This window comes from Colwellia sp. MB02u-14 (assembly GCF_014076915.1).
In the GTDB taxonomy this organism is placed as follows: Bacteria; Pseudomonadota; Gammaproteobacteria; order Enterobacterales; family Alteromonadaceae; genus Colwellia_A.
Window position 1 is genome coordinate 57,672 of the sequence record NZ_JACGUX010000072.1, and the last position, 57,671, is coordinate 115,342.

50 protein-coding genes, 1 tRNA gene and 1 pseudogene (2 of these 52 cut by a window edge) are annotated in these 57,671 nt (G+C 37.6%); 20 read left to right on the top strand and 32 right to left on the bottom strand.

Annotation, left to right across the window (positions count from 1 at the left end; translation table 11 throughout):
- Positions 1-34, bottom strand: the start of a protein-coding gene (locus H4J52_RS09840) for a sodium:alanine symporter family protein (RefSeq protein ID WP_220460119.1). It extends 1,457 nt beyond the left edge of the window; only the first 34 of its 1,491 coding nucleotides appear in the window; the start codon lies at positions 32-34; its stop codon lies beyond the left edge, outside the window.
- 118 nt (positions 35-152) lie between these two features.
- Here H4J52_RS09840 and H4J52_RS09845 point away from each other — a divergent pair, with 118 nt between their 5' ends.
- The 4 genes from H4J52_RS09845 to H4J52_RS09860 all read left to right on the top strand — a co-directional run bounded on the left by H4J52_RS09845 (position 153) and on the right by H4J52_RS09860 (position 2,954).
- Complete coding sequence (locus H4J52_RS09845) at positions 153-596, top strand: Lrp/AsnC family transcriptional regulator (RefSeq protein WP_182181727.1); 444 nt, start codon at positions 153-155, stop codon at positions 594-596.
- A 218-nt stretch (positions 597-814) separates the two neighbouring features.
- On the top strand, positions 815-1,036 hold the full coding sequence (locus H4J52_RS09850) for a hypothetical protein (RefSeq protein ID WP_310649600.1): 222 nt from the start codon (positions 815-817) through the stop codon (positions 1,034-1,036).
- Positions 1,037-1,073: 37 nt separating this feature from the next.
- The gene (gene ctlX / locus H4J52_RS09855) at positions 1,074-1,997 is read left to right on the top strand and encodes a citrulline utilization hydrolase CtlX (protein ID WP_182181726.1); all 924 of its coding nucleotides are present in this window, start codon (positions 1,074-1,076) and stop codon (positions 1,995-1,997) included.
- Positions 1,998-2,066: 69 nt separating this feature from the next.
- Positions 2,067-2,954, top strand: a complete 888-nt coding sequence (locus H4J52_RS09860) for a DMT family transporter (RefSeq protein WP_182181725.1) — start codon at positions 2,067-2,069, stop codon at positions 2,952-2,954.
- 100 nt (positions 2,955-3,054) lie between these two features.
- Here H4J52_RS09860 and H4J52_RS09865 read toward each other — a convergent pair whose 3' ends face one another.
- From H4J52_RS09865 to H4J52_RS09875, 3 genes are all read right to left on the bottom strand, one after another.
- Positions 3,055-5,391: a hybrid sensor histidine kinase/response regulator gene (locus H4J52_RS09865; protein WP_182224581.1), complete on the bottom strand. Its 2,337-nt coding sequence runs from the start codon at positions 5,389-5,391 to the stop codon at positions 3,055-3,057.
- 436 nt (positions 5,392-5,827) lie between these two features.
- A complete protein-coding gene (locus tag H4J52_RS09870) occupies positions 5,828-6,106 on the bottom strand; it encodes a peptidylprolyl isomerase (protein WP_182224582.1) in 279 nt (92 codons plus the stop codon).
- 125 nt (positions 6,107-6,231) lie between these two features.
- Positions 6,232-6,316: transfer RNA gene (locus tag H4J52_RS09875), tRNA-Leu, on the bottom strand.
- Between the two features lie 323 nt (positions 6,317-6,639).
- On the opposite strand from H4J52_RS09875, the gene H4J52_RS09880 reads away from it, so the two are divergent.
- Positions 6,640-7,149, top strand: coding sequence for an RDD family protein (locus H4J52_RS09880; protein WP_182224583.1), 510 nt, complete (start codon positions 6,640-6,642; stop codon positions 7,147-7,149).
- 96 nt (positions 7,150-7,245) lie between these two features.
- Here the strand turns inward: H4J52_RS09880 and lptG are convergent, their stop codons facing one another.
- On the bottom strand, positions 7,246-8,319 hold the full coding sequence (lptG, locus tag H4J52_RS09885; protein ID WP_182224584.1) for an LPS export ABC transporter permease LptG: 1,074 nt from the start codon (positions 8,317-8,319) through the stop codon (positions 7,246-7,248).
- On the bottom strand, positions 8,319-9,464 hold the full coding sequence (gene lptF, locus H4J52_RS09890; RefSeq protein ID WP_182181720.1) for an LPS export ABC transporter permease LptF: 1,146 nt from the start codon (positions 9,462-9,464) through the stop codon (positions 8,319-8,321). Before lptF ends, lptG begins: the two co-directional genes overlap by 1 nt.
- 241 nt (positions 9,465-9,705) lie before the next feature.
- Here lptF and pepA point away from each other — a divergent pair, with 241 nt between their 5' ends.
- The 4 genes from pepA (at position 9,706) to H4J52_RS09910 (ending at position 15,209) form a co-directional block, all read left to right on the top strand.
- Positions 9,706-11,211: a leucyl aminopeptidase gene (pepA, locus tag H4J52_RS09895; protein ID WP_182181719.1), complete on the top strand. Its 1,506-nt coding sequence runs from the start codon at positions 9,706-9,708 to the stop codon at positions 11,209-11,211.
- 40 nt (positions 11,212-11,251) lie between these two features.
- On the top strand, positions 11,252-11,731 hold the full coding sequence (locus H4J52_RS09900) for a DNA polymerase III subunit chi (RefSeq protein WP_182181718.1): 480 nt from the start codon (positions 11,252-11,254) through the stop codon (positions 11,729-11,731).
- Positions 11,732-11,743: 12 nt separating this feature from the next.
- Complete coding sequence (locus H4J52_RS09905) at positions 11,744-14,626, top strand: valine--tRNA ligase (protein ID WP_182181717.1); 2,883 nt, start codon at positions 11,744-11,746, stop codon at positions 14,624-14,626.
- A 373-nt stretch (positions 14,627-14,999) separates the two neighbouring features.
- Positions 15,000-15,209, top strand: coding sequence for a cold-shock protein (locus H4J52_RS09910; RefSeq protein ID WP_070375833.1), 210 nt, complete (start codon positions 15,000-15,002; stop codon positions 15,207-15,209).
- Positions 15,210-15,632: 423 nt separating this feature from the next.
- Here the strand turns inward: H4J52_RS09910 and hemH are convergent, their stop codons facing one another.
- The 5 genes from hemH to H4J52_RS09935 form a co-directional block, all read right to left on the bottom strand.
- Complete coding sequence (hemH, locus tag H4J52_RS09915) at positions 15,633-16,661, bottom strand: ferrochelatase (RefSeq protein WP_182181716.1); 1,029 nt, start codon at positions 16,659-16,661, stop codon at positions 15,633-15,635.
- A 127-nt stretch (positions 16,662-16,788) separates the two neighbouring features.
- On the bottom strand, positions 16,789-18,054 hold the full coding sequence (gene ccmI, locus H4J52_RS09920) for a c-type cytochrome biogenesis protein CcmI (protein ID WP_182181715.1): 1,266 nt from the start codon (positions 18,052-18,054) through the stop codon (positions 16,789-16,791).
- A 9-nt stretch (positions 18,055-18,063) separates the two neighbouring features.
- Positions 18,064-18,534 carry a cytochrome c-type biogenesis protein gene (locus H4J52_RS09925; protein WP_182223302.1) on the bottom strand — a complete coding sequence of 157 codons (471 nt, stop codon included), beginning with the start codon at positions 18,532-18,534 and terminating at the stop codon, positions 18,064-18,066.
- 2 nt (positions 18,535-18,536) lie between these two features.
- Positions 18,537-19,103 carry a DsbE family thiol:disulfide interchange protein gene (locus tag H4J52_RS09930; RefSeq protein WP_182224585.1) on the bottom strand — a complete coding sequence of 189 codons (567 nt, stop codon included), beginning with the start codon at positions 19,101-19,103 and terminating at the stop codon, positions 18,537-18,539.
- Positions 19,103-21,118: a heme lyase CcmF/NrfE family subunit gene (locus H4J52_RS09935; RefSeq protein ID WP_182182103.1), complete on the bottom strand. Its 2,016-nt coding sequence runs from the start codon at positions 21,116-21,118 to the stop codon at positions 19,103-19,105. The genes H4J52_RS09930 and H4J52_RS09935 overlap by 1 nt, the downstream gene beginning before the upstream one ends.
- Before the next feature lie 379 nt (positions 21,119-21,497).
- Here H4J52_RS09935 and ccmA point away from each other — a divergent pair, with 379 nt between their 5' ends.
- The 5 genes and pseudogenes from ccmA (at position 21,498) to ccmE (ending at position 24,398) form a co-directional block, all read left to right on the top strand.
- Positions 21,498-22,160, top strand: coding sequence for a cytochrome c biogenesis heme-transporting ATPase CcmA (gene ccmA, locus H4J52_RS09940; RefSeq protein ID WP_220460685.1), 663 nt, complete (start codon positions 21,498-21,500; stop codon positions 22,158-22,160).
- Between the two features lie 12 nt (positions 22,161-22,172).
- On the top strand, positions 22,173-22,865 hold the full coding sequence (gene ccmB / locus H4J52_RS09945; RefSeq protein WP_182181712.1) for a heme exporter protein CcmB: 693 nt from the start codon (positions 22,173-22,175) through the stop codon (positions 22,863-22,865).
- Entirely contained in the window at positions 22,865-23,611 is a 747-nt protein-coding gene (locus H4J52_RS09950; protein ID WP_182181711.1) for a heme ABC transporter permease, read from the top strand. The genes ccmB and H4J52_RS09950 overlap by 1 nt, the downstream gene beginning before the upstream one ends.
- Positions 23,611-23,722: pseudogene (gene ccmD / locus H4J52_RS20475) on the top strand (heme exporter protein CcmD); the annotation flags it as partial. The gene H4J52_RS09950 and the pseudogene ccmD, both read left to right, overlap by 1 nt.
- 160 nt (positions 23,723-23,882) lie before the next feature.
- On the top strand, positions 23,883-24,398 hold the full coding sequence (ccmE, locus tag H4J52_RS09960; RefSeq protein WP_182181709.1) for a cytochrome c maturation protein CcmE: 516 nt from the start codon (positions 23,883-23,885) through the stop codon (positions 24,396-24,398).
- Positions 24,399-24,475: 77 nt separating this feature from the next.
- On the opposite strand, the gene H4J52_RS09965 is transcribed toward ccmE, so the two are convergent.
- The 10 genes from H4J52_RS09965 to pgi form a co-directional block, all read right to left on the bottom strand.
- The gene (locus tag H4J52_RS09965; protein ID WP_182224586.1) at positions 24,476-24,697 is read right to left on the bottom strand and encodes a TIGR02922 family protein; all 222 of its coding nucleotides are present in this window, start codon (positions 24,695-24,697) and stop codon (positions 24,476-24,478) included.
- Positions 24,698-25,032: 335 nt separating this feature from the next.
- Positions 25,033-26,337: an N-acetylglucosamine MFS transporter NagP gene (nagP, locus tag H4J52_RS09970; protein WP_404851981.1), complete on the bottom strand. Its 1,305-nt coding sequence runs from the start codon at positions 26,335-26,337 to the stop codon at positions 25,033-25,035.
- A gap of 48 nt (positions 26,338-26,385) precedes the next feature.
- A complete protein-coding gene (nagA, locus tag H4J52_RS09975) occupies positions 26,386-27,525 on the bottom strand; it encodes an N-acetylglucosamine-6-phosphate deacetylase (RefSeq protein WP_182181706.1) in 1,140 nt (379 codons plus the stop codon).
- A 43-nt stretch (positions 27,526-27,568) separates the two neighbouring features.
- Positions 27,569-28,462 carry an N-acetylglucosamine kinase gene (gene nagK, locus H4J52_RS09980; protein WP_182224588.1) on the bottom strand — a complete coding sequence of 298 codons (894 nt, stop codon included), beginning with the start codon at positions 28,460-28,462 and terminating at the stop codon, positions 27,569-27,571.
- 219 nt (positions 28,463-28,681) lie between these two features.
- The gene (locus tag H4J52_RS09985) at positions 28,682-31,339 is read right to left on the bottom strand and encodes a family 20 glycosylhydrolase (protein ID WP_182224589.1); all 2,658 of its coding nucleotides are present in this window, start codon (positions 31,337-31,339) and stop codon (positions 28,682-28,684) included.
- 86 nt (positions 31,340-31,425) lie between these two features.
- Complete coding sequence (locus tag H4J52_RS09990) at positions 31,426-32,127, bottom strand: SapC family protein (protein WP_182224590.1); 702 nt, start codon at positions 32,125-32,127, stop codon at positions 31,426-31,428.
- A 32-nt stretch (positions 32,128-32,159) separates the two neighbouring features.
- A complete protein-coding gene (locus tag H4J52_RS09995; protein ID WP_182224591.1) occupies positions 32,160-33,713 on the bottom strand; it encodes a tryptophan halogenase family protein in 1,554 nt (517 codons plus the stop codon).
- Positions 33,714-33,725: 12 nt separating this feature from the next.
- Positions 33,726-35,297 (bottom strand): tryptophan halogenase family protein, encoded by a 1,572-nt coding sequence (locus H4J52_RS10000; RefSeq protein ID WP_182181701.1) that lies wholly within the window; start codon positions 35,295-35,297, stop codon positions 33,726-33,728.
- Positions 35,298-35,443: 146 nt separating this feature from the next.
- Complete coding sequence (locus H4J52_RS10005) at positions 35,444-37,993, bottom strand: TonB-dependent receptor (RefSeq protein WP_182224592.1); 2,550 nt, start codon at positions 37,991-37,993, stop codon at positions 35,444-35,446.
- Positions 37,994-38,439: 446 nt separating this feature from the next.
- The gene (gene pgi, locus H4J52_RS10010; protein WP_182181699.1) at positions 38,440-40,080 is read right to left on the bottom strand and encodes a glucose-6-phosphate isomerase; all 1,641 of its coding nucleotides are present in this window, start codon (positions 40,078-40,080) and stop codon (positions 38,440-38,442) included.
- 207 nt (positions 40,081-40,287) lie between these two features.
- Between pgi and H4J52_RS10015 the strand changes: the two genes are divergently transcribed.
- Positions 40,288-41,304, top strand: a complete 1,017-nt coding sequence (locus H4J52_RS10015; protein WP_182181698.1) for a LacI family DNA-binding transcriptional regulator — start codon at positions 40,288-40,290, stop codon at positions 41,302-41,304.
- Positions 41,305-41,378: 74 nt separating this feature from the next.
- Here H4J52_RS10015 and H4J52_RS10020 read toward each other — a convergent pair whose 3' ends face one another.
- The gene (locus H4J52_RS10020; protein ID WP_182224593.1) at positions 41,379-42,482 is read right to left on the bottom strand and encodes an oxidoreductase; all 1,104 of its coding nucleotides are present in this window, start codon (positions 42,480-42,482) and stop codon (positions 41,379-41,381) included.
- 203 nt (positions 42,483-42,685) lie between these two features.
- Here H4J52_RS10020 and H4J52_RS10025 point away from each other — a divergent pair, with 203 nt between their 5' ends.
- The 5 genes from H4J52_RS10025 (at position 42,686) to H4J52_RS10045 (ending at position 47,610) form a co-directional block, all read left to right on the top strand.
- Positions 42,686-43,537 (top strand): HDOD domain-containing protein, encoded by an 852-nt coding sequence (locus H4J52_RS10025; protein ID WP_182224594.1) that lies wholly within the window; start codon positions 42,686-42,688, stop codon positions 43,535-43,537.
- 291 nt (positions 43,538-43,828) lie between these two features.
- Positions 43,829-44,425, top strand: a complete 597-nt coding sequence (locus H4J52_RS10030) for a GIN domain-containing protein (protein ID WP_182181695.1) — start codon at positions 43,829-43,831, stop codon at positions 44,423-44,425.
- A 53-nt stretch (positions 44,426-44,478) separates the two neighbouring features.
- The gene (locus H4J52_RS10035; protein ID WP_182224595.1) at positions 44,479-45,744 is read left to right on the top strand and encodes an amidohydrolase family protein; all 1,266 of its coding nucleotides are present in this window, start codon (positions 44,479-44,481) and stop codon (positions 45,742-45,744) included.
- 109 nt (positions 45,745-45,853) lie between these two features.
- Positions 45,854-47,002, top strand: a complete 1,149-nt coding sequence (locus H4J52_RS10040; RefSeq protein WP_182179581.1) for a sensor histidine kinase — start codon at positions 45,854-45,856, stop codon at positions 47,000-47,002.
- A gap of 5 nt (positions 47,003-47,007) precedes the next feature.
- Positions 47,008-47,610 (top strand): response regulator transcription factor, encoded by a 603-nt coding sequence (locus H4J52_RS10045; RefSeq protein ID WP_182172649.1) that lies wholly within the window; start codon positions 47,008-47,010, stop codon positions 47,608-47,610.
- Between the two features lie 57 nt (positions 47,611-47,667).
- On the opposite strand, the gene H4J52_RS10050 is transcribed toward H4J52_RS10045, so the two are convergent.
- The 10 genes from H4J52_RS10050 to H4J52_RS10095 form a co-directional block, all read right to left on the bottom strand.
- Positions 47,668-48,291 (bottom strand): response regulator transcription factor, encoded by a 624-nt coding sequence (locus tag H4J52_RS10050; RefSeq protein ID WP_182224596.1) that lies wholly within the window; start codon positions 48,289-48,291, stop codon positions 47,668-47,670.
- Positions 48,284-49,414: a sensor histidine kinase gene (locus H4J52_RS10055; protein WP_182224597.1), complete on the bottom strand. Its 1,131-nt coding sequence runs from the start codon at positions 49,412-49,414 to the stop codon at positions 48,284-48,286. The genes H4J52_RS10050 and H4J52_RS10055 overlap by 8 nt, the downstream gene beginning before the upstream one ends.
- Before the next feature lie 80 nt (positions 49,415-49,494).
- A complete protein-coding gene (locus H4J52_RS10060; RefSeq protein WP_182179576.1) occupies positions 49,495-49,947 on the bottom strand; it encodes a DUF2141 domain-containing protein in 453 nt (150 codons plus the stop codon).
- A 147-nt stretch (positions 49,948-50,094) separates the two neighbouring features.
- On the bottom strand, positions 50,095-50,655 hold the full coding sequence (locus tag H4J52_RS10065) for a hypothetical protein (RefSeq protein ID WP_182179574.1): 561 nt from the start codon (positions 50,653-50,655) through the stop codon (positions 50,095-50,097).
- A 192-nt stretch (positions 50,656-50,847) separates the two neighbouring features.
- Positions 50,848-52,089, bottom strand: a complete 1,242-nt coding sequence (locus H4J52_RS10070; protein ID WP_182223297.1) for an ABC transporter permease — start codon at positions 52,087-52,089, stop codon at positions 50,848-50,850.
- Positions 52,086-53,246, bottom strand: a complete 1,161-nt coding sequence (locus tag H4J52_RS10075; RefSeq protein ID WP_182179570.1) for an ABC transporter permease — start codon at positions 53,244-53,246, stop codon at positions 52,086-52,088. The genes H4J52_RS10070 and H4J52_RS10075 overlap by 4 nt, the downstream gene beginning before the upstream one ends.
- Positions 53,243-53,953 carry an ABC transporter ATP-binding protein gene (locus H4J52_RS10080; RefSeq protein WP_259366709.1) on the bottom strand — a complete coding sequence of 237 codons (711 nt, stop codon included), beginning with the start codon at positions 53,951-53,953 and terminating at the stop codon, positions 53,243-53,245. Before H4J52_RS10080 ends, H4J52_RS10075 begins: the two co-directional genes overlap by 4 nt.
- A gap of 68 nt (positions 53,954-54,021) precedes the next feature.
- Positions 54,022-55,110 carry an efflux RND transporter periplasmic adaptor subunit gene (locus H4J52_RS10085; protein ID WP_182224598.1) on the bottom strand — a complete coding sequence of 363 codons (1,089 nt, stop codon included), beginning with the start codon at positions 55,108-55,110 and terminating at the stop codon, positions 54,022-54,024.
- Between the two features lie 165 nt (positions 55,111-55,275).
- Entirely contained in the window at positions 55,276-55,653 is a 378-nt protein-coding gene (locus H4J52_RS10090) for a YacL family protein (protein ID WP_182179566.1), read from the bottom strand.
- A 110-nt stretch (positions 55,654-55,763) separates the two neighbouring features.
- On the bottom strand, positions 55,764-57,671 hold the 3' portion of the coding sequence (locus H4J52_RS10095; protein WP_182179564.1) for an efflux RND transporter permease subunit. Its footprint extends 1,182 nt past the window's final position; the window shows 1,908 of its 3,090 coding nt (coding positions 1,183-3,090); its start codon lies beyond the right edge, outside the window; it ends in the stop codon at positions 55,764-55,766.

Below are 57,671 nucleotides of genomic sequence, written 5' to 3' on the forward strand. Positions count from 1 at the left end.
GTAATGCGATTATACCCATTAAGATTATTTTCATATTATTCTTTTTTGAATATTCATGAACTTATTGTGGCACAAACATGTGCTTTTAATTAGTTCGTTAATTAACTAGTATTACACAATATAATTACAATTTGCTAAGGTCTTCTTTCAGTATGAGCGAACTTGATAATATCGACAGACAATTAATTAGTATACTTCGAACTGATGCTCGTACCTCTGTATCAGACTTAGCTAAAAAAATTAATGTTTCTCGAGCAACAGTACAAAATAGATTAACCAAATTAGAGAAGCGCAATATCATCACAGGTTATACTATATTAGTCTCGACAGAAACTGATGATAAAATGTCTTTGGTTCGTGCTCATATGAATATTGAAATAAAGGGCAGTTCAACTAAAAATGTTAAGTTTGCCCTAATGTCAGAGCCTAGTGTCTGTACTATCCATACAACTAATGGTCGTTGGGATATGCTTGTTGAGTTGCAAACAAGTTCACTTAAAGAGTTTGATAGAATATTATGTAGAATAAGAGGAATACCTGAAATTTCTGCTTCTGAAACCAGTATTTTACTCTCCTCCCATCAAGTTAGATCATAGTTAATCATGACTCATTGAAAATTATATTTTAATGAGTCATACACAATTAACCTGCAAGCCACAAAGAAACCTATCAAAATAAAAAAAATACATAGCAAACTGCATAGTTAGTTATCAATTTAGTGAAAAGCTTAGACTAATAGTTGCCGCTTATAAGGTTCATAATTCCTATTAATTAACCAAGGAATTATTTTGACTATTTTTACTGACATTCAACAATTGCCAACGATCACCCTGTTACTGAATTTTGGCAAGTGATTGCTAACAAGCACCTTGGTAGAACTTCAGCTGATGATATTACCATCTTTGATTCGGTTGTTTTTGCATTGGAAGATTATTCAGCGCTGAGATTACTCAAGGATCTAATCGTGGGACATAACATCGGCGAAATTATCGAGTTAGTGCCTGAGCTTACCGATCAAAAAAATCTTTTTACATGACTTAACTAGTTATTTTTCTAGCTTAAAGGACACCTTAATGAAAAACGCTAATCAATCACCTTCAGCTGTTGTTATGATCCGTCCGCACCATTTCATGGCGAACCCTGAAACGGCTGCGGATAATGTATTTCAACAGACAAATCTGGCTATGTCAGCTGAATATATTGCAGCAGAAGCAGGAAAAGAGGTTCAAAAAACGATTGAAATATTGAGATCACATGGTGTTACCGTCCATGCTTTTGATGACTTTACAAAAGACACGCCGGACTCTGTTTTTCCGAACAATTGGTTTACAACACATGAAGATGGCACTATTGGCATTTTCCCCATGTATTGTGAGAATCGTCGCAAAGAAAAGAACCCTGAAATCATAAAATTATTATCAAAAAAATATCAAGTCAATAAAGTTGTCGATTATTCTATGCTCGAAAAACAGCATCTTTTTTTGGAAGGCACAGGCTCTATGGTATTAGACCATTCAAATAGATATGCTTATGCCGTTATTTCAAATCGCATGAGTGAATGCGTGCTAAATCAATTTTGTAAGGACTTCGATTATCAGCCAGTTCCATTTACCGCCACAGATGATAATAATGTGGCCGTATACCATACCAATGTATTAATGAGTATGGCGACTAACTTTGTGCTTATTGGACTAGATTGTGTTAAAAACTTAGTCGAACGCACAAGTTTAATCGATCGTTTTCAGCAAAGTGATAAAGAAATCATTGAACTAACCTATGAGCAAATATGTCAATTTGCCGGCAATGCATTAGAGCTTTCTACACCTAATGGTAATATTTTAACAATGTCTACAACAGCCTATAATTCGTTGACTGAAAGTCAGATATTGATGATTAAAAATTACGTTAAGATTGTCCCTATTAATGTATCTACAATAGAAATCGCTGGGGGCTCTATTCGCTGTATGTTAGCTGGTATTCATTTATCTACAAGATAAAAGTAATACGATCACTTTCACGCTGCAGCTATTTATTAAACAAGCATAAAATAATATTTAGGAATTTTTTTGGATATTTGGATTTACTTCACTTTATTAGCTGCGCTTATGCAAGCCATTCGCACCGCTGGACAAAAGCAGCTTTCAAACCACCTAAATGCCATGGCAACTACTGGCGTACGCTACTTATATGCGTTACCTTTTGCTTGGTTGTATCTATGGTGGATACTTGAATATCGCCAGCTAGCCATGCCAACAATTAATCCAAACTTCCTAAAATATGCAGTAATCGCTTGTTTTACCCAAATAATTGGTACAGTCTGCTTAGTTATTGCGTTTAAATATCGTAATTTTTCAGTCGCTTCTAGTTTAGCAAAAACAGAGGCTATTCTAGTTGCAGTTGTTGGCACCTTACTCTTTTCGACAAGTTTAACTTACCTGGGTTGGTTTTCTGTTGCTGTTGGTGTTGTCGGTGTTTTACTCGCGTCAAAAGTAAAATTTACTTTTGACGATATATTTCGTAACCCGGGTGCTGGATTTGGCCTTGCTGCTGGCTTAGGTTTGGCCATAACAACATTACTGATAAGACAATCAAGTTTAGCATTAGAAACCGATTTACTACTCAGTGCTGCGGTCACGTTAGTCTTTATGATCACCGTTCAATCAGTTATATCTTTTATTTATGTCTATTTTCAAGACAAAAATCAATTACTGCAAATGGTTAAGTATTGGCGTATTTGTTTGTTTGTTGGCGTAACCAGTGTCATAGGCTCTATCGGTTGGTTTACTGCAGCAAGTTTTCAAAATGCCGCTTACGTAAAAGCATTAGGGCAAGTTGAGTTTTTTATTACCTTGTTTATTACCTATAGAATATTTAAAGAAAAAATATCTTTACTAGAGTTCTTAGGGATGGCTTTAATTATTACTAGCGTATTAATTTTATTATTGTGGGCATAACATAAAGTTTATTGCTATTGAACGTTTAAGAAACGTATCCCTGTACTTCGGGTGATTTTGCTTCTAAAGACAAGATTTATTGGTGTGAGTTACTTACAGACTAAAAGATATATTTTGACATCATCAAAAACACTTTTTCTTGTTTAATAGGTTTAGTCATATAATCATTCATTCCTGATTTAATCGCTTTTTCAGTATCTTGGATACTAGCGTGCGCTGACATACCTATGATTATAGTATCATTATCAAATGTTCTAATTTGCTTTGTAGCTTGAAGTCCGTCTAACTCAGGCATTTGTATATCCATTAACACTAACGAATAAGTGTCTGTCCTCATTCTTTCTACTGCCTGTAAGCCATTCTCTGCAAGATCAATTGAAATATTTAATGGCGCTAGCATTTTTTTGGCTACAATTTGATTAATTCTATTGTCTTCAACTAGCAATATTTTTTTTCCATAAAAAGCCGCTTTTAACCTTACTAAATCAAAATAGGATGATTCTTTTTTTTCATTATCTAACTTTTCAGTAGAGTATGCTAACGGGATAGTGAGTTTGAATTCAGTACCTTTATCAGGTTCACTTTTTAGTGTTATTCCCCCACACATCAATTCAACTAATTGTTTACTTATTGCTAATCCTAATCCTGTGCCACCAAACTTTCTGGTGATTGAATTATCGGCTTGAGAGAAAACTATAAATAAGTTCTTTTGTTGTTCTGGCGTTATACCTATTCCTGTATCTTTAACACTTATTTCGATGATAACGCCCCTTGCGTTTTGTTTTTTTAAACGAGTGTTTATATCAATACTGCCATGTTCAGTAAATTTTATAGCATTGCTAACCAAATTAATGATGATTTTTTCTATTTTTAGAGGATCACCAATTAAATTCCTAGGTATAGAATCATCTAATAGGATATTGAACGATAGATTTTTTTTATCACTACTAGGCCTACAGATTTGTGTGACTTTTTCAAGAATAGCACTAAAGCTAAACCCAATATTTTCCAACTCCAATTGCTTTGATCCTATTTTAGAAAAGTCTAATACATCGTTAATTATTTGGAGCAAGTGCCCACCTGAAAGTTCTATTTGGTCAAGTGATTCATTTTTTTCAGATAAAGAGTGAGTCTTTCTTCCTATTTCAGCAAAACCTAACACTGCATTCATAGGGGTTCTAATTTCATGACTTATGTTAGAGAGAAAAATAGATTTTGCATTATTTGCTGCATTTGCTTTATCAATAGCATCATTTAGCGCATCATTCTGAGAGTTTATTTTTGATAAGTTTTTTGAAATTTCTTGGCTCATGGTGTTTATCCCTTGAGCTAAAGTACCTAATTCATCTGAGTTAGAATCTTTAATTAAGTATTTATAATTACCTGATGCAATATTATTAACTGATTTATTCATCACGATAAGTCGCTTAAAAATCAGCTTATTCAAAAAATAAAGTGTGAGTCCAATAACGCTAAACAGTAACAAAGCACCCACTAATAATAGAGGAATAATAACAATACTTCCTTCCATTGCTTTTTTTGAAAACAAACTCATTGCATACCACTCTATTTCCTCGATATACACAATAGCGGCAATATAGCTAACTTCATTAATTGTGATATCAATCGTTTTTATTAAATCACTGTTAGTATTATTTTTTAGCTGCGTTAAACTACTTTTATCTAAATCCCCTCCAATGACTTGATGCCATTCCTTATTATACAAAAACTTTGCAAGCGTTGGATGGTAACGACTGGTATTTTCATTCAAACTTGTACGAAATACACCATGATTATCAATAAGTACATCTAAAATATCTTGGTCAGAGGAACTGAGTATTTGATTAGCAATTGTTGAAACTTGTGCGTAGCTTCCAACTGTTCCAATCACTTGATCATTATCCCTTACTAAATAATCAAAAAAAACGTAGGTATTACCATCAATAGTATTAATGTCAGCATCGACGTAAAACTCATTATTTTCTTCTAGCTTCTTTGGTAACCAAGAATTTTCTTCTAATTTAAGCGGAACCGTTTTTATGGTATTGCTCCCTTGATTCCAATCAATACTCGTAAGAGGGTTAATTGAAAGGATAAACCAGCCATAACATTCTATAACTTGACAATCGGCTTCAATAGACTGAATCGCTTTTTCTTTAAATTTTTCATTATCGTTATTTTTCATCCAATCTTGATACGTGTTATTGAGTAAGGAACGTTTAATTAGATTTAAGTTTTGTGTAAAATGACTAATGACTTTTTCTTTGTTGATAATGGCATGTTGAAGCACCATTTTTTTACCTAAATCTTGCTCGACTCCAGTAATAAAATCTTTTAAAAAATATGAAAAAAACAATAATACAATCGTAAAAATCAAAATTATTAAAAAAATTATTCTCAGTCGAATAGAATTGATTTTTATCGTTTGTTTAATCATTAATTAGTATAATTTATTAACAGGATTAATTTAGTTATAAACCAAAGGACAATATTAAGCAAAGCAAAGTCGATACAGATAATGCAGTAAATTATAGTAAAATATTAACGGGTTATAATTTTATTAAAAATGATTACTTATAGGATTAAGCAATATAATGAGTGCTTGCATCTCCGCAACATAACTGACTTAAAATCATGAGATCCTCACTGTAAGTCCATTTAACAACATCATTTATGGCCAAACTTATCCAGTGATGGTTAACCTTTGTGATTTTATTTACAAAACTAACACTGACAATAACAGTAATTTAGTCATTTCAGCGGTTTGCCCCTACCGACAAACACTTTCCATTCAAAATTTGTTGAACTATTAATATTTATCTTAAATCTACGCGATGTTAAACCAATGATGTCTAAAGAAAAGTAGTTACAAGTTAAGTCCGGTAAAGCACTTTAATAACATGCCAACCAAATTTAGTCTTAACAAGATGAGGTTCTAATATTGCGCCATTAAACGCTATTTTATCAAACTGAGGTACCATTTGGCCTCGTTTAAACTCACCTAAATCACCGCCCTTTTTACCAGACGGGCATGACGAATATTTTTTAGCTAACGTTTGAAACTTAGCGCCTTTACCTAACTGCTTAAGAATATCTTCGGCAATTTCTTTGTGCTTAACCAATATATGAAGTGCGTGCGCTGTAGCTGCCATGTAAAAACCTTTTTAATACCATTTAATAAACACGCATATTATAGCGGTTCATGAATTAATTATTTTAATATTGTATTTCGGAAATAAAAAAGCCCCGACTCTTTAGAATCAGGGCTTTCATATAATGGTACCGCAAGACGGACTTGAACCGTCACTTCTTTCGAAACCGGATTTTGAATCCGGCGTGTCTACCAATTCCACCACTGCGGCAAAGGAATTCAAGCTGTTTAAGCTTTGCAAAGTTTTCTGAATTTACCAAATAACTTTGCAAAGCTTTGTAGGTAGATAACATACCACCATATCTACCAAAGACTTAAATTTTTATTCATCAAAATAACTGCATTAATGAATCTGTTCGGCATTATACGAACATCAGTTTATTTAGCAATATATTTTATTACTCAGCCGACTGTTTGCTGAATATTTATACGTTTGTGATGTTTACAGAATTATTTAAATTTTCATTGGTTAATTTTTATCAATAGCTTTGCTAGAATAGTTGAAATTTGTATATTCACTCTTTTAGGCTTTTAATGACATCTGTAACTTCTGATAGTGTAGAAACTTTCCCTCGAGCTGGTTTTCGTCGCCGCTTAGCTTCTTGGGTTTATGATCTGTTAATTGCCATTGCGGTTTACATGACCGCAGGTGCAATATCTTTTCTACTCATGTACTTAGGTTTTCACTTTGGTTTGTTTGGATTGCAAGGCTATGACCACTTTTCTGATACCATCGCCAATACGGCCTGGTTAAAATGGCCAAATGAGTTTTGGAAACTTGCTTGGGTATCATTTTTCTTTATTTGGTTTTGGTCCAAGACAGGTCAAACATTAGGAATGAAAGCGTGGCGTTTACGTGTTCAAAATCAAGATGGTTCTTTAATCAATAAAGTTACTGGCTTAAAAAGATTGCTACCTACGCTACTTGGTCTAGGAAACCTTAACGTAATTTTTGATCGTAAAAATAAGTTGAGTTTACAAGATAGGCTGACAAAGACAGAGGTTGTGCTTTTAACGTTAGAAGCTAATCGTGGTCGCTTGTAGCGATTATTATCTAAATCCAAAAATATAAAGGCATGATAAAAATTATCATGCCTTTATATCAAAGCCACTATCCAGTATAAGATCTTTTTATTGAAGCTAACTGGGCCGTATATTCATTAAATATAACGCTAACGACACAAAGATAAAGCTGGGCATTAGCGCCCCAAAAGCCGCAGGTAGTTGATATACTAAACTTAACGAGCCGAGTACTTCATTAGTAATAAAAAACAAAATCCCCGTCGCTACCCCCATCATAATTCTTGCACCCATAGAAACAGATCGTAAGGGTCCAAAGACAAAGGATAATGCAAGTAATAACATTACCGCTACCGTTAAAGGTTGAACTATTTTTCGCCAAAAAGCTAACACGTAGCGGCTAGGGTCTTGATTGTTTTCTTCCAAATAACTTAAATATTCTGACAAGCCACGTAGTGATAAAAGCTCAGGTTTTACCATAACGACACCCAGTTTTTCAGGGGTTAAACTCGATGTCCACATTTTAATAGATGATAACTCTTTAGTCATTTTATTTTCATTTAAATGGGTATCAACAACATCTCGTAACTGCCAGGCATCTTTTTGGTAAATGGCACTCTCTGCAGACAGCCAACTGGCTAGTTTTAATGATTTGTCAAAGCGGTATATTTGAACATCATTTAATTTACCTTTGTCTTCTACTTCGCCTATATGAACAAAATAATCGCCATCTTTTGCCCAAGTACCATCAGCAGAGGGAATCAAACTTCCTCCTGAAATGGCTTGTGCTTTGAGTTGTCTTGCCGCCAATTCACTTTCAGGTGCTAACCACTCACCTACAGCCATACTAATAAGCACAAGAATAGTCGCTGATTTCATCACTGACTTAATAATATCTACACGAGACAAACCTGCGGCTTGCATAACGACAAGTTCACTGTTTGATGCGAGCATGCCCATACCAATCAAACCACCAATCAATGCCGACATTGGAAAAAACATTTCAATATCAGGGGGGATTTTATAAAGCACAAATAAAGCGGCATGAGCAATATCATAATCGCCCTTTCCTTCTGTTACTGTTTTAATTTCTTCAACAAATTTAATTATGCCACTTAGGCTTACAAAAACGGATAATGTTATAAAGGTCGTCGATGCTATAATTCGGCCAATGTATATGTCTAATATACGCATTATGATGATATTCCTTTACGAGTAAAGTTTCGCATTAACTGAGGCAATTTAGCTTTCACTTTCAACCAGCTACTGCGATCTTTAACCAGTAAGCTTACGCCTAAAACAAATACAAAAAAGTGTACAGGCCATAACCCTACACTTTTAGGTATGGTTGAAGATTCAACGCCAGAACGTACCGCAGTAAGCATTAAAAAATACCCTAAAAACAACAATAATGCAGGTAACATTTTAGCAAACTTCCCCTGCCTTGGGTTCACAACACTTAATGGTACTGCGATTAAAGTCATGATCAAACACGCAATAGGAAAAGCAATACGCCAATGTATTTCAGCACTATATTGCGCGGTGTCATCTTTGAATAAATCAGGCGTTGGAATAGCCCTTAATTTTCGATTTTTGTGCGCCACTTTTTGATCTTGTATTTGAATATAGTATTTATCAAAAAAGACTGCTTTGAACTCCTTACTCTTCGTATCGTTTTGATAACGCGTACCATCACTCAGCACTAAACGCTGAGAGCCACTATCTTCTTCAATCACCTGACCCGATTGTGCATAAACCAAACTTGCATTGATAATGCTTTTATCGGTGGCTTTTTTATCTGGTAACTGTGCAACAAAAACCTTTTCAAAGGTATTATCATCACGATTTTTATCATGAATAAAAACAACGGCTTTTTCATTACCTGTTGTTTGAAAACGACCCGCGATAAGAGAACTTAAACCCGAATCTGTCGCTAGCTGTTCTTTAACTTGATACTCGTATTCCGAAGCCATTGGCGACAGATATAAGGTAAAAACACCGGTAAAAATGGCCGTAATTAAACTTAAAATAAGCGTAACACGCACCACATACCATTCACTGACTCCACAGGCATGCAATACTGTCATTTCGCTATCGGCATAAATACGCCCGTAAGCCAGTAAAACCCCCAAAAATAAACTCAGGGGCAAAATCATTCCCGCTAAATCAGGTATTTTCAAGCCAATAAAGACCATAACCAAATGTCCGGGAGTGCCACCTTCTGCCGCATCATCAAGAATACTGACAAACTTATTACTGATAAATATAGTCATCAACACTAAAAATACCGCTAATTGAGTTTTAGCGACTTCTTTGAGTAAATAACGAAAGATAATCATAAGAATTCCCTATAAAAACATCGTTTTTTTCTGACATTTGCTCTATTTTTAAGTAAACTTGTCGTTTTCATAAGTAATATTAATTTTTGCTCTGAAGGGAATTCGCTTGCATCAGGCTATAATTATAGCCTGTCGCTGAATACTTTTAAAAGTAAGCATATCGATTATTTATAGATTTAAACAAGTTTACTCGTAAATTTCATTTAAAAACAGCTTGTTTTTGTACGAATTAGGAGAGCTCATGGAGTTCAACGTAAAAAGTGGTAGTCCCGAAAAGCAACGTAGCGCCTGTATAGTCGTTGGCGTTTTTGAACCTCGCCGTCTTTCAGCGATTGCTGAACAACTTGACGAAATTAGTGAAGGTTACATCAGTAACTTATTACGTCGTGGCGATTTAGAAGGTAAATCAGGGCAAATGTTACTGCTTCATCACGTCCCTAATATCTTAAGCGAACGTGTTTTACTGGTTGGTTGTGGTAAAGAGCGTGAACTTGATGAACGCCAATACCGCCAAATTATCAGTAAAACCATTAGTACCTTAAATGAAACGGGTTCAATGGAAGCAGTATGCTTTTTATCAGAATTACACGTTAAAGGTCGAGATACTTATTGGAAAGTGCGCCAAGCCGTTGAAGCGACCCAAGATTGCTTATATAACTTCCACGGATTAAAAACTCGCAAAGTTGAAGCTCGCCGTCCGTTACGTAAAATGGTTTTCAATGTGCCAACACGTAGAGAGTTACCCTTGGGCGAACGTGCAATTTCTCATGCGCTTGCTGTTTCGGAAGGCATAACTACCTGTAAAAATGTGGCTAATATGCCGCCAAATATTTGTAACCCAGCTTATTTAGCTGAACAGGCTAAAATTTTAGAACACGATTACGACAATGTCAGTACCGAGATTGTTGGTGAGAAAGAAATGGAAGCATTGGGCATGAGTTCATATCTTGCCGTTGGTCGTGGCTCTCGCAATGAATCGATCATGAGTGTCATTAAATATAATGGCGCTGCTGCTGACGTTAACCCCATTGTTTTAGTCGGTAAAGGTGTTACTTTTGATTCAGGTGGCATTTCATTAAAGCCTGGCGAAGCTATGGATGAAATGAAATATGACATGGGTGGAGCAGCGGGTGTTTTAGGTGCTATGCATGCCTTAGCCGAATTACAACTACCGATTAACGTTATTGGTGTGTTAGCCGGTTGTGAAAATATGCCCGGTGGCGACGCTTATCGTCCTGGCGATATTTTAACGACGATGTCAGGTCAAACAGTTGAGGTATTAAATACTGATGCTGAAGGCCGTTTAGTGTTGTGTGATGCGCTTACTTACGTTGAACGTTTTGATCCAGAACTTGTTATTGATGTAGCAACACTTACCGGCGCGTGTGTTGTTGCTTTAGGTAAACATGCTTCTGGTTTATTAAGCACACACAATCCATTAGCACATGAGTTATTGAATGCTTCTGAACAAAGTGGCGACCGCGCATGGCGTTTACCGTTATGGGAAGAGTACCAAGAACAGCTAGAAAGTCCATTTGCCGACTTTACCAATTTAGGTGGTAAAGGTGCAGGTACTATAACTGCTGCCTGTTTCTTGGCGCGTTTTACTAAAAAGTATCATTGGGCACATCTTGATATTGCCGGTACAGCTTGGCGTGGTGGTAAAGAAAAAGGGTCGACTGGCCGCCCTGTAAGTTTGTTGACTCAATTTTTATTGAATCGTGCTGGCGCAGAGCAAAGCGAATAGCTTTAAACTAAAAGAAAGCAATAAAAGGAACAATGCGAACATGCAAACACAAGTAATGTTTTATTTGCTTGACGATAATGCAAAGTATGACCATGTGGCTGAACAGCCCCATGCCCATGCTTGTTTGCAGGCTGCTAATTTTTACCGTCAAAATCAACGTATATTTATTTACTGCGCTGATCAGCAAACGGCTCATCAATTAGATGAACTGCTTTGGGCATTTGAACCTGACAGTTTTGTTCCTCACAATTTACCGGGCGAAGGCCCTAAAAATGGCGCAGCCGTTGAAATTAGTTGGCAGCCGCCCACTAATCGTCGCGCTATTTTAATAAATTTAACCAGCACAGTGCCAAACTTTGCTAATCAGTTTTCACACATTGTTGATTTTGTACCCAGTGATGAAACCCTAAAACAGCAGGCTCGAGAGCGTTATAAGGGCTATCGTCAATGGGGGTTTCAAGTGGATAATCAAACCGCGCCACAACAGTCAAATTCAATTAATGCACATCAATCAAGTTAAGTAGTCATTCCCATGGAAAAAACATTCAATCCTTCAGAAATAGAACAGTCTCTTTATCAAAGTTGGGAAGAGCAAGGTTATTTTAGCCCAACTGGCGAAGGAGATGGCTATAGCATCGCTATACCACCACCTAACGTTACCGGTAGCTTGCATATGGGACACGCGTTCCAACAGACTATTATGGATACCTTAATTCGCTATCAACGTATGCAGGGTAAAAATACCTTATGGCAGACCGGAATGGATCATGCCGGCATAGCAACACAGATGGTCGTAGAACGAAAAATTGCCGCTGAAGAAGATAAAACACGTCATGATTACGGTCGTGATGCATTCATTGATAAAGTGTGGGAATGGAAGAACGAGTCAGGTGGCACTATCGGCAAACAAATGCGCCGTTTAGGGAACTCAATTGACTGGACTCGCGAGCGTTTCACGATGGACGACGGCATGTCTGAAGCCGTGCAAGAAGTTTTTGTGCGCTTATTTGAAGACGACTTAATCTATCGTGGTAAACGTTTAGTTAACTGGGATCCAAAATTCCATACCGCTATTTCTGATTTAGAAGTTGAAAACAAAGATAAAAAAGGCCACATGTGGTACTTGCGCTATCCTTTAGCTGACGGCGCAAAAACGGCTGAAGGTCATGACTACTTAGTCGTAGCAACAACTCGACCAGAAACCGTCTTAGGTGATACGGGTGTAGCAGTTAACCCTGAAGACCCTCGTTATAAAGACCTGATTGGTCAAAATGTTTTATTACCCTTAGTTAATCGTTTAATTCCAATTGTTGGCGACGACCATGCCGATATGGCCAAGGGTACTGGTTGTGTAAAAATCACACCAGCCCATGACTTTAATGATAACGAAGTGGGTAAACGTCATGATTTACCCTTAATCAATATCTTAGATAAAAACGCCGCTATTTTAGCCGTCGCCGAAGTTTATAAGAACAATGGCGAGCCTTCAGATGCATATAGCACTGAATTACCGGCTGAATTTGCTGGCTTAGACCGTTTTGTTGCCCGCAAAGCCATTGTTGCCGCGTTTGAAGACTTAGGCTTTTTAGTTGAAGTAAAAGAACATGATTTAGTTGCACCCTATGGTGATCGTTCTGGTGTGATCATTGAGCCATTATTGACTGATCAATGGTATGTTCGCACGGCACCTCTCGCTGGACCTGCCATTGACGCAGTAGCAAATGGCGAAATTGAAATTGTGCCTAAACAATATGAAAACATGTACAACGCTTGGATGCGTGATATTCAAGATTGGTGTATTTCTCGTCAGCTTTGGTGGGGTCATAGAATTCCAGCTTGGTACGACGACAATGGTGGTGTCTATGTGGGTAGAACCGAAGAAGAAGTTCGCACTAAGTATTCATTAAGTGCTGATGTTAACTTAAAACAAGACGATGACGTACTTGATACGTGGTTCTCATCAGCCTTGTGGACATTTTCAACCTTAGGTTGGCCAAGTAGTATGGAAGATCTTAAGAAATTCCATTCAACTGATGTGCTCGTTACTGGCTTTGATATTATTTTCTTCTGGGTTGCACGCATGATCATGATGACCATGCATTTCATTAAAGACGAAAATGGTAAGCCACAAGTTCCGTTCAAAAAAGTCTATGTGACAGGGCTTATTCGCGATGAAAATGGTGATAAAATGAGTAAGTCAAAAGGTAATGTTGTTGATCCGCTAGATATGATTGACGGCATTGCCCTTGAAGACTTGTTGGAAAAGCGAACGGGTAATATGATGCAGCCAAAGTTGGCCGCAAAAATAAACAAATTAACTAAAAAAGAATACCCAGAAGGTATTGAAGCGCATGGAACGGATGCCTTACGTTTCACCTTAACCTCTGTTGCTTCAACAGGTCGTGACATTACGTGGGATATGAAACGCTTAGACGGTTACCGCAACTTCTGTAATAAATTATGGAATGCAAGTCGTTACGTCTTAATGAATACCGAAGAGCAAGACTGTGGAAAACTGGTTAACGCTAAACAAGGTGAAATGGAATTTTCATTAGCTGACCGTTGGATACTAGGCCAGTTTCAGCAAACCGTTAAAACTGTTCATGAATCTTTTGATGCATTCCGCTTTGACCTAGCTTCACAAGCACTTTACGAATTCACTTGGAACCAGTTTTGTGATTGGTACTTAGAGTTAACCAAACCAGTGTTATTTAAAGGTAGTGAAGCACAACAACGTGGTACGCGTCATACTTTAGTAACTGTTCTAGAAAGTTTATTACGTTTAATGCATCCCATCATGCCATTCATTACTGAAACGATTTGGCAGCGTGTTGTGCCATTGAGTAATTTCGTTACTGATTTCAAAGGTAATGAAACTGCCAGTATTATGGTGCAAAGTTTCCCTCAATTTGATGAAAGCCAATGTGATCAAACAGCGATTGACGACTTAGAGTGGGTAAAACAATTTATTGTTGCTATTCGTAATATTCGCGGTGAAATGGATATCTCTCCAAGTAAAGAGTTACCGGTATTACTTAGAAATGTTAACGAAAATGATCAACGTCGTTTAGATGAAAATCAACAGTTTTTAAGTGCTTTAGCAAAACTTGAAAGCATAACGGTCTTAGCGGATGATGATAACGGTCCACTTTCAGCAACAGCCGTTGTTGGAGATTTATCAGTCTTAATACCAATGGCAGGCTTAATCGATAAAGAAGCGGAACTCGCTCGATTAGCTAAAGCCATTGATAAGTTAGAAAAAGACGCTGATAGAACACGTGGCAAGCTAAGTAATGAAAAGTTTGTTGGTAAAGCTCCAGAGGCGGTTATTAACAAAGAAAAAGCTAAGTTAGCCGATGCAGAATCTGCGTTAACAAAGCTTGCTGAACAAATGACACAAATTTCAGCGTTGTAGTCGTCATTTATGTGTCATTGATAAATAATAATGATTCTCAGTTATAAATATTCAATAAAGCCAGCACCTTAGCTGGCTTTTTTATGTCATAAAAAAGTCACTAAATCTTAAAGATTTTATAGGATCTCAATAAAATATTGTGCTAACATACTTTTGCGTTGAGTTTTTGCGTTTCGGGAGAAGGATATTTCAACTATTAACCTTTATTTATAAAGGTGATTATTGATTAACCTCAGACGCTACTAGTTTGTGTTATTGGAAACCTTTCTCTGTCTGTACTTTTATAGGTAGAGAGCATTTACTCCGTATATATCAAAGTGGATAATCCACTTATTACTATTTTTTAATTATTAAACCTACGGGAAATGTTCACATGTCTGATTCAGTAACTGGTAAAGTAAAATTTTTTAACGAATCTAAAGGATTCGGTTTCATCGAGCAAGATAACGGTCCTGACGTTTTTGTTCACTTCAGCGCTATCTCTGGTGACGGTTTCCGTACACTAACTGACGGCCAAGCTGTTACTTTTACTATCAAGCAAGGACAAAAAGGTCCTGAAGCTGAAAACGTAATTGCTTCTTAATAACGACTTATTGTAGTTATTAAAGGATCTTAGGATCCGAATAAAAAAAGCGGAACAATGAAAATTGTTGCGCTTTTTTTTATACTAAAATTCAACACACCACGTTTTTTAAAGAACGCACATACCTTCAAACACCCCGTTGCTATCGAACCCATTAACAAAGTCATCACTAAAGATCATCAAAAACGCATCAGTGATTGAACAAGAGTATGTGTTCTTATCGCTATGAGTTTATTTGTACGGCTGGGCCGATGAATCGCGTTTTAAAAGAACTTATTGGCGCAGCCATAGTATTTGTTAATTAATAAAAAGAAGTGAGCTAATGAAGGGAGGTTTACAATAGTGACACCGGTATTAAATAGCGCAGCGGAAACACCCGTAAAAGGTATCAGCAAGGCTATAAAATACGGTGCCTTATTTTAGTTAGTGGGTTATCTCTGTAGAAATGATATCTACAATCGCATCAATATGCATTTCATCGGTATTTAAAGCTGGAATATAATGATACGTTTCGCCACCAGCACCAATAAACATATCTCGGTTTTCGTGCACTAACTCTTCTAAAGTTTCTAAACAATCAGCACTAAATGCAGGGCTAATAATAGCGACATGCTTATTATCAGCGGCAAGATCAACAAGCGTTACATCGGTATAAGGTTGTAACCACTCTGCTTTACCAAAGCGTGACTGAAAGGTCATCACAAAATCATCCTCAGTAAAGGCTAACGCTTCCATTAATAAACGCGTTGTCTTTGCACAACAACAATAATAAGGGTCACCCTGCTCTAAGAAATACTTAGGCATACCATGAAAAGATAATACTAACTTATCCGGCTTACCATGTTCTGCAATATGCTTATTTACACTTTGCGCAAGTGCAGCTATATATTTAGGGTTATCATGATAACCGCTAATAAAACTTAAGCTAGGTATCCAGCGCCACGACTTAATTTTATTAACAACGGCGTCAAACGTTGAACCGACTGTAGGTCCAGCATATTGAGGGTAAAGCGGTAGGGTGATTATTTTACTAACACCGGCAAGTTGTAATCTATCTAAAGCATCATTGATTGTAGGCTTGCCATAGCGCATTGCTAATTCAACCTTTACATCTTCACCATATTTTTCGGCAAGTACTTTGGCGACTTCATCTTTTTGCTGTTTGCTGATCACCAATAATGGTGAGCCTGAAGGTGTCCAAATACTCTCATATAACTTAGCTGATTTTTTTGGTCTAACCCGTAAAATAATACCGTGCAATATCATTAACCAAATAAGTCGAGGTATTTCGACCACACGAGAGTCAGAGAGAAACTCGCCTAAATAGCGTCGTAAAGCTGAAGGAGTTGGCGCTTCAGGCGTGCCAAGATTAGTGAGTAATACACCAATTTTTGCTTTTTTGTTATGAATTTCTTTTGTGCGGCCGTGAAAACGTCCAGAAAATTTAGGCATGAATTAGATACTCTATTATTTAAATGTCGACAAAAATACGATTCATTAATATACCCTATTTATACATCATCATACTGAAAGAATTCAGTATGATGATGAAAGGTTTCAAAAAATAATATCGCTTATCTTATGGGACAATATTGCTAACCACTAAATTTAGTGGCTCTGTTGTACTTGTAGCTACATCATTAAGTTCTGCTTTAAAATCGCCTGATTTGATACCTGCGCCACCTAAAGCGGAAACTACTGCATAAATATGCACGGTATCAACATCACTCAACTTCGCTTGTGGTGTCATTGCACGAGAATCATTCAAAATAATGGTGATAGGTAAATCACTCGCTAATAACTTAATGGCAGCTAGTGGCATACGTCCGAGCGAAGTATCAGCAGGTATCGCATAAATGAAGACAGTTCTGTCGTCTTCCTGCGACAATGTAGCTAATATTTCATCACTTAACGAAACACTTACCGTTAACTGAGGTCCTGTGGTGCTTTCATCAGCTTCACTGAGATTACCCCCCTTACTATCACGATTGGCCATGCGAGTTTTCGCTTCTTCAATCACTTCTAATAACGCTTGCTTGTTAACATTTTTTTTATCTGAATCAACAACACGTTGCCAGTGAGAAATAGCGATTTGAAAGTTACCAGCAATAAAATTATGCATGCCCAATAATATATTAGTAGAGGGATCATTAGGATCAATCGTTAACGCTTGGTCGATAAACCCTTGAACTGTACTATCAATTTTTTGCTCATTCTTATAGTAGACTGTTTGCGCTTTAGCACCGAATATATCCGCTTGTGGGCCCTCAATACGTAGCACTTGATCATATGCTTTTAACGCGCCATCAAATTCACCAACGTTAACTAATGACTGCCCTAAACTATACCAAGCGTCTGAGTTTTCAGGTTCAGTTTTAGTGACTTCCATCAAACGTTTAAGTTCGTTAACCACTTGTTGTTCGGGATTCACCAATTGTTGCATTGGCGCTTGTGGCGTCATTGTAGTTAACTTTTCATAAGTACCTATTTCAGCATATAAATAAAAGCTAAAACCCAAAATAAAAAGCGATAAACCGACTGGCCAAACAAAACCTAATACCTTAACTTCTTGTGGAGTATTACTTTCAATATCTTGATTTTCCATATCTTGTAATAACGTATTATCAAGCTCTGTTAATAAATACTGATAGTTTTCATCATCAATATTATTTTGCTGAAAATCTTTTTCTATTTCAGCTTTATGCTCATGATATAAACGCACGTTTGTTTCATCGCGTTGCGTATCATCAATGGTAACGGTACTTTGTTGTTGTTTTATAAAAGGTGCCCACACTACTACTAATATCAGTAATAAAAAGGCGATAATGATAAAAATTAATTCCATGAGACAGCCTTATTTATTTTTTAGAATTTGATCAAGTTTGTCTTTCTGATCAGTACTTAATGGTTTTTGGGCATTTTTTACCGGCTTCCTTCGCAGAATAAGCACAACAACGATAGCACCAATGAAGAGCAGCCCTGCGGGACCGTACCACAAAATATAAGTTAAGCTATTAACTCGTGGACGATATAAAACAAACTCCCCATAACGAGAGACCATAAAGTCAACAATCTCCATATCTGCTTTACCAGCTTGAAGCATATCGTAAACTTCTCGACGTAAATCACCAGCAATGGGTGAGTTTGAATCAGCTAAATTTTGATTTTGACATTTAGGGCAACGTAATTCTTTGTTAAGTGAATTAAAACGATTCTCTGTGACTTTATCCTTAAAAACATAAGTATCAACCGGCGCTGCTAAAATAGATGAACTGAATATAGTAACCGTTGCTATAAGTGCTATAACTGCGTATTTACTGAACATTATTACTGATTCCCTTTATGGCGAGTTGAGGCTAAAAAATCAGCTTCAATTTGTGTAATCAGTGGTTCGAATTCACTTTGCCAAATTTCTGGTGTTAGTGGCCCGGCATAACGCTTACGAATAATATTACTGTGATCAACAACGAAGGTTTCAGGTGCTGCATAAACGCCTAAATTCACGCTGAGTTTCCCTTCTTCATCAAAAGCTGAAAATTGATAAGGATTACCGAGTTTAGTTAACCACTGAGCTGCATCTTCTCGCTCATCATCATAATTTAAACCATAAATAGTAAAACGATTTGTTTTTGACAGTTTGTTTAAATATTCATGTTCATAACGACATGAAGGACACCAAGTCCCCCAAACATTAACCAGTTTAATACCCGGTTTAAAGTCAGCTGTTGTCATAATCTGTGATTGACTTAACACTGACGTTAAAGCAAATTCAGGAAATTTTTTACCGATCAGCGCAGAAGGTAACTCAGTCGGGTTAAGTGATAACCCTCTGAATAATATAGCGCCTAGTGCAATAAATAAAATGAGAGGAATAATACGAATCAGTTTACCCATTAAGCATGTCCCTCTTTGCTTGTTGCTAGTTTGTCAGCAGCAGGTGTTACTAAAAAGGTTGTCTGTACGTTATTAATGATATTTTTACGACGGTAGCGTTTATCTAATATTGCTAAAAACCCACCAAATGACATAAATATTGCGCCCAACCATATCCAACGAACAAAAGGTTTATAATGGACACGAACTGCCCAAGCATTTCCTTCTAAGGGATCACCTAATGCCACATAAATATCACGGAATAGACCTGGATCAATACCCGCTTCAGTCATTCCCATGGTTTGTACTAGGTACGTGCGCCGTTCAGGTTTTAAAAGCGTAACAAACTCACCATTATTATAAACTTCAATCTGGCCTTGTTCAGCACTATAATTGGCGCCTTTTACCTGTTTAATACCTTTAAAAGCAATTTCGTAATCGGTATCGTCAATTTGAACTTTGTCATTAACGTACATTTTTACGTTCGTTTCACTTTCATATACTGAGACGATAGTTACCCCAACAATAGTGATCGCTATGCCCATATGAGCACAGGTCATGCCCCATTGGCTTAACGTTAGCTTAGAGAATTTCCATTTGTCATTACCCGAGTTTATTTGATTAATTAACTCTTTTAAAACAACAAGGAAAACCCAACAGGCTAAACCTACCCCCATAGTAACCAAGGGTACGAATTCACCACCGTATAAAAATGGAAATGAAATACCCACGGCAAGACTTATCACGAGTGGACTGAACATTTGTTTACGTAACTCACCTTGTTTGGCTTTTTTCCAGCGAATTAACGGACCAATACCCATGACGACAAAAAGTAAACTCATTATCGGCACAAATACCGCATTGAAATACGGAGGTCCTACCGATATTTTTCCTAAGCCCATTGAGTCAACTAACAATGGGTATAAAGTTCCTAACATAACAGTAACAGTTGCAACCACTAGAATAATATTACAAATAAGTAGCGCAGTTTCTCGAGAGTACAAAGCAAAACGGCTAAACGTTTGAACGGTACTGGCTCTAAAAGCGTAAAGTGTTAATGAACCGCCAACCGCTATTGCCAGCAATAATAAAATAAACATGCCACGACCGGGATCAGCTGCAAATGAATGCACCGACGTAATAACACCCGAACGTACTAAAAATGTGCCTAATAAACTTAAGCTAAAAGCAAATATTGCCAGTAACACGGTCCAGTTTCTGAATGTGCCACGTTTTTCAGTAACCGCTAATGAATGAATAAGTGCCGTTCCAACAAGCCATGGCATAAAGGAAGCGTTTTCTACAGGATCCCAGAACCACCATCCGCCCCAGCCAAGCTCGTAATAAGCCCACCAACTCCCTAAAGCGATACCTAATGTTAAGAATATCCATGCAGCGACGGTCCAAGGTCTTGCCCAGCGAGCCCAAGCAGCATCTAACTTGCCACACATTAACGCCGCAACAGCGAAAGCAAAAGCAACAGAAAAGCCGACATAACCTAAATAAAGCATCGGTGGGTGAATAATTAAGCCAATATCTTGTAGCAGTGGATTTAAATCGCGGCCTTCGGTTGGCACCATCGGCCATAGTCGCTCAAATGGATTAGACGTTAATAGCGTAAAGAGCATAAATCCGATGGCTATCATGCCGAGAACCGCTAAAACTCGAGCAACAAAAGCTTCATCAATACCTTTACTGAATTTAGCGACAGCGGCAGTCCAAGCAGTTAATGAGAAAACCCACAACAAAAGAGAACCTTCGTGTCCACCCCATACCGCGCTGATTTTAAAGTAGTAAGGTAAATAAGAATTAGAATGACCCGCAATATATTTAACGGAAAAATCGTCGATAACAAAACTCCAGCCGAGAATAATGAGACTGATGGTTGTAAAGGCAAACATGCCAAAGGTTAAAGGTTTAGCATAACCAACTAAACGTTGTTGATTAGTTGCCAAACCTACTAATGGGATAATGCTTAAACATATAGCAAAAGCCAAACCTATAATAAGGGCGAAATGTCCTAACTCAGGGAGCATTACTTCAGGGATCATTACTTTCTCCGATTCAGTGCACACACTAAATACAAAAATTTATCGATAAAAGACATCATTAAAATAATTTTATAGTCAGTTATTGTTTAAATTATTTGCCCATAAACAAATAAATAAAAAATTTCAAACTAAAAATTTCGGTAATTCTAGCACTATATGATGTTTAATATCATCAATGTAACACGAAAATAAATGATTAATTTTCTCACGTCTAATGCTAGCCTTTACTGTGCGATATAGTATGATATTACCCAATTAGATAATACGATTTAAATCGATTCGTTATGCCACAAATCACGATAACATTCAGCTTATAAACTTGATGTGAAACTAACGTATAATAATTATTCAAAAAGTGACTATATTGGCCAACTCTCTAAATATTCAATCATCAAATAATCAAGTACTGCTATCGGCAAACGGATTGACTTGTATTCGTGAAGACAGAGTATTATTTGAAGCACTTAATTTTTCAGTGTTTAGTGGTAATATTATACAGGTGGAAGGTCCAAATGGATCAGGTAAAACGAGTTTATTACGTATTTTAGCGGGATTATCGCAACCTTATGACGGCACGGTATTATTTAGAGAACAAAACATTACTGAACAGTCTGATGAATTTCACCAAAACCTCTTATATATAGGGCACTTACCTGGTGTAAAAGGTGAAATTACCGCTCAAGAAAATTTAGAGTTTACGCTCGCCTTACATGGCAACGATGTATCGACAGCGGAAGAAACGTTAGAAAAAGTGAATTTATTAGGGTTCGAAAATGCCCTCGCATCACATTTAAGTGCCGGACAGCATCGTCGAATTTCTCTTGCACGCTTATGGCAAAGTACAGCCCCTATTTGGATACTCGATGAACCTTTCACCGCTATAGATAAGCGCGGCGTCGAAAAATTAGAGCAATTATTTCTAGCACATGCTCAACGCGGTGGTTGTGTTATATTAACGACTCACCAAGACTTGTCATTTCCTGAAGATAAGGTGAAAAAAATCACTTTAGATTACCGCTTTTATTAGAGATAACTTAGCATGACACCCGAACATAATTTATCGTATAAAGCCGCATTCAATTTAATTATTAAACGAGATCTCACTATTGCCTTTCGTCATCGTGACGATATTATTAACCCATTATTATTTTTTATTATTGTTGTGACGTTATTTCCTCTTGGTATTGGCCCTGAATCCACGACTTTATCGCGTATCGCCCCAGGCATTATTTGGGTAGCCGCTTTACTTTCTACACTATTATCGCTCGACCGGTTATTTAAATCTGATCATGACGACGGTTCGTTAGAACAAATGATGCTGAGCCCTCATCCCATTTTTATATTAGTAATAGCAAAAATAACCGCTCATTGGTTGGTGACCGGCTTACCCCTTATTTTTATTGCCCCACTTCTTGCCGTACTGTTACATTTGAATGAAAATAGTTACAGTGCATTAATGCTAACGTTATTGTTAGGCACGCCCACATTAAGTTTACTTGGGGCTATAGGTGTCGCGCTAACGGTAGGTATAAAGAAAGGTGGCGTATTACTCAGCTTATTAGTATTGCCCCTTTATATTCCTGTATTGATATTTGCGACTAGCGCCATAGATACTGCGGCAATGAACTTACCCTACAGCGGACAACTTGCTATAATTGCCGCACTGTTTTTTGGCTCGTTAACCTTAGCCCCATTTGCTGTAAGTGCAGCATTAAAAGTGAGTACTAACTAATGTGGAAATGGCTACATCCTTATGCAAATCCTGAAGTGTCGTATCACTTTGTGGGTAAATTATTACCTTGGATTTCAAAAATCACTTTTGTCCTGCTTTTTATAGGCATTGTGTGGGCACTGGTTTTTGCTCCTGCAGATTACCAACAAGGTGACAGTTTTAGAATATTCTATATTCATGTCCCTACTGCTATTTTATCGATGAGCATTTATATGGCAATGGCAACAGCAGCTTTCTGTAGCTTGGTATGGCAGTTTAGACTTGCTGACGCATCCGCTGCAGCAATGGCTCCAGTGGGTGCAGTTATTACCGCAATCGCATTATTTACCGGTGCCGCTTGGGGTAAACCTATGTGGGGAACTTGGTGGATTTGGGATGCACGTTTAACCTCTGAACTCGTTCTACTTTTCCTCTATTTAGGGGTAATTGCTTTACACAATGCTTTTGAAGATAAAAATCTTGCCGGAAAAGCAGCCGGAATTTTATCGCTAGTAGGCGTCGTAAATATTCCTATTATTAAATATTCAGTTGAGTGGTGGAACACGCTTCACCAAGGTGCAACGGTTAGTAAAATGAGCGCTCCATCAATGAGTATGAATATGTTTTGGCCTTTCGTGATCTGCTTTTTAGGTATAGCAATGCTTGTTGCCTTTGTGATTTGTATCCGTTTTCGTACTGAAATATTATCGCGTAACGGTATGCGTCCTTGGGTACGAGCATTAATTACCGAAGAAGGAGTTAAATAATGCAATTTGATAGTATTTCTGCATTTTTTGATATGGGTGGCTACGCATTTTTCGTTTGGTTATCATACGGCGTAAGTGCTTTTCTCTTAGCAGCACTCGTATATAGCAGCCATAATAATCATAAGAATGTTAAAAATAAAATCGCTCAACGTTTACAGCGAGAAATAAAATTACGTAAAGCAGCTGAAAAGTCTTTAGCTGAAGCGAAGCAAACTGATGATAAGATGTCAGTTGTACAAGATCTATCAAAAAAATCTAATAAGGTTGTTCCATGAATCCTCGTCGTAAAAAACGTTTAACCATAGTTATTTCAATTTTAGTTGGCCTAAGTATTGTTGCAGGAATGGTGCTTTATGCCCTAAGCCAAAACATAGACTTATTCTTTAAACCTTCTGAAATATATCAGGGTAAAGACGATACGGGCATTAAACCGATTAACGGCCAGCGTTTACGTATTGGTGGTTTAGTTGTTCCTGGGAGTGTAAAACGTGATCCATCGAGCTTAGATGTTACTTTTGAACTCGTTGATATGAGAATGCCTATTGTCTTTAATGATACAGACCCTGTCATTAAAGTGCATTATGATGGCATATTGCCTGATTTATTTCGTGAAGGACAAGGTATTGTGGCTAACGGAATGTTGGTTAATGGTAATTTCATTGAAGCCTCTGAAGTATTAGCTAAACATGACGAAAACTACATACCTAAAGAATTAGCTGATGACATGGGTGAGAAACACGTAAAGCCAAGCTATACAAAAGAACAGATAGAAAACCAACAATACTAGTAAAAAAAACGCTACACAAAGGTAAATATTATATTTGCCTTTGTGTAGCGTTTTTTATTGTAAATTTACTCGTTTAACTAGGCAACATCATAAGCCAATATAATGCGGTCATCGATTTTATTGAGAATGTTAACCTTACTTTCAGAAACAGCAATTATCAACTTACCTTGTTTAAAACTTTTAGGAATAACCACTCGACCTTCCGGCGATTGTAAGAATAATTCAATTTTATGTAAAAGTTCAAGAGATGTATCGCTGAAATAAATCACTGTTACTCTCTTTCTTTGGAAACCTTCCATGGTTCACTCATAATTTTATTGTTATATATAAATTGAATCATTGCCTCCTATAATTATTATCTCCTTCTATAACCGCTAAAGATCAAAACTCAATAATACAAAACCACATCTTCTAAAACCAGCCCGTTAAACTGATATTCCGACTAAGCTATGGCTGTTTATATCTTTATACTGCCATAAACTTAAAGCAAAAAAAACCCTGAGTATAAACTCAGGGTCGATCAAATCAGATCGTTTAACGCACCCTCAACTAGTGAGATCGGATATCCATACGGATAAATTTATAAAATATGTCTATAAAACATTTACGTTTACACATTGTCCACAGATGTAAACTACTTCCAACTCTTCATTTTATGGCCTTTAAGCGCATAAAATAAAATAAAGGCATAACAAGGTAACATCACGATATATCCCCCTTGTTGACCAAATGATGAACCGCTTGCTAAGCCCCAAAATAGTGGACCAAAAGCGCCACCTGAAATTCCCATGACGAGTAATGCCGAACCTACGCTGGTTAATTTACCCATGCCTGAAAGTGCCAATGGGAAGACTGCTGGCCAAACAATCGCATTTGCTAAGCCAAGGAAAGCAATAAGCAGTAAAGTGTCGGGCAATTGCCCACCACCAAAAGGAACAAGTACCGCATTGGCAATTGCATATGAATTATTGTCACCAAAAACCACACCTAAACTAAGCAGTAAGCCTAAAATAGCCGAAACAGTTAACGCTTTTTGTTGCGAAATAAAACGAGGAATGAAGAAAATCCCTAAAATATAACCTACCACCATGCATATCATGGTGTATGAAGTCATAACACTGTAGTTTTCAACACCTAAAGACAAAGCAAACGTGCCTATGGTATCGCCAGCAATGACTTCGACGGCAACATAGAAAAATATGGTCAAGACACCCAACGCTAAACTAGGGTGGGATAATGCTTCTTTTATATGTCCTTTGCTATTCGCTTCTTCTGAATCATCTTCACTGGGTAACTCAGGTAGTGATGATTTTTTTACGGCAAAACCCAATAAACCAATAAAAATTGCCATACCTAGGTAAGGCATAACAAGTGAACTAGCCATTTCGTCAATACGGGTTTGTGCAAGTACTTCAGCTGAATGCTCTTGAAAGCCACTTAAAATTAATGCCGTAAAAACTACAGGCGCAATAACACCCGCACCTTTATTCAAAATGCCCATGATGCTGATACGCGCAGCCGCCGATTCTTCAGGCCCTAAACGCACAACATAAGGATTAACAGCAGTCTGTAACAAAGTAATACCTGATCCCATCACTAACTGAGCAAACAAAAACAAAGCAAATATTTGTGTTTGGGCAGCAGGAATAAACAGCAGTCCAGCAATCATCATCGTCGCCATACCTAAAGCCATACCATTTTTATAACCAATTTTACGAATAATGGTTGCTGACGGTAAGGCTGTAAAAGTAACAGCGATATAAAATGAGAATAGTATTAATGAAGCTTGGAACGGTGACAATTGTAAGATCTGTTTCAAGTACGGCATTAGTGACCCGTTAAGCCATGTGGCAAAACCGAGTATAAAAAAGAGTACCGCGACAATGGCCATCGGTAGTGCATTACTCTTTGGTTTATCGTTTGTTATTGTCATTTCCATATATTCCTCAATATTTATCTTATTATTATTGTTTTACGATAGTTATAACTAACATGCTTTTTTGTAAACTCTATTTCCTGCAATCCAGGTAGACTTCACTTTAAATTTATCGTCAAGCTCAACAAAATCAGCTTGGCTTCCTATGACTAACCCTCCTCGAATATCACGTTGGTTGATATAATTTGCCGGATAACTCGAGGCCATTCTCAACGCTTCATCTAGAGGTAATTTCAAACCTAAATGGGTATTTTCTACCGCTTGTGCCATGTCTAACACCGAACCTGCTAACTCGCCTGTTGTTGAGGTTAATTTCCCCTTGTTCAATAAGACTGTCTTACCGACTAAATCAAACTCAATACTATTGGTTCCTACTGGTGGCATTGCATCTGTGACTAAAAAAATGGTTCCTGCGGGCTTGGCTTTAAGGGCTAATTTACAGCTGTCGTAGTTAACATGATGACCATCAACAATTAAGCCACAACTGGCTTGATCGTTTAACAATGCGCATCCTGTAACACCCGGCTCTCTACCTTGTATGGGCGACATCGCATTATATAAATGCGTAAAACCATCAGCCCCGGCAACTAACGCTTTTTGCGCCGTATTAAAATCAGCATTGCTATGTCCTAAGCACACCTTAATACCTAAAGAAACCATACGCGTAATATCGTCAGTACTTACTGTTTCTGGTGCAAGTGTTACTAATATTCTCCCCATATCTTTGCGTTCAAGTACTTGCCACTCTTGCAATGAAATTGGGCGAATGTGCTCTTCAATATGAGCACCTTTTTTCGCCACAGATAAATGAGGACCTTCAAAATGAATACCAATAATACCAGGCACTTTTTCTGCGATAGCTTTAGCTATTGCGTCAGCAGCTTGCTCCATTACAGATATTTTATCGGTAATAAGAGTCGGTAGCATAGCGGTAGTGCCAAATTTGGCATGAGCCGCCATAATCGTTTTAATATTATTCAATGAAGGTGAGTCGTTAAATAATGCGCCTCCACCTCCGTTGACCTGTAGATCAATAAAGCCAGGAACAACCAAACCTTCTAGTACTTCATCTACGCTTGCTGTGTTGTTGTCGAATGCTATGATTTTTCCATCGGCGATCGTTAACACTTGATCGTCAATATAGTTTTGACCATCAAATAATTTTTTAACGTAGAGACGAAATATAGTCATAGCAATGGTTGTTCCTTAAGTTATTTCAATAAATGAGATAGGCTTACTGTAAAGCAAGCTGTTGCTTAGCAAAAATGATAGAACCCACCTCAGGAGGATATAACGGTTCAATAAGTTTCGCTTGAAGATCTATATCTAACCAAGGTTTTATTCTTGGTGTTAAACCACCAATTAATGATATTTCAGGAGGATGTTGCTTTAATAGCTGCTTAGCAACATGACTAATATACTCGGTGCCTTCATTAACAATTGCTAAGGCAAGTTTGTCACCTTCTTCAGCTGAGTCAAAAACCAAATTCGCCATACGAGCATAAAATGCGGCGGGTTTTCCAGCAATAACTTCAACGAGTTCAACATCATCTTTTACCTTTAATAACGCTAATATCTTGTCATTAATTGATGACGGGGGAATAAGTCCATCGAGTGACAATAAAGATTGTTTCGCTGCCTGCAAACCAAACCACGCGCCACTGCCTTTATCACCATGAGGAAAACCGTGCGCGCCAACAATATATGAATGTCCCTCTACATAAGAGAAACCACACGACCCCGTACCTGTGATAATAACCGCACCGTCTTTTCCGTTGTGGGCACCAAGACAGGCAACGAGGAGATCAGTGGTCAGGTACATTTTTTTAAACGGATGTTGCCAATTTGACATTTGTTTAAATAAAGCGGGTAAATTAACCCCAGCAAGGCCAACACCAGCAACGATATGACCCAATTCACTTTCATCAATTTCAGCATCTTTAAGTGCTAATTTAGCTGATTCAGCAATCGAGTTAATTGCTTGTTCATATCCATGTAATGGGTTAGCAGGACCTGCAATACCGGTTCCTAATATTTTGTTATCACCCGACATTACGATAGCTTTACACTTACTACCACCGCCATCAATGCCTAAAAACATTTCTTTATTGTCACTGCTGCTCAGCATGTTGACCTCATGTCTGTATATTTATTATTTTGTCACTCAAACTGATAAACAATCAGTGACTAAAATATATTCTGATTTTATCTTAACTACTAATGACAGCGTTGTCATTTACTTTTTAAGTAAAAATCAATTATTTTTATTTATATTCAACAAATAAAAACACAATAGGCTGATTAAACTAAAATTATTAGCTAAACAGCCCATAGGGTCAACTGTGAATTAGTTGCTTTTAACCGTAACAGAACGACCTTTACGCTGCCTGTCAAAACTAATACTCCTAACGCTCACGTCTCCTTTAATAGCAACGGGGGCTTCATAAAGCGTCCAGTTGCCCGCTTGTTCTTTATACTCAATAGCAATGCCCGGAAAGGCGATGTTGGTATAAAGCTTCCCCTCTTTCACAATCGCCCCCACAGTAGGTAATCGATAAAAAATGTTATCATTTTCTAATTTAACTAACGCTTTTTGACCAATAGTATTTGCAAATAATTGCCATTGTTGATTACGTTGTGCTTTTTTCTGTGCCGTAAAAACTTTGGTTGCTTGACTGTATTTAGCTCCTTGATAATTATACGGAACCGCCCAATCAGCTAAATGCCATGCACGCTCGGCTAAAGCAAAAAGTCGTGGAAATAATTTATATTGCGCCGTATGGTCAGTGCGAGTGTTTTCACTCCACAATTGCCCTTGGATACCCAAAAAACGATTACCTAACTTCATCGGTGTTTGGCTATCATCGGCTTGATAAGGGTTGTCTTGACGGTCTAACCAAAACTCAGCATGAATAGGTAGATTGTCGGGTATAAATTGGAAAACTTTTTCAGTATTCGTATGTCGAGAAGCCCAATAGTAACCATGTTCTTTAGGATCCGCTTCATAAGGAAAATCAAAATACAATACATCGGGTGATGACAACACAACTTGCCAATCTCTATTGACCAATTGATGGGTTTTATTATGACCTCCCCAAGCTAAAGTATCCCAGGCATTGGACTGAACAATAGCAGGCATATTTTCTTTGCGAGTATGCTCCATACCATCACTCCAACCTGCAGTTTCTATATCCAAATCAGATAATATATTCGCAACACGCTCAATAAAATAAGCACCAAGCTCACTCATTTCCTTCACGCCTTTATCATTATTGGTAACAAAATCTATACAAGCTTGCGACTCTATCCAAGCCCCAGCAGTTTCATCTGCACCAATATGGTAACGCGTTAGTGGTTGACCGCCATCAGCATGAATTTTTTTAACTTGAGTCATCACTTCAGTAACAAAGTCGTAGGAAGACTCTAAACAAACGTTAATGGTATTATCATTATAAAATTGCACCGAGGAGTAGACCGTTGGGTCATTAACCTCATGGAGAATAAACTGTTGCGCTTTGCCACCTTGTTCGGCTATAGCGTATTTTTTAGTACGCGCTGCCATCGCTTTAATCGCGGCACGCGAATGCCCTGGCATATCTAAAGAGGGGATCACTTGAATATGACGGGCCGTTGCCGCTTGCAATATTTCTTGATAGTCAGCCACAGAATAATAGCCATTTACTTCACTTTTAGCATCAACGCCAGCACCGAGTTGTGGTGACAAACAATTTTGGTCGTTTAAATCAAAACAACGTCTACTGCTAATTTCGGTTAATTCCGGTAATGAAGGGATCTCTAATCGCCAGCCTTCATCATCACCTAAGTGTAAATGTAGCTTATTAAGTTTATAAGCCGCCATTTGATCAAGCAGCGTTAAAATTAACGTCTTATCGTGAAAGTTACGCGCAACATCAATTAACAGACCGCGAAACTCATAATGAGGTTCATCATTAACCGTTAACACAGGTACTTGCGTTGAACCTAAGGTGATTAAGCTTGATAGTGATTGCAAGCCATTAAAAACACCAGCGCCGTCAACACCTGTTATCTTAATATCTGTTGTGGTGATGTCTAATTGGTAACTGCCAACCATTTTGCTGTTGTCTTCAACAAGTCTTAACGTGACAGGCTTGCCTTGAGTATTATTAGCAATACCTAAGGTGTCTAAGCGAGTAATTGCTACCATAACATCATCTTTTTCGACATCGCCATAATCAACATTAATACCAGAAGTAAGACTAAGCTGAGCATTATTCTTACTATAAATAACCGACTTCGGCGTAGGTATAATCACCTTGCTCACATCGAGCTTTTGCTCACCTAATTGAGTATTTCTTTGATATAAACTTGCCGCATTGAGCCACTGAGTAGAATCTTGGGCGGTGCGTTTAAACTGCTTTTCAACATCAGTGAACGGCACAACATAAGGCAGTACTTCTAATCCTGTTTCACTGTTTGTATATGACTTGGTACTGGCTATTACACGAGGTTGTAAATTGTTTACACTGACAATATAGTTAGGTAAAGCATCGGTTTCAGACAACGACCAAAACATAGCTCTAAATAATAAGGTTTTGGTTTCGCCCGCAGTAAAACCTTTAAATTTATCATTCAACGATATTTTATGTAAATCGCCATTAATATGAACAACGTTGAATTCTTCACTCTCAAAGGATTGAATAGGCGCAATTTGACTAAAGTGAATATGCCAATCATTACTTTTAATCGCTTGAGAGGCTGTAAAGCTTAGTTCAACTTCAAAGCAATTACCGTCAGCGATGTTTTTATCACACTTATCACTAGGTATATTTGTTATTACTTTATACTTAACATTGAGCGTAGCAGCAATATTATCAATATCAGTTTGAGAAGCTTTAACTAAGCGCTTAAGTAATACATCTTGCTGGGTCTTGTCATTGGTTGTAGCGGAATGAATTGTTGAATTTTCACAGCCGAATAAATTTATGCTCGTTACCAAAAATAAGACGAGGAGTTGTCTGTTCATGTTTTTCTTACTCACAAGTTTACGTTAATCAATAGAATGCCAAAACTGCTTCGGGGGTTGAGATTCCATTATAAATTAGTTGATGTTTAGTTTTCGCTAAGGCTAATCAACTTCGCTATACGCTGTGTAGAAAACAAACAACTATATATCGCAGCAAGAAACCCTTTGTCTTTTAATTCTTGGTAGTCTGCATCATTTAAATCTTTAAAGGCTTCTTCATCGATGGAATATAACCCCGTTACCGTAAACTCTTTACCGTTACTAGGTTTAATCGTTAATGATTGAGAAGAGAGTAAACTTTTATCTACCATTGTATTGATAAAAAGTTGAGTTGCATTCAGTTGTGAATTAGCTCGAGCAAGATTTTCTGTGACTTGCACTAAATACTTTGTTTGCTCACCTGTATCAGTAAACAATGCTTCACCATCGCTCTCTGATACCCTTTTACTGTCTAAATCAATACCCACAACAAAATTATTAGGTTGTTCAACAGACGACGATAATACGAAAGGAAAGTTAGTTAGGTGCTGAGGAACATATAAAGCATTCCAGCCCTCTTTTTTATGAAACAAATTTTCCTGCGGCCTTAAACCAAGTAACGCAACTAAATGGAAACGTCCTGTTTCTGCATCTTTTATAAAAACAATAGGATATTCCGCCTGGACTTGCGGTAATTCAAAAACGGAAATCGGTGTAACATGGCTATTAGCACTATGTGCATAACTAGGGTCTACTTTTACTTTCAGTGCTTGATGCTGACTTTTATTGAGTGGCGATAAGTTAGCCATGTATTTCTCCAGTAATATTTATTTTTATATTTTTATATTTTTTGAAAACCAAAAGCCCTTACCTTATTCAGTAAGTCTCTATTGGTTGGCAGATTATTTTGTAGGTGTTGTTTTAATTTAGCATTTTTCTTTAAAATGCTTTCAAGCATACGATGTTCATTAAACGTTGAAGCGTTATATTCTAATGTTTGTGCGTAGCCCATGCCGTGCAAAACATATTGGTAGCTGTCTTGAATAAAAGGTTCAAAGGTATTTTGAAAATCATATTTACTCACCGGACGATGTTTCCAATTATCGAGTTGCTCTAATAAACTCTCTGGTACAGAATTTAGAGACTTATTTTCTAACCAAAAACTTTCTTGTCGTTGAGATAAAAAATAATGTAACTTAATAAAGTCTATCGTCCTTTTCCAACGGTAGTGAAATGAGTCGTTGAATGTTTTTTCAACTGCGGGTAATTGTCGCTTATTACGAGGAAATAATTCACACAGCATATTGGCTGAAGCCTCTATGAGAAAAATAGCTGAAGCCTCTAAGGGCTCGACAAAAGCGGCAGACATACCTATTGCCACACAATTTTTTTCCCAAAATTTATTTCTATACCCTGATGAAATTTTTAACCTTCGCGCCGACAGTTGTTCTGCTTGTGGACCAATATAATCACGTAATGTTTGCTCTGCTTGATCATGACTAACAAAATCAGAACAATAAACATAGCCAGTGCCACGTCGATTTGACAACCCTATGTCCCATGTCCAACCCGCAGAATGTGCTGTTGAAATAGTTGAACTGCTTATAGCATCCTCTTCATTTTGATAAGGCACTTGTATCGCTAAAGCATTATCGGTAAACAAAACGTCGTTAATAGGCGTAAACCCGACCCCTAAAGCTTCACCTAACAACAAACAGCGACCACCCGTACAATCTACAAAAAAATCACCGTCAATACGGCCTAACTCTTTTGTGTCAATAGAGGAAATTTCACCTAAAGCATTCAAATTTGCTGATAATACGTTTGCTGCTAGATGCTTAACACCGAAACGTTCGCAGCTTATCTTTTTTAAAAAATCAGCAAATTTTCCTGCATCTAAATGATAAGCATAATTTAATAAGCCATCGTATCCTCTATTAGCTATTGTTTTTGGTGCTAAACCACCTTCACAAATAAGCGCCTGTGGGCTAACAAAATTAGCGTAATCTATTTGCTGATCTGACAAAGACCAATAAGGACTGAGATTAAATTCATCTGCATGAGCAACAGAACTAAACAAATGATAATAAACAGAGTCTTGACCATTTTTAGCAGGCGTTCGCCAATTAACAAATTTTGTTGCCTGCTTAAAAGAAGCATTACAATAATTAATAAAGTCATGTTCTTCGATATCTAAATCAGCCAATGTTTTTCGCATAGTTGGCCACGTACCTTCGCCGACGCCCACGGTTGGAATATCAGGTGATTCAATAAGAGTAACCTGCACTGAATCTGACTTATTCGAGCCAAGATGCTTCGCAAGTTTAGCTGCTGTTAGCCAGCCAGCAGTACCTCCACCAACAATAACAACTTGATTAATCATTCCATCATTCATTCAATAGCACCTTTATACTTTGTTAAATCCAAATTCTTTTACTTTCTCAATGAGATCGCGCTGTTTGGGTAATTGATTTTTTAATAATTCACTTTGTCGATCAACATTTGAAAATAATTTTTCAGCCTTTTTAACATCAGGATAAGCCGAAGTATTACCTGATAAATCTGTTTGATAATGCATGCCATACAATACATACAAATAACTGTCTAAGTTAAAGGGTTCCCAAGCATGGTCAAAATCGAACTTTGTCGGTGGTTGACTCTTCCAGAATTCGAGTCTTTGTTTTAACTTATTTGGTATTGTGGTCGGCTCACAATTATCAATCCAATATTGCGAATCTCTGCGCGCTGAAATGCAATAATGTAATTTAATAAATTCTACTGTTCGTTCCATGCGAATTTTAAAGTTTTGATTAAACTGTTGCTCTGCATAAAGCATTTGCTTTTTTTCACGAGGAAATTGCGCCGCAATCATGGTAGCAGCCGCATCAAACAAATAAATAGCGGAAGCTTCTAGTGGTTCAACAAAACCAGCAGACATGCCAATGGCAACACTATTTTTATGCCAAAATTTCTGGTGGTAACCGAGCTTTATTGGGATTTTTCGAATAACCAGATCATCCGTATAATCGTCGCCAATATAGTCGATGAGTTGTTGTTTAGCTTTTTCATCACTAATATATTTACTACTAAAAACATGACCTACGCCGCGCCTTTCTTGTAGGCCAATATCCCAAATCCATCCAGCCTCTTGTGCTGTCGATAAGGTGTGTGTTTTGATTGGTTGCTTTTTATCGGCATAGGGAACTTGAACAGCAAAAGCGGTATCATTAAAAAGAACATCGCTAATATCATGCCATTCAATATTATAAGTTTGCTTAATAATAAGCCCTTTAGACCCACTGCAATCTATAAAAAAATCTGCGGATATTTGCTTTTCTTCATGACGATCTGTTTCAACATGTGTGATGAAGTCATTTTCATCCAACACGATGTTCGTCACATTAGCACTGACAAATTTCACCCCTAAATTATCAATACAATGTTTTTTTAAGAAGTTAGAAAATTTATTAGCATTTAAATGATATGCGTACTCTTGAGCTGCACTGTATTCGGGCATAACGATTTGCTTAGGCGCTAAACCTTGGTCACAAATTCTTGCCTGAGAAGCTACGGCTTGGTCATAAGGTAATCTAGTTGTTTTATTTTTTAACAGCCAATAGGGAGCTAAATTAAAGTCATAAGAAGAGTGGCTTACCGTGCCAAGTGGATGGTAATAACTTGATTTTTCATTCTGTTTAGGCGTTTTAGCCCAATTTATAAATTCAGCTCCTTGCTTGAAGGTAGCATCACACTCACGAATAAAGTCAGTTTCACTCACGCCTATTTTATGTAACGTAGCTCTTAAATTAGGCCATGTCCCCTCTCCAACACCAATAATAGGAATATTTGGTGATTCAACGACAGTAACCTTTATGCCATTTTCTGCTTTGCAATTTAAGCTTTTAGCCAAAATAGCAGCACTTAACCAACCAGCGGTTCCGCCACCAATAATTAAAATATCATTATTAACTGTAGTCATTATGAAGGCTCATCATGTAATGAAGGGTTGAAAGGAGTTCATGTAAAAATTGAGGCTCAATAGATATTTAGGAAAAAATATATACTAAGCCTAGAATAACGATGAAAGGAAGTAAAACCTATCCTTTCATCGAAACAAATTACCCGTTATAAGCGGTAAGATACTTTTAAGAATACGTTGCGACCATTATCTGCCGCTAAACGCATAGCAGTGAAACCCTCACCAAATCGTTGCGTAGTCGTTTCTTCGAATAAGTTAGAACCTTCAACGCTTACATCTAAGTTTTCAGTGGCATGCCAAGTAACATTCGCGTCAACAAAACCATGAGCATCCCACGCAGTGTTACCACCGATACCAGTAGATGGAGCGATAAAATCATCACGGTAGGTGTAAGCAACTCGAGCTGAAATAAGGTCAGTTTCATAGTAAGCACTTAAGTTGTAACTAAGTTTAGACATACCCGGTAATGGTCTTTCAACAATGCCTCCGCCATCAGCGCCTAAATCTTGTAAGCCAAACCCTTCAGTATAAGTAATGTTAGCTGACCAGCCGAATTGACCCATTTGCTGTTGATATTGACCTTCTATACCTTGAAGTTCGCCCCCTAAACCCTGACCGGGTTCACGCAAAATATATTCATCACCATTCACATCGACTTTACTTTCGTTGGCACCATTAATAATAAAAGAACGAATATCTTTAGAGAACAATGTTGCTGATAATAAAGACTCTTCATTAAAGTACCACTCTAAACCAATGTCATATTGGTTTGCACGATATGGGTCAAGCGCAATACTACCGCGAGCAATGCTTCGAGTAGTCTCGTTAACGCTAGCCGCTGGATTTAAGAACGAATAATTAGGACGACTCATTACTTTAGCAGCAGACAAACGTAGTATTACATTTTCATGAAGATTTAATGCTAAGTTAAAGCTAGGTAACCAATCTGAGTAATCACTGTCTTCTGTAACTATTTTAGCGGTGTCTACATAACCGTAATAATCAGCAGAGGTATCAGTAGCAACATAGCGTAAACCGAAATTACCACGATAGTTATCGCCACTAAAATCAGCTTGTCCGTATAAAGCAAAAATATCTTCTTTAATAACACCGTAACTGTTTGTGTTTAATGATGAACCCGTTTTGTGAGCATCATAATGCGCTCTTAATTGTGCACCATCTGCACGCGCAATATTTGTTGGAGTACCCGAAAGTAACCCTGCACCAGAGTGATTAAAATGGCCATCAGCAAATGTTGCTTTAGTGATACCTGTAGTCAAGCTATCATCAAACGTCCATGCATCTGAGTAACTTGTAAATTCATGATCTCGTAACTTAACACCGGTTTTAAAGTTAGAAATTGGGCCCCACTCAACGTTAAAATCAACATCAAACTGTGCGAAAGTCTCTTCATCTTTACGATAGCCGGCAGTAACAGCACCACTACTTAAAATGTATTCAGCATGGTTACTTGGATCTGTACCATTAGGAGAAAGCAACATGGCATTATCGCCACTCATATCGAAATCAATAGAGGTATTACTGTTACTTGAAACCCAACCAGCGTTGTAGTTACCGCCGTCACCACCTGTCGCTTCAGTAGAACCAACTTTGGCATTGATTGAATAGGTATCAGCCGTATAATTAACTTCAAATGCGATGACTTCGGTATCCATTTCAGCATTACGGGTATTCTGATCATCAAGTGGAGCACCAGAATAGTTACCATTTAGCGCAAAACCATTAGTCGGAGAGAATTTAGTCGCTCCAGTAACTTGGTCATTAAAGGCAGTTGGATCTGTACCCGCAATAATTAAATAGTTTTGGTTACTGTTAGCAGAATCTAGATCAACTTGAAAGTAATGCACATTCATTGATAAATCGTCAGAGGGTGAATACTGAACAGTTAAATCAACCGCTTCACGTTCACGAGTTTGCGCGAATTCTGAAATACCTGCACCCGCCCAACCATCATCCATGTAGTTTTCTGCTTTGTGTGCACGCCCAACAGTTTCTAGTGTAGATAAACTCGCTAAAACACCGAAGTTTTCTTGATCATTTTTCCAGCTATACATGCCAGTTAGGCCTTGACCATTTTCGTCAGAAAGGCTGTTGTCTTGGTATTCAGCAGACAAAAACAGGGTGTTAGAGTCTAGTTCTAACGGCTTACGAGTGCGCACAACGACAGTACCACCAACACCACCTTCATCAAGGCTTGCTGTTGGCGATTTATAAACATCAACACCAGCGACAAGTTCTGGTGGTAATAAATCCATATCAAAAGAACGCTTTGCTGCTGCTTGTGAAAACCATCCGGTTGAAGCAACATAGTTACCATTCATACTAACTTGTGTTAATTCTGAGTTAGTACCGCGGATAGAAACATCCCCACCTTCACCAGCAAAACTTCTGCCAATCGTTACGCCAGGTATTCTTTGTAGTGACTCTGCAATGTTTCTATCGGGGAATTTACCAATATCTTCTGCAGAAATTGAATCAACAACCGCGTTAGAAAATCTTTTTTGATTTAATGCTTGCTTCAAAGAACCACGGATACCGCGAACTTCAATTACCTCTGTTTCTTGATCGGCCGCTTTAACTTCTTCAGCAGCCATTGCGAATGGTGTAGCACCGCCCGCTAGCACTAAAGCAATTGAACTTGCTAACATGCCTTTTTTAAATTTTTTAGATGACATTGACTTTCCCTTACACACGTTTTTTATAGATATAATTAGTTATGTTTTAATAACCTGATGAAGACAGCGCTGTCTTTTTAATTCATGACAGCGTTGTCATAGGCTGAACAAAACATTACACAAAAAATCACCATCTGGCTACACTTGATTAGCATTTAATACCACGACTTAATGCAACAAACTGTAAACAAAAGAGTTTTATTTTAATGTTTTTACAAAAAAGTCGTATTTATTTTGTACATTTAAATATTTTATATGCAAATAAATCGCTATTTCATTCATTTAAACAAGTGTTTGATGAATAAAAATTTACTTTATTGAATACTAGGGAGTTACGCTATTAATTATTGCTATGAAGGGAGTTATTATTGTTTGTTTTTGCAGTTCAGATAATAAAAAACGCTAACAATTTGTTAGCGTTTTAGCTATTAAATTAACATAAAAGACTATTTTGCCTTATTATAATAATTCATTAAATTGAGGGTTGAGCAATCATGGTTTTGTGAAACGATACCACTTTCAAGCTCTTTGTGAATACTTTCAGCTAACCCTTTTCCTAATTCTACGCCCCATTGGTCAAACGAACAGATTTGTAGCACGATCCCCTGAACAAATATTTTATGCTCGTAGAGAGCAATAAGATTGCCTAACGTCTTAGGATCTATGCGTTTTAAAAGAATCGTGTTGGTTGGACGATTCCCTTTGTGCACTTTATGAGGAGCCACCTTATCGATGTAATCAGGTATCCGCCCTTTTGCTTTCAAATCAGCACGTACTTGTTTTTCATTGACGCCGGTCATTAATGCTTGTGTCTGTGCAAAAAAATTCGACATTAACGTTTCGTGATGACCAGATACTGGCGTAACACTGGCAACCGAACCAATAAAATCAGCAGGTACCACATTATTACTTTGGTGTAAGTACTGATAAAAAGCATGCTGGCCATTAATACCGAGTTCGCCCCATATTGAGGGTACGGTGGCATAGTCAACTTCATCACCATTCCACGAAACTGATTTACCATTACTCTCCATTTCGGCTTGTTGTAAATAAGCAGAAAGCATATGTAAGGTTTGATCATATGGGAGGATCGCTTGAGATCTAGCCCCTAAAAAAGTAGTGTTCCAAACGCTGAGTAAGGCCATTATTGCTGGCATATTCTGCTCTATTGGCGCATTTTGAAAATGTTCATCCATTTCATTAGCGCCATCAAGCAATTCCATGAATTTATCAAAGCCCAAATCAAGCGCTATAGCTAAACCAATGGCTGACCATAATGAAAAGCGACCACCTACCCAGTCCCACATTCCAAAGATATTTTCTTCTTTAATACCAAAACCCATGGCATTTTCTTTGTTTGCCGTTACCGCGACAAAGTGCTTGCCGACAGCATTATCATCAAACGACGAGGCGGTAAGCCATCTAATTGCCGTTTTAGCATTGGTCATTGTTTCTGTCGTGGTAAAAGTTTTACTGGAAACAATAAATAAAACCCTTTCAGGGTCAAGCGGACGCAGTATTTGTACTATTTGTGCGCCATCTACATTGGAAACATAATGCACATTGATGCTGTTGTCGCTGTAGTGTTTTAAGGCCTCAGTGACCATTTGTGGGCCAAGGTTCGAGCCACCTACGCCAATGTTAACGACATCAGTAATACGTTTACCAGAATACCCTAACCATTTTCCTTCACGAACATGGTTAACAAAGCCTTCCATTTTTTCTAGTTGTACTTGTACGCTGGTAGTGACATTCTCACCATCAACAATTAAAGGTTCTTTACTCTTACGCCGTAAGGCCGTATGTAAAACAGCACGATCTTCTGTTTTATTGATTTTTGCACCAATAAACATTTTTTCACGCCATTCAAGTACTTTACATTCAGTTGCGAGCTCAAAAAGTGTCTTCATTGTTTCACTATCAATGAGGTTCTTTGAGTAATCTAACAATAGCTTAGGTAGCTCTATAGAAAACTTGTCGAAGCGTTCACTGTCTTGAGCAAACAGATCATTCATATGCTGAGACTTCTTCTCTTGAGCAAGCTGCGTAAGCTTTTTCCAACTATTTAGTGTTTGGCGACTTGACATAAGTATTCCTATAGTGCATTAATTTAACCCTTCGATGGTGTACCATATTTGATAATGACAACGCTGTCAATTTCATTTCATTATAATTTAACCTCTAGATTAAGTCATAGGTTCAGTTATTTTTCAATAAGTAGTTGCCGCAATGCGAAAGAAACAATACTCTGTTGCGCAGCAGAACAAGAATAATACACAAGGCTGTTTTAACAGATGAAAGCTACAATAAATGATGTCGCCAAACAAGCGGGTGTTTCAATAAAAACCGTTTCAAGAGTAATGAACAATGAGTCATCAGTCCGACAATTGACCCGTGAAAAAGTCATGGAAGCGGTAAATGCGTTACATTATCAACCCAACTTAGCCGCACGTAATTTAGCGGGCACTAAAGCGTACAGTATTGCTTTTATATACGATAACCCCAACGCATATTATGTAATAGACATGCAAAATGGTATTTTGGCTGCTTGTAAACAACAAGGTTTTGAGTTGCTTATTCATCCATGCCAAGCAAAATCTGAACATGTACTTGATGAAATTGCCGACATGGTCAGAAAGACACGTGTTGCTGGTTTAGTGCTTACCCCACCTTTCTCTGAAATGCCTGAATTTGTACAAAAAATTATTGATTTAGATGTTGATGTTGTGCGAATAATGTCAGGCGATGTTGCCCCCGACGAATTAGCCCCCTGCATAATGGTTAATGACCATGCTGCTTCGGTGAGTATTACCCAACATTTAATTGATTTAGGCCATAAGAATATTGCTTTTATTGGTGGTGAGGCTGCCCATATGTCAACGGTTGAGCGTTTGCGAGGTTATAAACAAGCTTTAACTGATAATGATATCGCTATTGATGAACGGTTAATTATTGATGGTGAGTATTCGTTTGAATCGGGTGTGCATGGCGCAAAACAAGTAATGTCTGAAGATGTTCGCCCAACGGCTATTTTTTCATGTAACGATGAAATTGCCGCAGGATCTTTATTTGCCGCACGTTTAATGGGGATTTCCATTCCTGATCAACTCTCTATTGCCGGTTTTGAAAACTCACCTTTTTCTCGACAAACATGGCCACGTTTAACGACAGCAAATCAACCAAACCAAAAAATAGCTGAAGATGCAGCCAACTTATTAATTGCAAAGTCGCGTAAACAAACCGCTCAAAACAGTGTTCGTCATTACACGCCACAACTGATTGTTCGTGACTCTACGGGTAAAAGTCACTAACGGCTTATGAATAAAAAATTCAAGCTTTATCTTTGATTTCAATTCTCTAAAGATAAAGCTTTTGTCTCATAAAATTATTTTGGCCTTAACGAATAAACAGCCACTTTCCCCTCAGAGCCTGCGGCTAAAAACATCATATTACTACTCGCTAAGCTATAGAACCCTTTATCGTCTTTTTCTCCCTCAGGGTTTGCTAATACTTGCCAGGTTTTTCCTGAATCATATGAAATATCACTACTGGTTTTTCCGGTAGCAATGCAAACATCACCTTGGCAGCTCATTGCTGAACGTAATCCATGCTGCCCTGTAGTGACTGAACGCCATTGATTATTAGTAAATGTTGCTATATTAGAATAACTTGCTGGGCGTCGCTCGTAGTCTCCACCCACGACAAATATTTGTTGGTGTGAATTTAATGCTAAACCGTAGCCACCTGCTGTTTGTGTTTCAGAAAATAACGGCACCGCATGTCGTTGCCATGTTTCACCAAAGTCCTCGCTGCTATAAACCGACGCTGAAAATCCGCCGGTTGTTAACCAAGCCTTGCCTTGCTTGCCAACAATTAGCGTATTTCCACTTGCAGCAAAAGCAGCTTCTTTTTCAACTAATGGTGGTATTTTATCAATACTTATTCTTCGCCACGTTTTCCCGCCGTCACTGGTTTTTTTGATCATGTAAAAACCACCAACAGGATCCCCCATCAGCAAACCCTTTTCACGATCCCAAAAAGCAATAGCGTCAAAAAAACCGGTTTTATCTTTATTCTGATAAAGTAACTGCCAGCTATCCCCACCATTAGTTGTTTTATACAGTACTGATTGCTCACCACTGCCAACCCCCATCACAATCGCAGTGTGCTTATCGAATAAGGCAATATCACGAAAACCTGTTTTTAAAGGGCTATTTACCGATTTATCAACCCATGTTTTGCCCGCATCTTGGCTGACAAAAACAGCATTATTACTGCCACTTACCCACAAAGAATCATCAATAATCGCGCTTCCTCGTAAAGAAGGTGAATGAGGTAAAACACTATGTTGCCATGACGGCAAATCAACCATCGTGGTACTACTGACAAGAGTGGAATAAAAGAAAGAGACTACACTGATCGTTTTAATTGCTTTAATTAACGTATAACTTATTTTAGGTGCGGGTAATATTGAGAGAATAGACGGCATTATAATTATCATTTTAAGTGAACATAACAATACTATTAAGTATTTCCAAATATTTAACAAGCGATAAACATCAAACACTCACAATAGTACATAGCAATATAATTCTTAGCTATAAAGTTGTAAATACAGTCAATTTCGGCGATAGTAGTTCAATAAAAACACTAGTTATAATATTAACTTAATCAATAAAATGATAAATGCTTATGCTAGAAATTGATGACAAAGTACTTGCTGATATACGCCGTGGATTTTCGATTCCTGCTCAGCCAAATTTATTACGTAAATTACAAAAAATAATGGCGGAAGATGAGCCTGACTTAAATGTATTAGCTGACATTATTTCACAAGATGTCGCCGTGGCTTCAATTATCTTAAAAACGATAAACTCGCCACATTATGGGTTATCGCGTTCCATATCCGATATTCATAAATCAGTGCACTATATCGGTTTAAATGGCATAAACTCATTAGTAACTAACACGCTAATAAAAAGTAGTTTTGACCAAAAAGATTGCAGTATCGCTTTAGAAGATTTTTGGGATAGCGCAACACATATTGCCCATACTTGTGTTCATATTGGCAAAAAGCTCAAAGAAGGCACCTCAAAAGATAAGCTCTTTTCTCTTGGTTTATTTCATGATTGTGGTATTCCCATCATGGCGATGAAATATAGCAATTATACAGAGACTTATGAGCTTGCTTATAACACAGCCAGTAAAACTTTACCCCTTATTGAAGACGAGTTTTATGGGGTAAGCCACGCAACTATTGGCTATTACGTAGCATCATCTTGGCGATTACCCAAAGATATTTGCACATTAATTTTAGTGCATCACGACCGTGATTTTCTCAAGATGAAAAATTCACGTCCACAAGAAATTTACTATGCGATATTAAAGCTGGCAGAAAACCTTGTACACAACCATAGACACAGTCAAAATTCTGCAGACTGGCCTTATGTACAAGAGATGATTTTCACCTTACTCGATATTGATGAAGACAACTATCAAGATTATCTTGAAGACACTGAATCATGCCATTTAGAAGAAGACTAATATTTACCATACCAAGTAAGCCCTTGATTTAATAATAAAAAATTACATTAAGGGTGTTAAGTTTTGGCAGTATATTTGACACATAGATTTCACGGTACCTTCCCTAAAAATGCTATGAGTTATTCCTTAATTAGGAGTCCTTTCATCAATCAATCGTAATGTGTTTACCCTATCCCTATTAAGCTTTACTGATATGACATTTGTCATATCAACTCCTGACAAATATCTCTTACACTTAAACTTTATATTCGGCAAACTAAGCTCATTGTCCAATTAGCCATAAAGTCACTCATGAAACATATTATCAAATCAATCGTTCTGTCTTTCGTACTGATACAAACAGCTTGTTCAGTATTTGAATCTCAAACTGAATCACGCGAAGTAGAAAAATTTACAGCATTAAAAATATCTGGACTTGCTGAAGTTATTATCACCCAAGCTAACGAACAAAAACTGGTCGTTCAAGTATCCGGTATGCCAATAGCTGATGTCGTTACCACCGTAGAAAATGAAACGTTAATTATCACGACTAAAGGTTTTCATCAAGGTGAGTCAGTGCAGGTTTTTGTTCATTACAATCAACTTAATAGCATAAGTACCTCAGGCTCGGCTGAATTAACCAGCACTAATACTCTGAACACCCAACATATGAACATTACGACAAATGGAGCAGGAGACATTAAAGACTTAACGGTCAAGGCTGACAGTTTAAAAGTGAGTATTAACGATTCAGGTAATGCCCACTTGGACGTTAACGTGAACGATATAGAAATTGAGATGAATGATGCGGGCGATTTAAGTATTCAAGGCGTTACCAAGCGACAAAATATTCGTTCAAATACTTCACGAGGTACCCTATCTAACAGTAACTTAGCTTATTCAGAATAATACCGCCCCTTGCTTTTAAGTAACCCAATTAACCATCAAAAATGAGTATTACCATGAAAAAATTCTTTGTCTATTTCACCCTATTAATAATTTTAATCACCGCCAGTTTTATGATTTCATATCAGAATGACTTGTATGTGTGGGAAAATCCGCAGCAAAACATGTGGATCATTAAAGGACAGCTATTTGATAGCACCAGTGAAAAAGCGATTAAAAATACTGGCATTTTAGTTGAAAACGGTAAAATATCTTGTATGGGTAAAACCTGTAAAATCCCCGCAGATGTTATTCAGATTGATGCCACAGGCAAAAGTATTGTTCCTGGGTTAATTGATCTACATGGTCATTTTTTTAGTGGCAAATCAAAGGATAATGAACAAAGTTTACCGGCAATGATCTGGGATCAATTTCGTTTTTTACCCCGTGTTAGACGTGAGCTTATTGCCGCAGGCATTACCAGCTATCGTTCTCTTGGCGATGTTATGCCAGCTATTTTCACACTGAAAGAAGAGCTTAATAAACAAAACATTGCAGGACCAAGGCTGTTCGTTTCGGGACCAATATTTACAGTCAAAGGCGGGCATCCAACCCAAAAAAAAGGCATTCCAAACTGGGTGCTTGAAAGCATGACCGTACAATCTGATGATCCTGTTTATGTAAAACAAAAAATTGCTACTTTAGCAAAACAGGGAATAGATGGCGTAAAGGTTGTCTATCAGAGCCATACTAATAGTGAAGGCATCATTACCATGCCACGTATTTCCAATGAAACGTTACAAGCTATAACCAGTGCAGCACGTGAACACGGCCTTTGGATCGCGGTACATACAGGCACACCAGAAGAAACTGATGAAGCTATTTCCGCAGGTATAACGACTATTGAACATGGCATACGTCATGGAAATCTTATTGAAGCAAAGACAATGCAAAAAATTATAGATAATAATATTGTCTACGTGCCAACATTGGGCAGAGAGCCACAAGGTCATTTGAATATTGCGGCATTAAATCAGTCAGGGGTGATGTTTGGAGTCGGAACTGATTCACCTGTCGAAATGAACGATGGTAACAGCTATCGTAATGAGTTATCTCGCATGGTTAATGCCGGTCTTTCTGATGTTGAAGCACTCATTGCTGCAACACGAAATGGTGCAATTGCTTTAGGGAAATCAAAAGAATTAGGCACTATTGAAGTGGGTAAGTTCGCAGACATATTATTAATTGATGGGCAGCCTTGGCAAGATATTACCGAACTAAAAAATGTTGAAATGGTTATTTTATCTGGCCGCATAGCAATGAATAAATTAACCGTTCTTTGAGGTCAAAGGTAAATAGGTAACTTCTACAAAATTAACTGTACGTTAACAGCCTTTTTGCAGATGATATACTTAGTACTTATAACCGAAAAAATATAGCGTCAGGAGTCAAATGAGCTTATTACTTAAAATACATTATTTCTTACTACCACAAGATGAAGATATTGGTTATGCGGTTTATAGCAACTTACTTTTCTTGAGTTTATTTTTTGGTAACTTGTATTTTAGACCGGTACACGGTTTTGATATGGTAATAATCATTGCCGGACTGATGACCTTCTTAGTCCTTTATTTTCGAGCATTTGCAGCTCATAAAAATGATTTAATTTATTATATCGCTGCTATGTGTTTTATTGGCGTTGCTTTGTCAGAAATTAATATAGGGGCAAATATTTTTTTCATTTATGCCGCTGCATTTAGTGGGGAAATTTATAATAAGAGGAAAGCGTTTATAACGCTTTTGTTAGTGTTAGCCTTCATTATTTTTTATTCCGTTATAACGGATAAATCAAGTTACTTTTGGTTGCCCGCAATATTTATGTCTATTACATTAGGGTTATTAAATATCAATCGTACTGAGGTTTTAAAAAAGAATAAAGCATTAAAACAATCACAGCAAGAAACCAAACACTTAGCGAAAATAGCAGAACGTGAACGCATTAGTCGAGACTTGCATGATTTACTGGGTCATAGTTTGTCAGTCATAACGTTAAAGTCTGAACTGGCTGGTAAAATGATTGATAAAGGACTTCCGTCTGAAAAAATAAAAATAGAAATTAAAGCGGTGGAAGAGTTATCACGTAAAACGTTAGCGCAAGTTAGAGACGCGGTTAAAGGTTATAACATCGCAACGATTAAAGGAGAACTACTGCAAGTAAGAGTTGCCACTGAAGCCGCTAAAATAGAATTGATCGAAAATATTGAGTTGGAGTCATTACCGACAGGTATTGAATCAGAATTAGCATTAATTATTCGTGAAGCCATCACCAATGTCATTCGTCATGCTGAAACAGAAAAAGTCTGGATAGTTTTAAAACAAGTTGCCACACATTTAACATTGACCATAAGTGACCAAGGACAAATAACCGCGATAAAAGAGCAATCGGGTATGCAAAATATGCGCACACGAATTAATAAAATGGGTGGTGAAATGAATGTCGCCAGCGTCCCGAATACACAACTTAAATTTACACTACCCATAACAGCTAAAAGCCAGAATAACAAAGTCATATCAACCCTGCACACTGTAGCTAATGGATAAAATAAATGATTAAAATACTCATTGCAGAAGATCAATCGATGGTGCTTGGTGCCTTATCTGCTTTACTAGATATGGAAGACGATTTTGAAGTCGTCGAAAAAGCTAAAAACGGCAAGGATGCGCTTGCGAAATCTCAGCAGCAACCCATTGACATAATTTTGACCGATATCGAAATGCCATGCATGACAGGTATAGAATTAGCACAAGAATTACAGAAAAAAAACCACCCCGCCAAGGTCATGATTTTAACGACATTCGCTCGAGGTGGATATCTTCGCCGTGCTATGGCTGCTGGTGTAAAAGGCTACTTACTCAAAGATGCGCCTTCTGATTCGCTAGCTGATGCAGTGAGAAAAATTCATGCGGGTAAAGTCATTGTTGCGCCTGAGTTAGTAACTGAAGCTTGGGCTGCAGAGGATCCATTGGGCGACAATGAACGTAAAATATTACGTTTTTCATTAGAAGGTCACTCAACAAAAGAGATCGCTGAATTGATCTGCTTATCTGCTGGGACGGTGCGAAATTATCTCTCTGAAGTGACTTCAAAATTAGGCGCTAAAAATAGAATTGAAGCTGCTCGAATTGCTAAACAGAAAGGTTGGTTATGATTTACTCAATGATCATTAATATTTGTAAATACCAGTCTACCAACACCTTCAATAATACTATATAAGACCCTGATTAAGCGCGATTAATACCGCCCGAGTTCTGTCGCGAGTATTAAGTTTTGATAAAATAGTAGAAACATGATTTTTAACTGTCCCCTCTGCAAGAAATATACTACGGGCAATTTCTTTATTAGAAAATCCCCCTGCCACCAACTTTAAAATTTGTTGCTCTTTTTCAGTCAAATTATCAATCATGGGTGCGTCATTGAGACCTTGGTTCAATTGCTTCATAACCACCGGTTCAGCAACAAAACCACCATCAGCGAGTGTTTTAACCGCATTAACCAGCTTTTCTAACGATACGTCTTTTAATAAAAAACCATTCGCTCCAGCTTGTAAACTTTGCATAAAAAGCTCACTGTCATCAAAAGTTGTTAGCATAAGAATAGGTAAAGTACTTCCTTGGCTTCTTAATATTTTTACTAATTCAATACCATTGACCTTAGGCATTCTGATATCAAGTAATAGCACATCAGGTATCATCTCACTCGCTAACATTTCTTGAGCATGTTCACCGTTTTCAGCTTGCCAAATAATGCTTATATCGTCACTTAACGAGAGTAATCCTGCAATTCCCTGACGTACCAACTGTTGGTCATCAACCAAAGCTACATTAATCATAACAATCCTCTACCTGTATTTTTAAGGTGCAACCACTTTCATTATCAATAAGCGCTACCTTGCCAGAAAAATCAATCAGTCGTTCGTTCATGCCAGCTAAACCACTGCCAAAGTTTTCGTTATTCTTGGTGATAACCGTGCCATTGTCAGACAAATTAATGACTAAGCTATTGCTCATTTTTTCACAGGCTAAAGTAAATAGATTAGCTTTGCCATGTCGAAGTGCGTTACTGACGCCCTCTTGCAGACAAAACATTAACTGTTGCTTTAGCTGCAGTGAATTAATATCAGGAGATGAAATTACCTGCAACTGACAATTAGGTAACTGATTAATTAAATTTTGAAGCGACGAAACAAGATCTATTTGTTCTTCTTCACGCATTTCTTTTACCACTTGTCGAACGTTGCTTAGCAGTGTTTTAGCCAGTTGTAAGTTTTCTTGCAGTAAAGGTTTAAATTCTTCGGAAACTTTATGTTTAGCGACCTCTAAATTCAAAGACAACGCCGTTAACTGATGACCAATAGCATCATGTAAGTCTCTAGATATTCGTAATCTTTCTTGCTTTTGTGATGACGCTTTTAACATAAAACGTGTCGCTAATAGCTCTTGATTAATAGCCGCTAATTCTTCTTTCGCCCGCTCTTCACGTAAGATTGTTTCTATGGCAGAAAATCCAAAAATTTGAAGCATAAAGTAAATGATGACATGAAAGAAACTTGAAACAAAATATCCATCATAAGCGATAATAAAATGGCAAAATGTTATCAAGACCATGACTAAAATAGCTTGCCTTCTTGTAAACATTGAAGGTAGCTGTGTCGCAATTAATACTGACAATATTGGAGCAACATTATGTTTGTCGAATGTTATTAATAGCAATACCGTAATAATTTCGACCCCAAGTAATATCTTATTTAAAGTAGATGGCACCTTTTTGTCAGAAAAAATAATACAAGCGAATGAAAGATAGAAAACAATAAAACCTGACAGTTTTAAAAAAAACGCTATCCCTAGATTAAGATTAACCAATGATAAATAGCAAATTACTGACCAAGTAATAAAGCCTGAAAAATGTAACAACCAATTTTTGCGTAAATGTTCAGGAAGTGGCGAAATCAACATAAATGAATACTCAAATGAAAAATATACACACTAAGGTGTTAGCGTGCATATTTATAAAAATCATAACTAATCAATTGATTTTAAAATAAATCAATATCAATTGCTGTATTTTCTTTCACCAAAAACTTAGCTTCTTCATATTTCGGCGCACCAAACATACCGACATTATTACTAAAGCCATAGCCTTCTTTTGGGATCCCCATCATATTGAAATCCATTTTGTTATTGTCGTTTTCATCTTGATAAATTTTTATCGCATATTCACCATCAGGTAAATTTTCAAATACCGTGACTTCTTTACCATTCATCGCTTTTACTTTTGAGTGAAAGCTGGCTTTACCACTTTCGTACTCTTTTTGTGAAGCATATAAGCCAACCAAAACATGACCTTTTCCTTGCTCAATATCACTGATATTGACCGTTAAATCAGCAGCAACGGCATGCTGGTTTAATAATAAAATCATCGACAATGCACTTATTGCAGAAAGCGCTAAACTGTTGACAGAAAAAGAGATTATTTTTTTAAAAATCATAATGATTCCTTTATTTATGTAAATTGAAAGAGGATAAGTAAACTTGTTTATTAATTCATGACCAGTGTAAAACTAAAGCTTTTGTTAAACAGGTGCCAAAAGTCATCATTTTTGCAGCAGTTAAACATGACTTATGGCACCTAAATGTTAAAGGGTACTATAAGAATATTGTTGGTTATGAAGATGAACAAGGTAACGTTGCAAGAGTGCGAGAACCACAATAGGTGCGATAACAGAGAGTGCGATATCACCTTTAAACAGCCAAGATACAGCGAGCGATATCAGTACGGCGATAAATAAGTAAGCTGATTTTTTATTAATGTTTATCCGATGTTTAGTTTCTTTAATCCGTGTTTTGTTGATTCCCACAAAACCATTATTTGAAAAGAGCATGGTAGTCATACCAACAACAATCATCACAATAAAAATAGCCGACTCTTGCAACATGCTATAAAACGCTAAATACCACCATTGTTGAAAAAATGCTGCTAAACCACCTAAAATTAGATAAATATTCGCTGAGAGTATTAAACGGCTCATCACTATTTTAAGTTTACTGATTAACACTAACTGACAAATCCCCACTAATGCGGCGACTTGAAACGCCAATAACCAGCTTTCATTTGATGTTTCAGCTTGCCAAAAACCAATCATTGAAAAAAGTGAAAGCGGGAGAAATTGTAATAAAGCACTGAGTTTATTTAACATACGGGCTGCCTTGTGTTTGAGTGATTAACTATTTACTTGCTTTAAATAATAACGTTTCACAAGCTAAAACAAAGGTGCCAAAAGTCATGGTTTGTTATAAAAACAAATGACTTTTGGCAGAAGAGAGAAAGTATCAGCGCCGATACAAAACACATTAATCAACAACACAGCTAATGTGTGCCTGAGGGGGAATTAGTCACGTAAAGCTTCGGTAACAGGTAAGCGCATCGCCTTTATTGCGGGTAATAGCCCGCCTAATAAACCAATAAATAACGCTAACGACATTGTTTTAATCATCAACAAAACCGTAATATCAAAATTGAACATCATTTGACTCAAATTACTGGCATTTTGCGTGGCGGCTGTCCAACCATCAAAGACACAATATAAAGGTAGTATGCCTAACAACCCACCAACAAAAGCAATGAGCAAGGCTTCACAAAGAATAGACATTGAAATTGCAAAGGGACTAAAACCTATCGCTTTATGCGTAGCTATTTCCTTAGAGCGACTTGCTATGGCGGCATACATGGTATTAAGTGCAGCCACTATTGCGCCTAACGCCATAACAATAGCAATAGGAAAACCTAACCAACGAATTAAGCGTGTTAAGTTACTGGCTTGATCAGCAAAAAATTGTTTTTCTGTTAACACTCTAATGTTTAACCTAGGGTCGTCCTGCCACTCTTTTTCTAATTGTGGTAAATCGCTAATATCTTTTAATGCTAAGCGGATAGACTGTAGCGTATTTCCTCGACGATAATCACTCTGTACCATGCCAATATCAGCCCACAATTCTGATTCAAAAACACTATTTCCGTCAGAAAAAATCCCACTGACTGTCCACTCTGCTCCACCTAAGGTGATAACTTTGCCAATAATTAACCCTGGCATTCTACGCGTTATTGCCTGACCAACAATGAGCTGACGCACACCCGTAGCAAACATTTCACCTTTGACTAAGCGAAAATTAGGGCGAAATTGTTGAGTCGATTTACTGATACCTCGCAACGCTAAACTTTTCGTTTCTGTTTCTTGAGCGACGGTATCTACATTAGAAATATAAGTCACTTCAGCATCAACAAACATTTCAGCCGATACTTGCGCCAGCCCTTGTTCATCTTTAATGATTTTTTGATTATTTGCTAAAATATTAACCTCTATTGGAAACATCACGCTTTGCAATTCTGAAGAGGCTCCCGCACGCATCACTAATACGGTATTGTCTAAACCGGTACGTTCCAGTGTTTTCATCATTCCCTCTGTCATTGCCAAAACACTTAAAATAACGCCTGCAACGCAAGCAATACTCAAGATACTAACTGTGGATGCAATAACACGCTGCGGAAAACTTTTAAAATTAATAACCGTTAACGCTTTTGCTTGTTTTACATTGATAAACAATGAATGCAGCCCCTTTAATGAAATATTCATGCCTTGTCTCCTAACGTTTTGCTGATAACAAGTTGTTTAATCGCTACCGCCGGAAATACGGTGCAAAAAGCCGCAGCAATATTTACCCAGGCAAATACGGTTAAATAATGACTTGGCTTAATCGATATACCCGGTAAAAAATCATTAAAACTCTGGCCAACCAATGCGAGAGATAAAGAGGCAAGAATACTGCCCACTAAAGCGCCTAAGCCAATTAATAACAGCGCCTCTAGGTAAATTCCTTGAATTAAACGTGTCGCTGAAAACCCTAAAGCTTTCATCATCGCGCTTTCATTATTACGCTCACGAATGGTTTGGATCATGGTATTACAAACAATCAGCAATAAAGTAGAAAATACGGCAACAACCACAAGATTAATGACCATAGCCATATCAACAAACTGTTGCGCTTGTTCTTTAATAAAAACCTGTTCAGTCGTGGTACGGGTTGGATTGTTGGTATGCGAGAACAATAAGTCGATAGCAGTAATAACGTCATCTACGTTGGCATTTTCAGTTATTTCAGTCGATAACCACCCCAAAGAATCATTAGCATAAGCACGCCCTTTATCAAAATAAGCATGTTGGAAAAACACTTTATTATCAGCAGATGAATGCTGAGCCGTTTGGTAAATGGCAGAAACGGTAAACGACCAATTAAATGAACCACTTTTATTCATCCAAATAGAAGAGCTTAATGGCACGGTATCACCGATTTTCCAACCATATTTATCAGCAAGTCCCTGGCCAATAACAATGCCTGTGCGCGTTTTTTTCCATTGCGCTAGTTGCTCACCAGGGATGATATATTCATCAAATAAATTGAAGTAATGATGATGGTCAACCGCAGTTACGGGCAGCTGATTTTTTTCATTTTGAAAGTATCCGCCAAACCAAGATGCAAAACTGACTTTTTTTACGCCCGGTAATGCCGCAATTTTTTGTTGAGTGTTAATGGGGAGAGATTGTGTCATTGATATTTTATGACTGGTCATTAAGCGGTATTGATTGCTACTGCTTACATTAGCCGTAAGCGCCTGATCCACTCCAGATAAGGTCGTCAATAAGAAAAAAGCCACCATGACAGAAGTACAAGTTAACCAAAAACGTACTTTTTTACGAAAGCTGTTCCGCCAAACTAATACCAGTAGGTTCATCTGTTTTCACCCATATGACAGTTATGTGCTTCGCCAATATAAGACTCTAAATTAATCACTCTACTGGCGTAGTTAGCTGCTTTTTTATCATGTGTGACCATTACAATGGTTTTACCAAAGTCGCGATTCAGTTGGTCAAGTAAAGCAAGAATTTCATTGGCTGTTTGTCGATCTAAATTTCCCGTTGGCTCATCACATAACAATATATGAGGGTCACTGACAATAGCGCGTGCAATAGCAACTCGCTGCTCTTGCCCGCCAGATAATTCTTTGGGAAAATGACTAGCACGATCACTCATGCCAACGAGCTCTAGCGCATAACTAGCATGCTCTTGTCGTTGCTTTTTATTTAACGAGGTTAACGCGAGTGGCAGTTCAACATTACCCTGGGCGCTTAACACCGGTAATAAATGATGTGACTGAAAAACAAAACCAATGTTTTCAGCGCGCCATTGGGTTAATGACGCTTGTTTTAAATCATCAATACGCTGTGTACCAATAATCACCTCACCTGATGTTGGTTGATCAAGCCCGCCCATTAAATGCAGTAAGGTGCTTTTTCCTAAACCTGAGGGTCCCATTAATGCGACAAACTCACCTGATTCAATCGTTAAGTTAAAGTCGCGGTGAACGACTACCGTGTTTTTACCTTTTTGGTAACTTTTATTAATATTTTTTAAGATAATGTTATCGCTATTTTTCATCATTTTTTCCTAAAATATGGAGAGAGGCTTTCATTAAAGTGCGGCTATATCTACGTGGTTATTTGAGCGGCTCAGGGGGCGTCTAACGAGCGTTCATCCTTTTTCATAAAGCTGACCTTTACCCCCATATCAGGTAAAATCCGAGGATCTGCTGTTAACAATTTCACCCTGACTTTAATGCTCGCTTTTTGACGATCTGCGGTAGGTATAACAGCAACGACTTCACTACTAATACTCCATTGCGGGTATGCATCTAATTTAGCGAATACTTTTTGTCCGGGATAAACGCGATTGATATAGCTCTCACCTACTTCAACTTCAATTTCTAACGAACTCATATCAACAATAGTGCCGACACCTGTACGAATAAAACCACCACCAGAAGATCCTGCTGAAATAAGCTCACCCACTTGGGCATTTTTACTGATCACGACACCATTAAATGGCGCGCGAATTTTATGCTGATTTAACTGATACTGCGCCAATTCAACTCGTTGCTTTGCCGAATCAACCATGGCTTGTTTATTACGTATTTGGATGGCGAATTGTGCATTTCTAAAAGCACTGTCTTCAAGTAATTGTTCACTGATCAGCTTTTTGCTGGCCAACGTCTGATTACGCTTAAATCGCTGAGTTTGCTGTTTAAAAAGTAAAGTGAACTCGTCAAAACCCGCTTGCTTTGCCGATAATTCCGCTAAAGCAAGTTGGTATGAAATCGATGCTTGCTTATTATCAAGCTCGGCGAGTATTTCTAATTTACTTACCGTTTGTCCTTCCTCAATATTCAAACGGTTTAGCTTACCCGTTACACGAGAAGATACTGTGGCTATGCGCCTCGCAACCACATGGCCGCTTGCGTCAAGTACGCTGTTATTTATGGTTTCTGCTGTATTATCATCATGGGTTGTAGGGGAGTGTTGCTGAATATCGACGTTAACTGACTCATTTACTCCTTTTTTATCAGTTTCAAGGTGATTAATAATTTCAGCAGCACTTGTTGGAAAAAACAGTGTCTGACCGACAAAATATAAACTTGTGCTGAGTAACGTAACAATCAACATACCGATATAGTTACCTGATAGCCCCGCAGTGTTAGTTTGCGGAGATCTATCAATAGTCAGCTTAGAAAGTTCGAAAGGGGTTTTACGTGTTATCGGCATTTTATTCTCCTACAAAGTTTGTAAAAGAATAAGAAAAAGTGGAGTCAGACAACAGTGCCAAAAGTCATTGTTATCAGAAAGGTATAAATAATAAAAGTGTAAATAGGATCAAAACGTTATTCATCTATCAATAACGAATGACTGACTTAAGATTAACCGCGTGAGTTAATGTGTGGTGAATCTTGCCCAAGACAATAATAATTCGCGAAAGTCTTCTAGACCACAACTTGCTGACTCTTGATCGTCAAAGTCTATATCATCTGCACTGAGTGCTTCAGGTAAAGCTTCAACACCATTTAAGCTCGCGTTAGCGGCAATAGAAACATCTTTTTCAATAATCCTAACCGTATACTCACTACCAACTATTTCATGCTCTTGTGCGCTTGAGTGCTCAGCGTTATCAATAACATTTAATAATGCGGTTAATTTTTGAGGATCATTGCCAACTTCTACCTCTAACCATGGTCCAAAAACTTCATGCTCAAAAGAGAATTTTGCTTTCGCATAGCGTGTGGTGGGGTCATTTATAAATTCGTATTCCATAGAATAACTCGGAAAGTGTTCGATACCTCTATTATAGAATATTTATTGCATAAGGGGGAGTTAACATTTCTTGCTCACGCCCCCCTTTATAAAACGCTGTTAGCGATAACCTATAGCGGAATTTTTTTATCTGCAAAGGCCTTGGCCATAGCAAATCGCTTGCTTGAGCGCTCACCTAGTTTTACAAGCATCAGATAACAAAACGGCACCAAAAACAAACTGGTAAATGTTGAAAATAACAAACCACCAATAATCGCTACTGCCATCGGGTAAGCTTGGCTGTCACTCGATGCAAAAGCTAAGGGCACCATACCAATAACGGTGGTCGCTACCGTCATAAAAATGGGTCTTATACGGCTGACACAAGCTTCGATAATAGGCGTCATTATATTTTCTGTTTCTATCTTCAACTTGTTAATTTGATCTATGAGCACAATACCGTTATTCACCACGATCCCCATTAAAATTAACATACCTATCATGCCTGTTTCGCCTAAACCCATCCCTAAAATAGCAAAAGTCCAGTACACACCAATAAACGCTAAACCAATAGAAGACAAGATAGCAATTGGCATGAGTAGCGATTCAAAAAGCGCTGCCATCACAATAAAAATAAGGGCTAACGCAAGAAACATATTCATCATCATGTCTTTTGCAGCTTTTTCATCTTTCGCAAATTGGCGGCCTAAGTTCCAATCATACCCTGAAGGAAAAACAATATTGTCCATTACTTCTTTAACTTTCGTCGAGGCTTCAACACGGCTTAAATCAGCTAAATTGATAGAAATACCCAAAGTAGTTCTTCGGTCTGAACGTGTAATTTGTTGCATTATCGGTTGCGTATCAAAAACAACTAATTGCTGCAGGGTAATGACCCTCCCTTTACTCTCGTAAATAGGTAGCTCTTTGATACGCTCAAGCGGGACGGCTTGTTCGGCGTGATAGACTAAGCGAATATCAATTTCACCTAATTTGGCATCACGAAATGAACGCAGGTTAGTACCACGAAGTGCACTAGAAATACGGCTAGCAATATCTTGTGTGTTTAAACCTAAACGCGACACCTTCTCGCGATCGATACGTAGCACTAACTCTCTATTTTTATCTTCGTTGTCTATACCCACTTCAGCAAAACCTTCAACATTGCTTAACTGACTAATCACCGATTCACTCATTTCGATTAAACGTTTAGTCGAACTACCGTTTAACGTAAGTTTGACTAAATCTTGTTTTTGATCTGACCAGTCAAATGACGGTTGAGCGATAGCTGTATCAGGAAAGCCTTTTTTTATTTCTGCTTTCAAATCGTAAAGTGTTTTTGAATAGCCATCATTAAGTTTTATCCGAGACATGGCAAAATCCGACCAAATTCGGCTGTTCACTTGTTTAAATTCGAAGGCTTGTTGATTCTCGTATAGGTACTTTTCCATCTCATCAACTAATTTACTGACATCAGCTAATTGTTGTTGCCCTTGAATATGATAAACAATATTAATTTCTTTGACCGTTGTACCCTGCTCGCCATTAACATTGACCATTTGCTTGGTCAGTACACCGCTAATACAGAGTAATAAAATGCAAACGCCGGTTATTTTAGGGTGAGTAAGTACTCTTTTTAAATTGGGGCGATACCAACGGTCTAACTTCCCTTGGGTCACCACTGACGATAAAGCTTTTTTGTCGACACGGCTTAGCATTAATGGGATAGCGGTTTTTGAAATAATTAACGACGCCAATAAAGGTAAACAAATCGCCACCGCTATTTGCTCAACTAAGATGGTAATAAAGTTTTTTTCACCCATCAGCAAAGGCATAAAAACAATAGTCGTGGTGAGTGTGCCACTGATAATGGCAATACTCACGTTATCAACACCTTTTAGAATTTTTTCTATCGACGTTAATGCTTTGTCTTGTTGTTGAAGAATGCTTTCACAAATAACGACCGAATTATCGATTAATAAACCAACCGCAATAAAAAGCCCTGCCAGCGACAGCATATTTAGGGTGTAGCCCATAAA

What these genes read in the sequence shown, in the direction of transcription:
- H4J52_RS10060 (WP_182179576.1), bottom strand. Translation starts at nt 49,947, where the DNA reads ATGATTTTTAAAAAAATAATCTCTTTTTCTGTCAACAGTTTAGCGCTT.
- H4J52_RS10090 (WP_182179566.1), bottom strand. Translation starts at nt 55,653, where the DNA reads ATGGAATACGAATTTATAAATGACCCCACCACACGCTATGCGAAAGCA.
- H4J52_RS09870 (WP_182224582.1), bottom strand. Translation starts at nt 6,106, where the DNA reads ATGGCAGCTACAGCGCACGCACTTCATATATTGGTTAAGCACAAAGAA.
- ccmE (WP_182181709.1), top strand. Translation starts at nt 23,883, where the DNA reads ATGAATCCTCGTCGTAAAAAACGTTTAACCATAGTTATTTCAATTTTA.
- H4J52_RS09925 (WP_182223302.1), bottom strand. Translation starts at nt 18,534, where the DNA reads ATGTTCAGTAAATACGCAGTTATAGCACTTATAGCAACGGTTACTATA.
- H4J52_RS10040 (WP_182179581.1), top strand. Translation starts at nt 45,854, where the DNA reads ATGAGCTTATTACTTAAAATACATTATTTCTTACTACCACAAGATGAA.
- H4J52_RS09990 (WP_182224590.1), bottom strand. Translation starts at nt 32,127, where the DNA reads ATGGCTAACTTATCGCCACTCAATAAAAGTCAGCATCAAGCACTGAAA.
- pgi (WP_182181699.1), bottom strand. Translation starts at nt 40,080, where the DNA reads ATGTCAAGTCGCCAAACACTAAATAGTTGGAAAAAGCTTACGCAGCTT.
- nagA (WP_182181706.1), bottom strand. Translation starts at nt 27,525, where the DNA reads ATGACTATATTTCGTCTCTACGTTAAAAAATTATTTGATGGTCAAAAC.
- H4J52_RS10075 (WP_182179570.1), bottom strand. Translation starts at nt 53,246, where the DNA reads ATGAACCTACTGGTATTAGTTTGGCGGAACAGCTTTCGTAAAAAAGTA.
- H4J52_RS09995 (WP_182224591.1), bottom strand. Translation starts at nt 33,713, where the DNA reads ATGAATGATGGAATGATTAATCAAGTTGTTATTGTTGGTGGAGGTACT.
- H4J52_RS10030 (WP_182181695.1), top strand. Translation starts at nt 43,829, where the DNA reads ATGAAACATATTATCAAATCAATCGTTCTGTCTTTCGTACTGATACAA.
- lptF (WP_182181720.1), bottom strand. Translation starts at nt 9,464, where the DNA reads ATGATTATCTTTCGTTATTTACTCAAAGAAGTCGCTAAAACTCAATTA.
- H4J52_RS09930 (WP_182224585.1), bottom strand. Translation starts at nt 19,103, where the DNA reads ATGGGTAAACTGATTCGTATTATTCCTCTCATTTTATTTATTGCACTA.
- H4J52_RS10055 (WP_182224597.1), bottom strand. Translation starts at nt 49,414, where the DNA reads ATGTTGATTTCGCCACTTCCTGAACATTTACGCAAAAATTGGTTGTTA.
- H4J52_RS10035 (WP_182224595.1), top strand. Translation starts at nt 44,479, where the DNA reads ATGAAAAAATTCTTTGTCTATTTCACCCTATTAATAATTTTAATCACC.
- H4J52_RS09865 (WP_182224581.1), bottom strand. Translation starts at nt 5,391, where the DNA reads ATGATTAAACAAACGATAAAAATCAATTCTATTCGACTGAGAATAATT.
- H4J52_RS10070 (WP_182223297.1), bottom strand. Translation starts at nt 52,089, where the DNA reads ATGAATATTTCATTAAAGGGGCTGCATTCATTGTTTATCAATGTAAAA.
- H4J52_RS10025 (WP_182224594.1), top strand. Translation starts at nt 42,686, where the DNA reads ATGCTAGAAATTGATGACAAAGTACTTGCTGATATACGCCGTGGATTT.
- H4J52_RS10080 (WP_259366709.1), bottom strand. Translation starts at nt 53,953, where the DNA reads ATGATGAAAAATAGCGATAACATTATCTTAAAAAATATTAATAAAAGT.
- H4J52_RS09950 (WP_182181711.1), top strand. Translation starts at nt 22,865, where the DNA reads ATGTGGAAATGGCTACATCCTTATGCAAATCCTGAAGTGTCGTATCAC.
- H4J52_RS09845 (WP_182181727.1), top strand. Translation starts at nt 153, where the DNA reads ATGAGCGAACTTGATAATATCGACAGACAATTAATTAGTATACTTCGA.
- H4J52_RS09985 (WP_182224589.1), bottom strand. Translation starts at nt 31,339, where the DNA reads ATGAACAGACAACTCCTCGTCTTATTTTTGGTAACGAGCATAAATTTA.
- H4J52_RS10015 (WP_182181698.1), top strand. Translation starts at nt 40,288, where the DNA reads ATGAAAGCTACAATAAATGATGTCGCCAAACAAGCGGGTGTTTCAATA.
- H4J52_RS09935 (WP_182182103.1), bottom strand. Translation starts at nt 21,118, where the DNA reads ATGCTCCCTGAGTTAGGACATTTCGCCCTTATTATAGGTTTGGCTTTT.
- H4J52_RS10050 (WP_182224596.1), bottom strand. Translation starts at nt 48,291, where the DNA reads ATGATTAATGTAGCTTTGGTTGATGACCAACAGTTGGTACGTCAGGGA.
- lptG (WP_182224584.1), bottom strand. Translation starts at nt 8,319, where the DNA reads ATGCGTATATTAGACATATACATTGGCCGAATTATAGCATCGACGACC.
- H4J52_RS09965 (WP_182224586.1), bottom strand. Translation starts at nt 24,697, where the DNA reads ATGGAAGGTTTCCAAAGAAAGAGAGTAACAGTGATTTATTTCAGCGAT.
- pepA (WP_182181719.1), top strand. Translation starts at nt 9,706, where the DNA reads ATGGAGTTCAACGTAAAAAGTGGTAGTCCCGAAAAGCAACGTAGCGCC.
- H4J52_RS09880 (WP_182224583.1), top strand. Translation starts at nt 6,640, where the DNA reads ATGACATCTGTAACTTCTGATAGTGTAGAAACTTTCCCTCGAGCTGGT.
- hemH (WP_182181716.1), bottom strand. Translation starts at nt 16,661, where the DNA reads ATGCCTAAATTTTCTGGACGTTTTCACGGCCGCACAAAAGAAATTCAT.
- H4J52_RS10020 (WP_182224593.1), bottom strand. Translation starts at nt 42,482, where the DNA reads ATGCCGTCTATTCTCTCAATATTACCCGCACCTAAAATAAGTTATACG.
- H4J52_RS10045 (WP_182172649.1), top strand. Translation starts at nt 47,008, where the DNA reads ATGATTAAAATACTCATTGCAGAAGATCAATCGATGGTGCTTGGTGCC.
- nagK (WP_182224588.1), bottom strand. Translation starts at nt 28,462, where the DNA reads ATGCTGAGCAGCAGTGACAATAAAGAAATGTTTTTAGGCATTGATGGC.
- H4J52_RS10065 (WP_182179574.1), bottom strand. Translation starts at nt 50,655, where the DNA reads ATGTTAAATAAACTCAGTGCTTTATTACAATTTCTCCCGCTTTCACTT.
- H4J52_RS09905 (WP_182181717.1), top strand. Translation starts at nt 11,744, where the DNA reads ATGGAAAAAACATTCAATCCTTCAGAAATAGAACAGTCTCTTTATCAA.
- H4J52_RS10005 (WP_182224592.1), bottom strand. Translation starts at nt 37,993, where the DNA reads ATGTCATCTAAAAAATTTAAAAAAGGCATGTTAGCAAGTTCAATTGCT.
- ccmI (WP_182181715.1), bottom strand. Translation starts at nt 18,054, where the DNA reads ATGGAATTAATTTTTATCATTATCGCCTTTTTATTACTGATATTAGTA.
- H4J52_RS10085 (WP_182224598.1), bottom strand. Translation starts at nt 55,110, where the DNA reads ATGCCGATAACACGTAAAACCCCTTTCGAACTTTCTAAGCTGACTATT.
- H4J52_RS10000 (WP_182181701.1), bottom strand. Translation starts at nt 35,297, where the DNA reads ATGACTACAGTTAATAATGATATTTTAATTATTGGTGGCGGAACCGCT.
- ctlX (WP_182181726.1), top strand. Translation starts at nt 1,074, where the DNA reads ATGAAAAACGCTAATCAATCACCTTCAGCTGTTGTTATGATCCGTCCG.
- H4J52_RS09910 (WP_070375833.1), top strand. Translation starts at nt 15,000, where the DNA reads ATGTCTGATTCAGTAACTGGTAAAGTAAAATTTTTTAACGAATCTAAA.
- nagP (WP_404851981.1), bottom strand. Translation starts at nt 26,337, where the DNA reads ATGGAAATGACAATAACAAACGATAAACCAAAGAGTAATGCACTACCG.
- ccmB (WP_182181712.1), top strand. Translation starts at nt 22,173, where the DNA reads ATGACACCCGAACATAATTTATCGTATAAAGCCGCATTCAATTTAATT.
- H4J52_RS09900 (WP_182181718.1), top strand. Translation starts at nt 11,252, where the DNA reads ATGCAAACACAAGTAATGTTTTATTTGCTTGACGATAATGCAAAGTAT.